Raw genomic sequence first — 57,671 nt, 5'->3', positions numbered from 1 at the left:
CATTTTTCGATAAATCGAATAAATGTGTTTCACACGACCTGAGATTTCAGCCTCAATGCCATGCTTCAGCAACTCACTTTTCAGCTTATCGACCACGAATTGAATATATTGTTCGCGCTCTAAGCGTTTTTCATTGAGCAAAGATGCAATTTCTTTATAGCGCTCTGGTGCTAAATAACGGAACGCAAGATCTTCAAGTTCCCATTTTAACTGCGCGATACCAAGACGATGCGCCAAGGGAGAGTAAATGGTCAAAATTTCTCGTGCGACACGCTCTTGACGCTCTTTTGGAGAGTTTGCCAACTCACGCAAAGCCAGCGTACGCTCAGCCAACTTGATTAATACAACGCGAACATCCTCTGTTACTGAGATCAACATCTTGTAAATCCCAGTTAAATGTTCACGCTGATTATTATTGAAGTGATCTTCTAAACGTTTATTTTTTTCGATCAGCTCTGACAACTTACCCATTGCCAAAGTGCCTTTCACCAAATTGTAGACACTTTCACCAAAGCTTTTACGAATCTCCTCAAGCGACGTCATGCCCTCACGCACACTACGATAAAGCATCGCTGCTGACAAAGTATCTTCATCAACATGTAGGTGAGCCAAAATATCTGCCATACCTAAACCGGTCGCGAAGGTATTGGTTTTATGATGGTGATCAGAAGTCAGTTCTTTTTTTAAAACACTAAGAGCGACTTCTTCTAATTTTTTAAGTTCTGCACCGTCTAAAATAATCCGCGCACGGTCTAGCCAAGTTGCTAAACCAAGTTGCGCTTCAGCGGCATGCTCTACAGTCGTTTCCTCAGACAACTCAGTCAGTCGTCCAGGTAACTGCTCACGTACTGTGACCATACCCTTCTCCTTTTTTAAATCTAATCTTCATTTTATTAAATCAACACTTAGCTCTAGCTTTTTTCAAATAAAGCAATAGATTCAACATGGCCTGTATGACTGAACATATCCATCACACCAGCTTTCTTCAACTGATAGCCATGTTGTACTAAAATCCCCGTATCACGTGCTAATGTAGCAGGATTACAGGAAACATAGACGATTTTTTTTGCACCAAAATTTGGCACATAGTGCATAATTTCTTCAGCTCCAGCGCGTGGTGGGTCTATTAAGAGTGCATCGAACCCTTGATTTGCCCAAGAATGTTGCGAAAAATCTTGCGTTAAATCCTGAGCATAAAATTTTACGTTTGTGATGCCGTTTTTCAGTGCATTTTCTGTCCCACGCATCACCATTTCCTCACTTCCCTCCACCGCGACGACCTCACCCCGTGTTACAGAACGTGCAAGTGGCAATGAAAAATTCCCTAGACCACAGAATAAATCAAGAACACGCTCATTTCCGCTCAGGTCAAGCAATTCACATGCCAGCTTAACCATTTGAGGATTAATGGTGGGGTTAACCTGAGTAAAGTCAGTCGGTTTAAAACCAAACGTCACGTTAAAATCAGGTAGTGAGTAATGTAATCGCTCAGATAGGTCACCATCCGCACGATGAACACTACTTACACCAGCGGGTTGCAAATAAAGCTGCCATGATCTTTCTAACGCAAATTCACGCAGTTGGTTGACATCATTTTGCGGTAATTTGTTGGTATGACGTATCAAAAGTGCAACCTCTTGATCTCCTTTCGCCAATTCAATATGACCTATATCTGTTTTTGACTTCAGTTTTTCAAGGAGTACCTTGAGGTGAGGTAACGCAGCATCTAGCTCTGCATCTAAAATTTTGCAGGTTTTAATTTCAGTAAGCTGATTAGATTGAGCCTCACGAAAACCCATGACTAATTTATTTTTTTTAGCAATGTAGCGAACGCCAATACGAGCCTTGTGACGATAATCTTCACGTGTCGAACACAATGGTTCTAGCCACGACTCTGGAAGAGTACCTGCAAAGTGGGTGAGATGCGACTCTAAAACTGATTGTTTTAAACGAATTTGTTCATCTAATTTTATGTGCTGCATATTACAGCCTCCACATTTTCCAAAATGTGGACAAACTGGCTGTGTACGAATTGGACTCGGCGCCCCAATCAACTGCACACAATCAGCTTCTTCTAATTTTTTTGCCTGATGGGTAATTTGAGCTTCTACTGTTTCTCCTGGCAGTGCAAAACGAATAAAGACCTTTTTACCCAATTTGTCTTGAGGATGTTCCTGTCCTTGAAAATGTGCGATCCCTCGCCCTTCGTGTGAAAGTCTCTCAACTGTAAATGTATAACGAGGAAGTTGAGATGAGCGATGTGCGGCACGTTGTTTCAAAGAGATAACCTAATGTTGAGTTGATTTAAAATCCGAGGCGGTGAAGTCAGTTTTTTCAGCAGTTTCTTGCCAAATACGCAAAAATTCTGTTTGCTGGGGTTGACCTTGAAGATAATGAATCGTCGCTTGAATCCAGAGACGATGATCTTCAGGCAAAATCTGTCCTTTTAACAATACATAGCGCAGATAGACTAACCATGTGTTTAAAACATCCCCTTCACAATAACTGGTTAATTCTATCCAATTATTGTTACGAACATATTCAGGGATAAAATAACCTGGTGTTCCGCGCTTACCCGGGTAACCGAGCATATAGGCGACATCATCCAGTTTTTGGAAGTGACGCGCATTAAACATTGCCATAAAATCCATCAAATCAATATGACGATGATGGTAACGATTCTGGTAGTTATTATAGCGCTTTTGTGTATCAATTTCGCCTTGATCAAACAGACTTGGCGCAGACAACCCATGATACATTGCTCTATACATAATAACAGGCAGATCAAATTGGGAGCCATTCCAACTGACTAAAGTCGGATTACGTTTATCAAAAATTGATAGAAATTTTTGTAAAATTTCAGGTTCTGAATAATGTTCACGACTGAATGAAAATAATTTCATTCCCGCCTTTTCATCAATCCATAGTCCTGAAATACAGACAATTTCATGTAAAGCAAGTCGCTGAAAGTCAGTGCCCGCTTCTTGACGTCTTAACTTACTCAGCGCTTGTTCAATACTATCTTCTGGTAAATCTAAGCCATATAGATGCGCTCCTGATTTAAGATCGGTCAATGTTTCAATATCAAACACTAAAACAGGTAAGCGCATATAGATTTACTCGAATTTATTGTTCATCTTCTACAGAGAATAACCCCGTAGAGAGATAACGATCACCACGATCACACACGATACATGCAATCACAGCACCAGGATGTTGTTCAGCGATTTTTATTGATGCCCAAACTGCACCACCAGAAGAAGTACCAGCACTAATTCCTTCCTTGCGTGCCAATTGACGAGCCATTTTTTCAGCTTCAATTTGTGGAATATCCATAATTTGATCAACACGAGAAGCATCAAAAATCGTCGGCAAATATTCTTGAGGCCAACGGCGAATACCTGCAATATTCGATCCTTCAGATGGCTGTAGACCAATAATTTGAATATCTGGATTTTGTTCTTTGAGGTATTTTGAAATCCCCATGATGGTTCCCGTTGTGCCCATCGAACTTACAAAATGCGTAATTTTACCGCCAGTTTGTTGCCAAATTTCTGGACCAGTTGTCAAATAGTGTGCTTGGACATTGTCTGGATTACCAAACTGATTGAGCACCAAACCTAGACCATCTTTTTCCATTTTCAATGCGATATCACGAGCTTCTTCCATATTCTCGGATTCAATAAGCTCAGCACCATACGCACGCATTGCATCTTTGCGTTCTTGGCTAGAACTTGCAGGCATAATCAATTTCATTTTATAGCCACGCATTGCCGCTACCATGGCTAATGCAATACCTGTGTTACCACTAGTCGCTTCGATCAGCGTATCACCTGGCTTAATGTCACCACGTTTTTCAGCTTGCATGATCATGTTATATGCTGGGCGATCTTTGACAGAGCCCGCTGGATTATTCCCTTCCAGTTTTGCCAATACAGTCGCTTGAGTATGACTTGCCAGACGCTGTAACCTAACCAATGGGGTTTTACCCACATAGTGGTCTAATAAAAAATCGTCTGATTGAAAATCTACTTGTGTATTACTCATTATTTGCACCCATATTGAGGTGCAGGTATTGTATGAAAAAAAGTATCTCACTGCATCAATTTCAAAGGCTTTTTAATGAGGGTGATTAAAGCACCATCATTTTTTTAAAGCGTGCTAATATGCCCAACATGGGGAATGAGTCACTCTGCACATGTCGAATTTGAATAAAAAAATCTTCAATCGCTTAAAACTAAACCATGCTTATGGGCAATTGATTGCCCTCATTTTTGTACCCATTGCGGTACTGGCAAGCGTTGGTTCTGCACTGGTACTCACAGAGACTTCTAATTCCGCAAAATCAGAACAACGCTTTGCCGCAAATGCAATTTTAAGTCGTTATAAATACACGACAGAAAACCTACTTATTGCGCTAGAAAAAAACCCCTCACAAGCGCAACAAGACCGCGCTAAAAGCATCTTACAAAAGATGTTTAATGAAAAATATTTACTCAGTGTCGCAGTCCTAGACCAACAACAAAAACCTTATTTTGGGTTAGGCTATCGCAATGAAAAACCTTGGCCTAGCTTCCCGACCAATGTACAAACATTTGGTCCGATTAAAGATCAACATAATCATATTTATGGCTTAGCATTAAATACGCCTGATCAAAGTAAAAAATGGCTTGTTATCGAGCTAGATAATCAACCTCTCGCCATCTCTCAATATCGTGTTTTCATTGTACTGATCACGACGGGTTTGTTGACACTTTTACTCTTATTACTGTGCTTGAACTTTTATTCACGACGTTGGATTGCACCTATGTACGAAATACGTATGCAATTACAGCGACTCAATGCAGACACACTCGACCAACACATGGTCATCAATAGTACTGGCGAGTTAAGGTTACTCCAACGTGATATTGCGAATGTCGTGAAGCGTCTACATTTCAGCTTTTTAGAGCTGAAGGAACATACCGAGCAGACCGAAGACGATTTAAGACGTACGCTTGATACACTTGAAGTGCAAAATATTACTTATAAACAAGCACGCGATCAGGCCATCTCATCCAATCAGGCAAAATCTGTTTTTCTTGCCAATATCAGTCATGAGTTGCGTACCCCGCTGAATAGTATCGATGGTTTTATTCACTTGTTATTGCGCCAAGAGAATCTCAGCAATGATCAAAGCCTGTATTTGCAAACGATTCGCAAATCATCAGCACATCTTTTAGCACTGATCAATGACGTCTTGGACTTTTCAAAAATTGATGCCGGTAAACTTGAATTAGAAACCGCATCATTTGATTTAGAAGAAGCGATCTTCGATGTTATGGACATGTTGTCGCCATTAGCCGCCCAAAAAAATATCGACATGGCCCTCTACTATGCCGATAACATTCCAAAGTATGTGATTGGCGATGCTTTACGTTGTAAACAGATTTTGACTAACCTGATTTCAAATGCCATTAAATTCACCCCTGATGGTGAAATTATTGTACGTGTTCGCATGGAGCATGACGATCTAGAACATTGCCTATTACATTTCAGTGTTCAAGATAGTGGTATTGGATTAAGTGGTACAGATCGGAAACGGTTATTTGAATCTTTTTCTCAAGGCGATGCTTCCGTCACTCGTCAATTTGGTGGCACAGGTTTAGGCTTAGCAATCTCAAAACAATTGGTTAATCTGATGCATGGCCAAATTGGCTTTGAAGATAACCAAGAACGCGCCCCAACTGAAAAGGGTTCAACATTCTGGTTTACTGCGAAATTTGCGGTTGATGAATATGAAATTATTCATCCGCAATTCCATGACATGCGTGTCATCTCCTATTTAGCCCACCCTGCAACTGCGAATGTTTTACGTCATTATTTAGAAAATTACGGTGTTGAACACACAGAAGCTCAATCCATTCTAGATTTATTCAGCCGTCTAAACGGTTTGACACATCATCCTGAAAATACGTGGTTGATTGTAGATCACAGTGGTGATCCAGAGGCTTTATTAAAAGAGATTCGCGGACGTTATCAAGGTCACTTAGCCGTATATGGCTATCAGATGGCACTCGACCTCAACATGTTGAATGAATACAAAGCGAGGCCACTGTATCAACCTCTGAGCCGCTCATCATTAATTCAGCTCTTGGAAAATCAGCCAATATTTGAAGTTGAACCTCATGATAACTTTAAAGCCCTTAATTTACATGTACTTGCAGTAGACGATCATCTACCAAACTTAATCGTTTTAGAAGCTTTGCTCGGCGAAATTAATGTTCAAACAACTAAAGCGCAAAGTGGACAAGAGGCACTACAAATTTTACAACAACAGATTCAAAATGATGAAAAGCCGTTTGATCTGATATTTATGGACATTCAAATGCCAGTGATGTCTGGCATCGATACGACTCGTGCGATCAGATCGTTAGAATCCACCATCGAGGGACGTCACACACCAATCATTGCACTCACAGCACATGCTTTAGCAGATGAGAAACAAAAATTACTTAAAGTCGGCATGGATGACTATGTCACCAAACCAATCCAAATGGATCAGATTATTCGGATTCTGACCCATTGGAGCAGTGATAAGTTTATTCATCCAATTAAATCCCAAGAAAAAACTTTACGTATCGAAACCTTAGATCATCAGGTTTTAGATTGGAAACAGTGCGTTCAATTGGCAGCGAATAAAGAAGATTTAGCACAAGATTTATTGAAGATGCTGGTGGACAGCTTCCCGAATGAACTTGCTGAAATAGAACAACTCATCGAACTTGAAGATTATCCGCAGCTCGAACATGTACTACACCGTTTATATGGGGCAACACGCTACGTCGGCACTCCGAATTTACAAAACATCACAGGTGAATTTGAACAGTTCGTTTCAACGCTGCGTAAAGAGCGTAGAAAAGCAGATGAGCAATTTATTGAAAATGTGATGAAACGGCTGGATGAATTAAAAGATGCGATTGTACAAGTAAAAGAAGCAGCCGAGTCTATTCTGAATCATTAATAGACGATCAACACACTGTATTAGGCAATACGTGATGACTCTACTGTCACGACAGTCTATTTTGGACATGTTATGCTTAAACAAGGAACAATAAACTCGAGTCACAATAATGGCTGTAATACGTGTAGAAAAAAATAATGGAATTGCGACGGTTTTTCTGAATCGTCCCGACAAACGTAACGCGATGAGCTTTCAACTTTTGAAAGAGTTGGTGCAAGTCGCAAAAAAAATTAAATCTGATCGTACTATCCGCTGTGTGATTCTCACTGGTGAAGCCAACGTATTTAGTGCAGGTATTGATTTAACAGACCTGAATAATCCACAAAATCGTGCTTATGCCGCATGGGAACTCATTAAGCCTGGTCAAAGTCTATTTCAAAAAGCTTTTTTAATCTGGCAAGAACTCCCTGTTCCAGTCATTGCAGCTATTGATGGGTATTGCTTCGGTGCAGGTATGCAATTGGCTTTAGCTGCTGATATTCGAATTGCCCACCCCAATACCCAAATGTCGATCATGGAAACCCGTTGGGGCTTAGTTCCAGATATGGGGTTAACGCGCTCAATCAAAGGTATTATTGGAGTCGACCTAGCCAAAGAATTATCATTAACAGCACGTGTATTTGATGGTCAATATGCCAAAGAAATTGGATTGATCACGCATGTTGATGACAAGCCGATGCAAAAAGCTCAAAAGCTTGCCGAAGAAATGTTGCAACGCTCACCAGATGCCTTAGCCGCAGTCAAACAAGTCTTAGATGCAATGGAACACGCACCCCAAAAATCACTTCGTCTTGAGAAAATTTGGCAACTCAAATTACTCCTTGGCAAAAACAGTCAAATCGCGCGTAAAAAAGATAAAAATCCAGATTTGGAATTTTTACCACGTCAATTTAAATAAATTGGTTTTCAAACTTAGATAAGGGATTAGCTTCAACAATGATTAATGGTCAAACTAAAATCGCATTCTTAGGTATGGGTTTAATGGGTAGCAGAATGGCGACTCGATTGATACAGGCTGGGTTTTACACTGCTGTCTGGAACCGAAGCCCCAATGTATGTGAGCCGTTAATCCAGCTTGGGGCACATCCCCTTCAAATCTCTGAGATAGCACAATTTGATCTGATCCTAACTTGTTTAGCCGATGACAATGCGGTAGAGGCTGTTTTTTCTCAAATTGAATCACTGATTCAACCCGAGCAGATTATTGTGGACTTCTCAAGTCTATCTGTGGATAAAACTAAAAATCTTGCACAACGTGCCGCTGCGAAATCAGCGCATTGGATAGATTCTCCTGTATCGGGCGGAACAGCTGGTGCTGAAAATGGCAGTTTAGTTATTTTTGCTGGCGGACCATCGAGCATCATCGAATCTTTACAACCAATGTATCAAGTTCTTTCACAACGTGTAACCTGTATGGGTGGAACTGGAACAGGACAAGCCACCAAAATTTGTAATCAACTCATCGTTGCTGCAAATAGCACACTCATCGCAGAAGCTGTTGCTTTAGCAGATCAGGCGGGTGTTGATACTCAACTGCTTGCACCTGCCTTAGCAGGTGGATTCGCCGACTCTAAACCTTTTCAAATTTTAACACCACGTATGGCAACGCATGAGTTTGAGCCTGTGCAATGGAAAGTTCAGACGCTGTCTAAAGATTTAAATAATGCCTTGAGTTTGGCTCGACAATTTGACCTTAATATTCCTGTCGCTCAACAAGCCTTAGAACAATTGAAAGCGCATCAATCCAACGGCTTTTCTGAATCAGACCTTGCCTCAGTCATTCTGCAAGTTGAACAAAACAATAAATAGGTCGCATTCAATATGAAGCTCGCTGTCAATTTATCGATGATCTTTACAGAAGTTCCACTCATTGAACGCTTTGCGCTGGCTGCTGAATATGGGTTCCAACATGTAGAAATTCAATTTCCATATGAGCTGAGTATTAAGCAAATTCAGCATGAACTCAATGAACATCAACTTAGCTTGTGTCTCATCAACGTTCCTGCCGGAGATTTAATGCAAGGCGGATGCGGATTAGCAAGTAGCCCAAGTAAAACTGATGAATTCAAACAAGCTGTTGACTTAGCGATTGAATATGCATGCTCACTCAATATACCTCGAGTGAATATTTTGGCTGGCAAGCAACCAGATAATGTTGAATATCAGGTCTGCTATGAAACCTTAGTCTCAAATCTTAAATTTGTCAGCGAGATCTTCACAGCGCATGGGATTCAACCCGTTTTTGAGATGATTAATGGCTTTGATATGCCCAACTTCATGATTCAAACAATGCATCAAGCCAAAGAGTTACTGAAAGACGTCAATCATCCAGCTCTAAAAATGCAATTCGATTGCTATCACATGGCTAGAATGCAAGAAGACCTGATTCTGTCACTCAAAGAAAATATGCAACACATTGGGCATATCCAATTTGCAGATGTACCAGGTCGACATGAACCACTCACAGGGATAATTGACTATCCCGCTATTTTTGAATGCATTGCAAATAGCACGTATGAAGGATTTGTCGCAGCCGAATATCGCCCCCAATCTCATTCAACAAATTCTTTCACATGGAAAAATAAACTTCTTTAATATCATCATATTGTGGTATGAAATTTGTTCAAAGTTTGAATTTTCAAGCAGAAAGCGCTATAGTGAAAGATGAGTTATAGTCAGGAAAATACACTTCTCATGAATTTAGAACCATCGCCCGGCGCTTCTAATTCTCACGAACTCTCTTTGAATTCTCCAAAACAAGACGTTCAAGCTTGCTTAAAAGTTGTTCAAGAAGCATTGCTTGACGTTAAAGCAAAAGAAATCACAACGATTGATGTTAGCGAAGTGAGCAATGTTGCAGATGCAATTGTCATTGCTTCAGGTACTTCTACACGTCACGTGAAAGCGCTTGCAAACAACGTCGCTGATGAAGCACGTAAAGCAGGTTTTCGCCCTATCGGTATTGAAGGCGAAAGCGATGCAGAATGGATCCTTGTTGATCTTGGCACTGTTGTAGTACATCTGATGTTACCTACAGCACGTAAGTTTTATGATCTAGAAAACTTATGGCGTAATGCTTCAACTACAGATTCTGTAGCATAAACATATTAAAGCGACCTTCTTGGTCGCTTTTTTATACTGCGCATTTTAAATTTATAACAATAAAGCCAACAAAAAAGAACTCACTAATTTGGTTTACCTTGATATGACCATGATAAAAGCCACAAGAACAGATCACGATGCATTAGTAGAAACATTAATGCAATCCTTTTGGAACGAAGAGTTTTGCAACTGGGCGATCCAAGCTGAAAAACTGAGTTTCCAACAAAAACATGCAAAACTTGAGCAATTCTTTAGTATTCAATTGAAAGATATCGCTCAACCATATGATGAAGTCTATACCAATCCCGATCGCTCAGTTGCTGCACTTTGGATTCCGCCAAATCAGTGGGATTTAAACCTCATTCAGCAGGTTAAACTACTCCCTCAATTAACGAAGATTATCGGTTTAAGACAACTGGTGAAATTTATTCACATCATTAATCTGGTGCAGAAACATCATCCCAGTGAGGCGCATTATTATTTACAACTCATAGGTGTAAGTCCTGACCACCAAGGACAAGGCTTAGCCAGCAAAGTCTTAAAACCTATTCTCACAAAGAGCGATCAACACGGTATCCCATGTTATTTAGAAACTGCAACACCAAGCAATGTTGGACTCTATCGTCATTATGGATTTGAAGTGATCTTTCACCTTCGCGATCTGCCCTACGATGCACCTGAAATTTGGGGAATGTGGCGAAAACCTACACATGAAAAATAAAAAAACCACCCGAAGGTGGTTTTTTTAAAACAGTCTATAAATTAGTGACCTGTACCATTAATGGCTTTCGTCATATCTTCAACAACTTTCTTCGCATCACCAAAGATCATCATTGTTTTGTCGTTATAGAACAAGTCATTATCAAGACCCGCATAACCTGTCGCCATAGAGCGCTTGATCACCATAATGGTACGAGCTTTATGTGCTTCAAGAATAGGCATACCATAAATTGGCGAGTTTGGATCATCTTTCGCTGCAGGGTTAACGACGTCATTCGCACCGATGACCAACACCACATCTGTTGCTGGGAAGTCTGAGTTAATCTCATCCATCTCTAAGATGTCTTCGTACGGAACATCTGCTTCAGCTAAAAGGACGTTCATGTGACCAGGCATACGACCTGCCACTGGGTGAATCGCAAAACGTACAGTTACACCTTGCTCTTTCAATAAGTTTGCAAGCTCTTTCACCGCATTTTGAGCACGACCTTGCGCCATACCATAACCTGGTACAATAACAACACTGTCTGCATTTGACATTAAGAAGCCAGCATCGTCAGCAGAACCAGAACGGTAGTTGCGTTGAACTGCTGCACCAGCTGCTGCTGTCGGTGCTACAGCACCACCCATTGCACCACCAAACAATACGTTGATGATTGAACGGTTCATTGCTTTACACATAATATAAGACAGAATTGCACCTGACGAACCTACAAGCGAACCTGCAACAATTAACATGTTGTTTTCAAGCGTAAAACCAATCCCTGCTGCCGCCCATCCAGAGAATGAGTTAAGCAAAGACACCACAACTGGCATATCACCACCACCAACAGGCGCAATCCATACCCAACCAAAGGCTAAAGCAAGTGCTGTCATTGCCCAGAACGAGGTCATGTTACCCGTCAAGAAGAAGTGAATCCCTGCTGCTAGCATCGCAATAAAAATCAAAGCTTGAACAGGTTTAACCCATGCACCTGAAATCGTTTTTGCCCATTTCTTTGCCGCCAATTTACCATAAGCAAATACCGATGCAGTGAATGTAATGGCACCAACGAAACATCCTACGAATAATTCGAATAAATGTACGCGACTCATTTCATGGAAGTTCACACCATTTGCAGCCAGTAAGTCTGGCCCAAGCTCGACGAGCTTGTTGTTGTGAATAATTGCAGCGATCGCAATCAACACTGCAGCAAGACCCACGAGTGAGTGCATGAGGGCAACTGTTTCTGGCATTTGTGTCATAGGCACTGTACGAGCTCGAGCAATACCAACAATCGCACCCAATACCATTGCACCGACAATCATCCATACCACAGGATTATCAGCAACAAAGAAAGTTGTTAACACGGCGATTGCCATTGCAATCATACCGTAACGGTTACCTGCAATTGCTGTCTTAGGACCAGACAAGCCACGCAAAGTTAAGATAAAAAGAACGGCACCTATTAGGTAAAACCAATCCGCATACTCACGAATAAATTCCATGTATTAACCCTCTTTTTTCTTTTGCTTTGGCTTAAACATTTCAAGCATACGAGCGGTTACAGCGAAGCCACCGAAAATATTAATGCTTGCTAAGAAAACAGCGATCGCACCTAATACACTCACCACATTGATGGTTTGAAAATCAACAGCCCCCTCAACACCCATAACAGGTAGACCAACAGTTTGGATCATCGCGCCGACAATAATAATTGAAGACAATGCATTCGTTACGGCCATCAGTGGCGTGTGAAGCGCAGGTGTCACTCCCCAAACAACGTAATAACCTACGAAGATTGCGAGGACAAAAATTGTAATAGTTTCAACCATGATCAGTCTCCTTAACCACGCTTCAACAGCACTTGACCACCATGAGTGACAAGCAATGCTTTTTGGATTTCGTCTTCTTGATTGATACTGTAGTTTTTATCTTGATCAAAAAGCGTTTCAACAAAGTTATAAACGTTACGTGCATATAGCGCTGAAGCTTCTGTAGAAACGGTCGCTGGAATATTTGGGACACCCAAAATTTTCACGCCATTATCAGTCACAACAGTTTCACCGCATTTTGAGCCTTCAACGTTACCGCCAGTTTCAACTGCCATATCAAGGATGACTGAACCTGGTTTCATTTTGGCAACTGTTTCAGCTTTAATTAAGCGCGGTGCATCACGACCTGGTAAAAGCGCCGTCGTGATCACGATGTCAGCATTCGATACCGCTTTGTCTACAATTGCAGCTTGGTCTTTAATATATTGTTCACCAGGCATCCAACCATAACCATTTTTTGCAGCTTCATCGGCACGCGCTTGCTCTTCTGCTGACATTGGTACGTCTAACCATTTACCGCCTAAAGATTCAACTTGATCTTTGGCTGTTGGACGTAAGTCTGTCGCTTCAACAATAGCACCTAAACGTTTGGCTGTTGCAATCGCTTGTAAGCCTGCTACACCAACACCCATGATGACTACACGAGCTGGTTTAACCGTACCCGCCGCTGTCATTAACATTGGGAACATACGTTGGTACTCTGCCGCCGCAAGAAGCACAGATTTATAACCTGCCAAGTTTGCTTGTGATGACAACACGTCCATATTTTGGGCACGAGATAACGTACGTGGTAATAACTCAAGTGCAAATGCAGACACTTGCTGAGCAGCGAATTGATCAAGTTCCGTATTACGGTACGGATCAAACATCGCAACCACTGTGGTGTTTGGGGCTAATTTTTGTATTTCTTCGCCTTTAGGTGCGCGAACTTTTAAAACCAATTGACTGCCGGTATAAGCATCATCAACAATTTTTGCACCAACCTGTTCATAGGCACTATCAATATAAGCAGCTTTAACACCTGCATTACGTTGGATAACGACACTGTGACCAGCACCAATTAACTTCTTTACTGTTTCTGGTGTCGCAGCTACACGACTTTCACCAACTACAGTTTCGGTAGGGATTCCGATCTGCATGAGCATTCCTCAAGCTAATTTTTCTTAAAGTAGATATCGCATTCCTGCGATATACCCCTGGATGTATTCATGTGAATTTTTTGGATTCTAATTGAACTTTTTTAAATTACCACCCAATATTTATTTAATAAATACCCTCATTTTGAACTCATGATTCACAATCATCACAAAATTTCATGGTATTTGATCTATCATTTTCATAAAAAATAGTTCCAGATTCGTTCAATTTTCGATCCATTTTTTAACAAAAAAGAAACTTTTTTCTAATTTATCGTCAGTATAGGGAGCTTGACTTTATTAAGCTTTGATCATTCTGACATTTTTTAGCTTTCTTTTTATCCCTTTTGATTGTGTTAAAGCGCCGTGCATGTCACATTTTTAGTTGCTTCTTTCATTCTCATAAATTTCAATTTGCCGAATTGACAAAAAATCAGACTAATCGATTCAAATTCTCACGACATTCTTAAAAATTATAAATAAGACAAAATTTAGATAAATCTTGGTTTTAAAATTGAGCTTAAATTTTGGCTGAACATGAAATACAAGCTGACTGATTCTTGAAAAGAATGCTTACAAACCGTGCAAAAAAAATTTGAAATATTTTTTTGATGTATTTTTTGGGTTGATAGACCACTGTTTTTTTCATATTACGCACCACAATGATGCATTTAAACAAAAAATCAAAACGCCTTATATCGCTAGGTAGGTGATTTAGCGAAAATTAGAGATTGAATTTTAGAGCTTACAATGAAGATTGGCTTATACTTCCATTACTTAAAAATTGATTTTTAACATTTATGGTACTTAAGCTGACTCCCTCTCAGTTAGGGAGTTTATGTGCGCTGTTGGCAGCATTCTTGTTTAGTAGTAAAGCGATCTTAATCAAACAAGCTTATGCAGTTTCTGAAGATGTTGATGCAACATTGCTGGTTGCCTTAAGGATGCTCAGTGCCTTACCCTTTTTTCTTTTTATTTGTTGGTTGAACCGACACCGTAATCGCGGATTTTCAGCGCAGGATTGGGCCCTACTCCTCGTTGCTGGTTTGATTGGATATTATTTTTCAAGTTGGCTCGATTTTATGAGTCTGATGTACATCAGTGCCTCTTTGGAGCGTATTATCCTATTTCTATATCCCACCATGACAGTAATTGCATCAAGTGTAATTTTCAAACATCCTCTTTCAATGAAGACTATTTTTGCGATTGGACTAAGTTATGGCGGCACGCTTATAGTGATGCTCCAAGAACAAAGCAATGTGCCTCATGAAAGTAATTTTTGGCTAGGTGTGAGTTTAGTTTTCGCAAGCGCGATTTGCTTTGCGAGTTATCTATTGATGACTCCAAAATTAATCCAAAAATTTGGATCGTGGAATTTTACGGGCTTAGCAATGTCTATCGCCTGCTTAGGGACGATTCTTCACTACTTTATTGCTCAGCCAAGTCCTATATCCAATATCCTTCAACAACCTATAGAAATAATCGGATATGGTGTTGCATTAGGTATTGGGGTAACGGTGATTCCAACTATTCTCATTGCGCAAAGTATTGCTCGTTTAGGTGCTTCTCAAACAGCCATGATTGGTTCACTTGGTCCAATTCTGACCATTATATTGGCAACTATCTTTTTAGGGGAATCAATGAATATGATTCAATGGTTTGGTTGTGCGCTGAATATATTGGGTGTGATGATGATTACGCTTTCCAAAACTAAACTGAAATAAAGACAACATTAACCTCACAGTTCAAATTTCAAAATAATGGCTTCACGATGAAACTTAGTCTTCATAGTGAATTTCTATTTTCCCTTGATCATCGTCAAATTTAATGTCGAGTGGAACAAAGTGGGAACCCGACGATGTAGACCCCATTTGATCATTTTCATTTCTTAGTGGGCATTCAGTTAAAGATAAGCACCCACAACCAATGCACCAATCCAGTTGTTGACGAAGTTGAAGCATATTTAAGATTTTTTGATCTAAAATTTTTTGCCATGCACTCGATAATGCGGTCCAATCTGATTTAGTCGCGGTTTTATTCTTAGGGAGTATGTTAAATGCTTGCTTCACTTCAGAGAGTGAAATCCCAACCTGCTGTGCCACTTTGATGATAGCAATCCTTCTCAGCATATATCGTGGATATCGCCGTTGATTTCCTTCCGTCCGCACACTCCAAATAAGTGCTTTGTCTTCATAAAATCTGAGTGCTGCGACCGATACACCACTTCGAGCAGCTAACGCGCCTATACTAAGCCACTGTTGTAATTTTTGTTCTTCCATGCTCTTGACCTCAAGTTAAGTTGAGCTTTCATAATTCTTTTCTAAGCTTAATCCAGAGAAGATAGAATGACAAAACCAAATAAGCCAACGTTTAGTTTAACCACTAAAAATCCGCCTCAGCTTTATTCTCCAAGGCAACTTGGATATAGCCACATCTGTGAGGTCAAACACTTCAACACAGTCGTTCATATATCAGGTCAAGGTGGTGAAAATGCCGAAGGACATTATTCCACTGATTATTCAGAACAACTCAACCAAGTCTTCGAAAATCTCAAAATCGCTCTCAGCTATACACATATCGACTTTTATAACATTGCTGTTCTAAGCGTTTTGATTGTCAATTTTGACCAACAAAAACATCACCTGTTAAATCTGAAAATGAATACAATATGGAAAGATCAAAATTTCCCAGCATGCACACTAATCCCTGTATCTCGCTTGGCATTAGACGCCATGCAAATTGAAATCGAAGCCACAGCTTACTGCTCCTCATCCACTGAGCCATTTATTCATGTATAACGATCTTGACGATTTAAATAAAAAAGACATCACGAATGACACTGCTTTACTTTGGTTGATGGCCATTGCTTGTGGTATTTGTGCAGGCGCTAATTATTATTCGCAGCCCTTAATTCACTCTGTTCAACTTTACTTTAATGCCCCTGCAACAGATGTGGCATTAACTGTTACTTTGGCTCAAGTCTCTTATGCTGTCGGACTGCTTTTTATCGTACCACTTGGTGATATTCTCAATAAAACGAAATTAATCCCATTTTTAATGTTCTTTGCAGCAGTGGGATTATTTATTTGTGCTTTTTCGCTCAACCTTTATATGTTATGGGCTGGCACAATTATCACTGGGCTTTTCTCGGTTGCAGCACAAATTTTGATTCCGTTTGCCACGATGGCGGTTCGACCAGAACGAACAGGCGAAGTTGTCGGGTTACTGATGAGCGGATTATTGGTCGGTATTTTGATTTCGACCAGTTTAGCTGGCTTGTTATCCAACTTATTTAATTGGCAGCTCATTTATATCGTCAGTGGAATTTTGATGTTAATGGTCGCTGTGGTACTTAATATTCGTCTGCCTTATATTCCTAGCTCTAAAATTAGTTATTTTGCTGTATTTAAATCCATGGGGGTGCTACTTAAAGAAGAGCCTCGTTTAATCTATCGCTCTATCATTGGTGCCTTTGCATTTGCAACGATGAGCATCCTCTTCTCCACCATTTCTATTTTACTTAAATCCTCTTTTTCTCTTGAAGATGTCATGGTGGGTTTAGTCACTCTGGTTGGCGTATTTGGCGCCTTGTCCACCAAGAAAATTGGTAAGATCGCCGATCGTGGTTACGTCAAACAAATCACTTGGTTTGGCATTTTAATCCTAGGTAGCGCATGGATATTCCTTTATTTAGGTGCATTCTATTTAAGTTGCTATATCATCGGTTTTGGACTGATGAATCTCGGTCTAGCATTGGTGCATAGTAGCAACCAGAATGTGATTTTTAATTTAAGACCGGATGCTAAATCTCGTGTAAATTCACTTTATATGACCAGCTATTTTATTGGTGGCGCAAGTGGTTCCGCGCTAGGAATTTATGCTTGGGATCATGGTGGATGGGCAATGGCGTGTATCGTAGGATTAATCCTGGTCAGTTGTACGGCACTATTCACGCTAGTGGATCAACGTTATCATCGAACCCAACTCAGTTAACTCATAAAATATGCATGTTAAGCCTCTATAAATGGAGGCTTTTTCAATAATTTAGCCTCTGCAGTCATCATTCAGTCCTCTAAAGCTGTGTATCTCTTGTGCGTAATCACACACACTGTTCACTATCATTATAAAAAATATTCGTGGACAAGAATGAAAGCTGTTGTATGTCATCAAAATGAATTAACACTTGAAGATGTCAGCCATCTAACACCATCACAAGGACAAACTTTATTAGAAGTTGTGCGATGTGGTATTTGTGGCAGTGATTTACATATGCAACATAGTTGTGACCACATGCATGAACTTACAGCTAAAGTGGGTCTAAAAGGTGTTGCAAAGTCAACAGACCGTTTTGTCATGGGGCATGAATTTTGCGGTCGTGTTCTAGATTATGGTCCTAAAACTAGAAAAAAATTTAAAACAGATACCTTAGTTTGTGCGATGCCACTATTGAAAGTTGATCAGTGGGGTTATCAAGCGACTGGTCTTTCCCCTCAAGCTTCTGGTGGTTATGCCGAACAAATCTTGGTGCAATCTCAACTCATGTTTGCGGTGCCAAATGGATTACATCCCGATCTTGCGGCAATGACCGAGCCAATGGCGGTAGCTTTACATGCAGTACGTCGGAGCAGAATAAAGAAATCAGAACCCGCAATTGTTATTGGTTGTGGTCCAGTAGGCTTAGGTGTCATTTTAATGCTCAAAGCGATTGGTGTGAAAAAAATTATTGCCAGTGACTTTTCACCAAATCGCCGTAGACTGGCTCAACTTTGTGGTGCAGATGTCGTCATTGATCCTAAACAATCATCGCCTTTTGAGAGTTGGAAAGAATACGGTTTATTGGGTGATGCTTCTGAAGCGATTAACTATGGAATCGGTATTTTTGAAAAGATTCAGTCTATGCATATTCCATGGTGGCATGCGTGGCGTATGGCTGACAAATTAGGTGCTTTACCCAAACGTCCTGTGATTTTTGAATGTGTCGGGATACCAGGCATCCTTCAACAGATTATTAACGGTGCGCCATTATTTTCTAAAATTATCGGTGTGGGTGTATGTATGCAATCCGAAAGCATCGAACCCGCTTTGGCTTTAAACAAAGAAATCGAAATCCAGTTTGTGATTGGTTATACGCCACTTGACTTCAGAGATGCGCTCCATATGATCGCTGAAGGTCAAATTGATTGTTCTCCTCTGATAACGGGGGTTGTAGGTCTTGCAGGAGTTAAAGATGCTTTTCAGGCCTTAGGTGATCCTGAACAACACGCTAAAATTTTGGTCGACCCAAAAAAGATCGGATCTGATATCAGTGCACTTTAGGTATTCTTTAATTCCTATACGATATCAGTGCTCAGCGATTTTTTTACTATGGAGCTCAAACTTGATCAGAGTCCCTTATTCATCCTGCGTGATACTCAATCGAACTTTAAAATTTTAATTTCATCTATGAATAGATCTTAAACAAGGAAGTTTTATGTCAAATTTAAATCACATGCCTTTCAATGTTGAAGCAAGTTGTTCTTGTGGCGCAAATACTTTTCGCTTTTCTCATGCACCCATCGCACATTTTATTTGTCACTGCCAAGTTTGCCAAGAATATACAGGTAAGGCATTTTCAGATGTTTTAGTATTCTTGAAACAAGATGTTTGTGATTTAAATATTAAACAGACTACTTTTAAACGTTTGAAGTCACCACCCAATATCCGTCGTGGGATATGCAAACAATGTCAGTCCCCTTCTATTGAATTTGGAATATTAGATCAGTTGGTATTTATTCCTAAATGGAACTTAAAAGACTTCTCGCAAGTTCCCCCTGAAAATATGCATATTTTTTACCATCGCCGTGTGCAAGATGTAGCTGATGATTTGCCAAAATATAATGGTTTTATCCAGAGTCAAACTCAAGCAGCTAAGTTTATTGTAAAAGGGCTTAAAAAGCGAATATTGTCTTTAAATGAACATTAAAGTTTAGATTAGTAAGGTAAAATTAATCAAGGTTTACTCAGTAAGGTATGAGAGGTTATTGATTATCTTCAATACATCATCTCTTCCAATCTTAATTACGCCTCAATGAACCATTTTTTAAATTATGGTAAGATGCCGAGCTTTTCACGCTTTACTCAATCTAGGTTTCACCATGTCTTATATCCAATCCTTACAGCCTCGAATTTCCGTCGCCCCCATGATGGATTGGACGACCCGTGATTACCGCTTTTTTGCACGTCTATTCAATCCAAATATCATCATGTACACAGAGATGGTGACCACAGGCGCAATTTTATTTGGCGATGCAGCCCGTCATTTAGATTACAGCAAAGAAGAACACCCTATTGTGTTACAGCTTGGTGGATCAAATCCTAAAGACCTCGCAACCTGTTCTAAAATGGCTCAAGATTGGGGCTATGATGAAATCAATTTAAATGTTGGTTGCCCTAGTGATCGTGTTCAAAACAATAAAATTGGTGCTTGCCTCATGGCTGAGCCTGAGCTGGTTGCTGAATGTATTGCTGAAATGCAAAATGCAGTTGATATTCCCGTCACGGTAAAACACCGAATCGGCATCGATGATATGCAATCGTATGAGGAGATGCTGCATTTTGTCGATACCGTTGCAAAAACGGGATGTCAAAATTTTATCGTGCATGCACGCATTGCTTTACTACAAGGTTTGTCACCAAAAGAGAATCGAGACATTCCACCTTTACGTTATGAAGATGTCTATCGTTTAAAGCAAGATCGCCCAGAACTATTGATCGAAATCAATGGTGGGATCAAAACATTTGCTGAAACTCAACAACACTTACAACATGTGGATGGTGTCATGATTGGTCGTGAGGCTTATCACAATCCTTATCTACTGGCTGAACTAGGACAATTATGGAATTTGTCAGCACCTGATCGTTTTGAGATCATGCAGGAAATGATGCCATATATTGCAAAACGTTTAGCTGATGGTGCGCCACTTTCAGTGATTACACGTCATATTTTAGGCTTATTTCAAAACCTTCCTGGTGCACGAAAATGGCGACAAGCCCTGAGCGGGGGTAACGCGAAAACATTAAAAGATATTGAAAATGCCTTAATCGGTATGCAACAAGCCATTCAAAGACATGCTGAACAAGAAAGCTTAAAAATCAATGCTGAATAAACCAATATAATCCGTAAAAAAGGTCTCTTGATAGAGACCTTTTTTGATAATCACTTTTAGGCTTGTTTTGCTTGAATCGAATCTAATCGTTTTAACACTTCAGCCACAGCTACCATTGCAAAACTTGATGTCACCACCACGGCTGAACCATAACCACCACATCTTAACCCAGCACTCGCACAAACATCAGCATTCGAAAAAGGATTATCCACCGAATAAATACAGGTGATACCGAACTTCTCTTTCGGCTTTTTACAGATACCTTTTGAGCGTAGCTGACTTCTTAATTTTGCCAGCATCGGGTCGTATTCTGTTTTTGACAAATCTGCGACCCGAATTTTGAGTGGATCTAACTTACCACCAGCACCACCAGATACAATCAAGGGGACTTTATTGAAACGACAATGTAGCATCAATGCGAGTTTTGCTTTGACATCATCAATGCAATCCAACACAACATCTGGATTTGAACTCAAAATCTCCGTTACATTTTCAGGCGTTAGATAATCATCAATTAAATTGATTTTTATACGTGGATTGATTTGGCGACAACGCTCTGCCATCACTTCAATTTTTTCATGACCTAATGTTGATGTCATCGCAGGTAACTGACGATTAATATTTGATGCTGCAACAGAATCCATATCCACTAATGTGAGCTCGCCCAAACCTGTTCTAGCCAAAGCTTCGACAGCCCAAGAGCCAACACCGCCAATACCGATCACCATGACATGACTGTTTTCATAATGCTGAAAATTTTCTTCGCCATAAATTTTGGCTACACCGGTAAAACGGCGTTCATATTCATCATCATGAACTAAGTCAGTCATATTGCTCTAACACTATTTGGAAAAGGCGTATTTTAGCAAAACTTCAGAGGAATAGAGAGTTTTGAACTCACGACAATTTCAGTTCATTTTTTAGGTTGAGTGCAGACACACTATTCTCCCAAACACATTGCGCAATGTTTTCGATTCTCGTATTTAGACTATGTGCCAAACCATCTAAAACATAAATTAAATTCTGTGGGGTATTACGGGTTCGGTGTTCAGTTGAAGTTTGACAACATAATGGCGTCATATCAGGACAGTCTGTTTCAATGACCAGATGCTCAATGCCAACATACTGAACTATTTGGTGTAATTTTTTAGCATTGGGATTGGTAATCTGTCCCGTGATACCTAACTTAAATCCAAGTTGAATAAATGCCTTCGCTTCTTCTACCCCTCCACTAAATGCGTGGGCAATACCACCGTGAACAAATTGCTTTGCTTTTAACAGTCTTAATACTTCAGCATGAGATTTGCGAATATGTAACAGCACAGGAAGCTTAAATTGTTGAGCCAAATCGAGTTGTTGCGCAAAAAAATCCTGTTGCTTAGCGAAAACTTCCGGCTGCTTATGTTGCTTGAGAAAAGTATCTAAACCAATTTCACCAACGGCGATGCATTGTTGTACTTCAAGAATTTTTTTTAAATCGTCTAGATGATGAGGCTGATGTTGTTCGATATAAAAAGGATGTAGACCTGGAGCGAGATAACTCCTCGGTGCCTGATCTAAACCATTTAACCAATGGTGTGTTTCAATCAATGTATTAAAGCGTTGGTGTTGAAACCCGATCAGTACAAGGGCATCCACTCCCTTCTGTTTAGCCTGATACGCAAGTTGCTCACGATCGAAGTCAAAATCTTCTACATCAAAGTGCGTATGCGTATCAAACAAACGTGGCATGGACATGTTATTTTGCTTCACCTGCAGCTTGAGGTACAGCAACTTGAACCGAAGAATGAACAGCCTCCAGCATTTCAGGTTTAATCACACCCTGTAGCTTTTCATAAGGAATCGTAAGTCTTGGCAAACCCACCACATAAGGACCAATTTCATATTCACCGTATTGAAGAATTAAACCCTTCTTACCCAAATAATAATTATCAGTGAGTTTAAATTTCCAAGCCTCTTCATACTCTTCAACGTTATCTGCTAACTGCGAATCTATGACCCATTTTTTAAATTCATCATGGGCCAATTGATTTAATTTATTCTTTTGGTCTTTCACTAAAATTTGATCTAGTGACACTTGTTTCTGCTGTTTCAAATCAAAATTAAAGTAAGTTTGTGAAGAAGAACCATGTGCACCTCCTAAATAGTTACTCGTATTCAATACGACGGTTGCAAGTGGTCCTTGTGAATTTAAAATTTTAGGACTAATACTCAAACTAATTTGATGTCCAACCCCCAAGTGCTTTAACTCTTTATCTAAACCCACAAAGTTATCAATATAGGGCTGAATCTGCTCTGCAAGTAACTGCGCTGCAGTTTTATACTCAACAACTTCACTGGCAGCTTGAGTATCTTTGTCTTTAGACAGCGTCTGCTCAGGTTCGAACAACTCTAGCGTTTCTTGTAAATTTTTGATAATCGCTTGGTCAATCAAGCCATCTAACACAAATTGATTCGTTCTCAATCGATCAATTGAAATTTCTGGACAATTGTTACCATCACACTCTACTAACCGAACAGGCACTTTTTCAGTTTCGCCCTGAAGCATGAGTACCTCAACTTCCGATGCTGCTTGAGTTTGAGCGTCAGGTGATTCTTTAGGCCCATCCCCTTTTGGCTGACATGCGCTCAGCGTAATTGCGGCAGTAAGTACAGATACAGTCCAAACTATTTTATTTTTTAACATCTCACAACCTTGAGGAGAAACGGTCACTTATCATTGATTTAAGCCTAACCCGATGAAATTGATAGCTCAAGCTTCGTTTGTATGGGTTTAACTGCAATTGTATATGCTACATTACAATATTTGTAATATTTCAAAACATCTTTTGGAAGATCTGCGGCACAACTACTTGCTTGGTTTGAGCATGATTCAAATAGATATCAAATTGCTCACCACCTTTGACAATTTCATTCGCGCGAATATGAACACCAATCCCTTCACCATCAAAGAACCACTCCTGATTTTTCCAGCTAAGATTCACTGGAGCGATACTTCTCACTTCACTGCTCTGGGCCTTTAACCATTTTTGATAGGACATCTGAAGTATTCTTTCAAAATCATTTATTTGGTTCTTTTGAATCACATCCTGCAACTGTAAAACTTTTTTCTGCTTTCGATCCAATACCATAAAGTAACCACGATCTTTAACGATCACTTCAGCTTGTTTTGTGTTAACAATGAATTGGATCAACACATATTGATTTCGTTGGGTGGCGACTTGCGTCAGTATATCCAACTCATAAGGCTGATTCAGTGAAAACTCCTTCTTCCATGATTCAGAGCGACTCATATAGGTTTCGATGGCTTGATCCAAACTTAATTTTTCTTTTTCATTGATTTGATCTTGAATCACAAAAGCCAAATGGTTGTTAAGCTGTTGATTGACCCACTGATCTGCGGTTTTTAGACTTAAAATTTCAATTTTTTCGCAGACCGATTTTGTACAATTTTCGCTCTTTATTTCAACTTGAAACGCGTCATCATTTAAGTATGGTAACACATCAGCGTTTTTAACTTGGGCTGACTGCCCTGACTTTTGTGCCGTAGACTCTGGTTGTTTTTCACAAGATGCCACCCCAATGACTAAGGTAGCAAGAAGAATACGCAATCGTTTTTTTTGTAAATTTAGAGTAATCACAAGAATCAACCAAAATTAAAGCATTGGCTATTCTGATACAAAAACAGCTTCACGAGGAAGCTGTTTTACATTTTCAAGCAAAATTAATGTTCACGCGTATTACGGAAAACAATATCAGGATAACGCTCTTGCATTAATTGTAAATTGACACGGCTAGGTGCTAAGTACGTTAAATGCCCACCACCATCAACTGAAAGTTGATCATGTGCTTTTTTCTTAAATTCATTAAATTTTTTCTCATCTGGACATGAAACCCAACGAACAGTGTTAATGCTCACAGGCTCGTAAATACAATCTACTTTGTATTCTTCTTTTAAACGATAAGCAACAACTTCAAATTGAAGAACACCCACAGCACCGACAATAAGATCATTACTGTTTTGTGGCATAAATACCTGAGTTGCACCTTCTTCTGAAAGCTCTTTTAAACCTTTTTGAAGTTGCTTAGATTTTAAAGGATCTTTTAAACGAACACGGCGAAACATTTCAGGAGCGAAGTGAGGAATACCTGTGAATTGCAAGTTTTCACCCGAAGTGAAAGTATCGCCAATTTGAATCGTACCATGGTTATGTAAACCAATAATGTCACCTGGCCATGCCTCTTCTAAATGCTGACGATCACCTGCCAAGAAAGTTAATGCATCTGAAATACGCACATCTTTCCCAATACGTACATGCTTCATTTTCAAGCCTTTTTCATATTTGCCTGAACAGATACGCATGAAAGCAATACGATCGCGGTGTTTAGGATCCATATTGGCTTGAATTTTAAAGACAAAACCAGAGAAACCCTCTTCAGTCGCTTCAACTTTACGGTCTTGGGTAGGATGTGCTTTTGGTGGTGGTGCATATTCACTAAATGCATTTAAGACATGGTCTACACCAAAGTTACCCAACGCTGTACCAAACAATACTGGAGTTTGACGCCCTGCCAAGAATTCTTCACGATCAAGCGGTTCATTTGCCATTTGAACTAATTCTAGTGACTCTTCAAATGCAGCCCAAGCTAATTCACCGACTTTTTCACGAAGGTCAGCATGGTCATAACCGTCACGAATTTCGATATCGGTAATGGTTGAACCAAAACCAGCCTTATAAACATAAAACTTTTCTTCGATCAGGTTAAATACACCTGCGAAATCTTTACCTGTACCCATTGGCCAAGTTAAAGGTACGCATTTAATCTTAAGTACGTTTTCAATTTCATCGAGTAGTTCAAGTGGCTCGCGAATTTCACGGTCCATTTTGTTAACGAAAGAAATAATCGGTGTGTCACGCATACGACACACGTCCATCAATTTAATCGTACGATCTTCGACACCTTTCGCACCATCAATCACCATCAATGCTGAGTCTACGGCTGTAAGGGTACGATATGTATCTTCAGAGAAATCTTCATGCCCCGGTGTATCGAGCAGGTTGATCATTTTGTCTTTATAAGGGAACTGCATCACAGAGGTCGTGATCGAGATACCACGCTCTTTTTCCATTTCCATCCAATCTGATGTCGCAGCACGGTCAGATTTACGGCTTTTTACCATACCTGCAACTTGGATCGCTTGCCCCCACAACAATAACTTTTCCGTCATTGTAGTTTTACCCGCATCGGGGTGGGAAATAATGGCAAATGTACGTCGCTGAGCAACTTGCTCCGCTAACTCTTGCTTAAAGCTCATGAATAACACCTACTGCAGACATGCAGTTTAGAAGATCAAAAAAGATCAAAATAAAAATTGGCGATATTGTAGCAGATCAATACCGAATGTGAATGTGATGAATCAGAAACTGACCAGAAGTTAATAATTCTTAAATGTGCTTTCTAAACGATCCACAGGTAATGGCATACCCAATAAATAGCCTTGTAATTGCTGACAACCTAAACGTTTTAAGATATCGGCTTGTTTTTGAGTTTCAACGCCCTCAGCTGTCACCACCAAACCTAAACGTTTAGCCAATACAATAATACTTTCTAAGATAATTTCATCTTTTGTATTGGGTGAAAGATTTCGAATAAATTCACGGTCAATTTTAAGTTCATCTACCGGGAGATTCTTTAAATATAAGAAGCTTGAATGACCAGTTCCAAAATCATCAATCGCAAGCCCAATCCCCAGATTACGTAGGCTCTCAAAAGTACGAATACTGACATCGATATGATGCATTGCTGTCGATTCAGTAATCTCAATAATTAAATGGGCTGGATCGATCTGGTATTGCGTGATTAAACATCTTAATGTATCTACCAGCGCTTTATGTTCAAATTGTACAGCTGATAAATTTACAGCGATCGGACAGAAAGGCAATTTCTTTTTTTGCCAAGCTTGAATCTGTATACACGCTTGTTCAAGAGCCCAGTAGCCCATTTTAATAATAAGACCTGTTTGCTCCGCACCCTCAATAAACATATTCGGTGCTAGAAGTCCTAGACTTGGATGCTTCCAACGAATTAAAGCTTCAACGCCACAAATTTTAAAATCTGCTGTGAATTTCGGCTGATAAAATAAAATGAATTGTTGTTCTTCAACGGCACGATACAAATCATTGATAAGTTTTGATTGGCTACGTGCGATTTCTTGTTGATCTAATGAATAGTTAAACACACTATAAGTATTGCGACCTTGCTCTTTTGACATCAGCATTGCAGCATCAGCATTCACCAACAAATCATGTAAATCAGCACCATGATCTGGATAATAGACCACACCTAAACTTGCTGAGATATTGATTTCCTTCCCCGAAATCACAAATCCTTCTTGGATTTTACTCAATACTAGATTGGCAACTTGATCAATTTGGTCTGTAGAAAAGTCTTCAACAACCAATAAAAACTCATCACCACCAATACGAATTAATTTTTGGTTTTTTTCGAGTAATGCATGAAGTCGATGTGCTAAATTCACTAAAAGCTGATCACCAATATGATGTCCAAAAGCATCATTTACTGCCTTGAAACGATCCAAATCAATATAAATGAATGCAACTTTATGATCTTTAGATTGGTGAAGTGAAAATAATGAAGTGGTGTAATCAAGCAAAAAAAGTCGATTTGGAAGTTTGGTCAAATTATCTTGAAGGGCAAGGCTTTCCAATTCCTTATTCATTTTGATTAGTTGTTGATTTCTCTCTTCAAGTCGTAATTCTAAAATAGCGACAAAAAAACTGACCACCAAGACTAAGCATGTGACAAATATAATGACAAAAAGTAATAAACCTTGACCTTCATGGAGTTGATTCAATGCTGCATATTTGGCATCCACGGGTTGGAAAGTCGCAGCCGCCATACCAATATAATGCATTCCCACAATACTAAAAGCGATCATGAATGCCACGGCAAGCTTGAATGCCAATTTATTGTGATAGGTACGCTTATATTTAAACATCAGCCAGAATGACAATCCTGAACCACATACAGCAATCAGTACAGAAAAAATCACCAAAATGGTGTCATAACGAATAATGTAGTTGGGAACGATCAATCCCGCCATTCCAGTATAGTGCATACCTGAAATACCGAAACCCATCAGAAGTGCACCCAAAACCAATCTAGCTAAAGGAAGTGTAGATCTAGTCGTGAGCCATATGGCAAAAATTGAAGCGAGAGCTGCGATCACATAAGAAAATAGCGTCAAACCTACATCGAAACTATGATCTTCGGGCAAATGACAAGCCAGCATTCCAACAAAATGCATGACCCAAATCGCAAGACCAAATATCATGCCACTTACACCGAGCAGCACTTTTTGACCAACTGGGTTTTTGTGGGTACTAATGAGTTGTTCAAATGAAATAGCAATAAAGCAGACGATCACTGCCGCCACAGCAGAACCCGCCACCATTGCATAATCGTAACTCATATGAATCATATAGAGACTTATCCGTACCTGAACCTGTTTTTATTTTATTTAAACCCCAAAAGTACAGCAAATAAATGTAAGAAGGTTCAACTTTTTAATGAGCATTTGTCGCCTACAACAATATCACCATCTCATTGAACGTCAAGTTGTTTTTCGGCGAGATCCATAAAAAATGGCGTATCGAAATACGCCATTTTTAAGTAAAACTTAACAATAAATATTTTTATTTTTGCAAGGCAATGTAATCGAGCAAGATATGAGCTGATTCAGTGACAAATGCCTCTTCTTCAGGTAAAGGTGGGCGTTGATTAGTTTTCATCTTAGCACGCGATTCAGCCAAAGCTTCCATCGACGCCTGATAACTTTCCCAATTTGGATAAGCAGTTTTACCCATTGCTATACGGCGTTTGTTTTCTTCTGCCAACGTTTCTTTTTCCAAAGCGATGAGTTCAGCTTTACGTTGATCGATATCCAACACGATTTGTTTTTTCTCTTTAGCTTTCTGCGAAATCGCTTTACGCGCTTCTAGATACTTAAATTGAATATCATTCGCAACACGCTGTTTTGAATGAGCAGCTAATTTTGGTACAAATGCTTGCACTTCTCCCTCACGTTTGAAAGGAGCTGTAGGGATGGTATCCCACTCTAAAGCATTCTTAGCTTTACGCTCCCCAAACTCTTCATCGTAGATATCAACCAATTGAATATCAGGCACAACCCCTTTATTTTGTGTGCTTCCACCAGTAACACGGTAAAACTTTCGTTGCGTCAATGTCGCTTGACCATACGCTAAGCTGTCCAATTGAACTTGAGCTGTACCCTTACCTGTCGTAGTACTTCCAATCACAATTCCACGACCATAATCCTGCACAGCAGCTGAATAGATTTCACTTGCTGATGCAGAAGCCAGATTCACCATGACAGCCAATGGACCTGCGTAGGTTTGAGCGCCTCCATCACGATCTTCGAAGACACTGACGTTACCATTCCCATCCCGAATTTGAACCACTGGACCAGATTTAATCACTTGCCCAATCATTTTTGCCACTTCTTCGAGTGAACCGCCAGGGTTATTACGAAGATCGACGATAATGCCATCGACATTTTGCGCAGCTAAACTTTTCAATGCATTATTGGTATCTTCAGATACTGAACGATAGCTTTCACCAGCACGACGGGCACGGTAGTTGTAATAGAACGATGGAATTTCGACTACCCCAACTTTATGTTTCTTGCCATCTCGTACAATTTCTACTGTTCTTGAACGTACACCTGCATCCTCTTCTTGAATCACATCACGTACGATAGTTACGGTACGTGCCTGACTCATAGATGCTCCAGGTCCGAGCAATTTAATGGTGACTTTAGTCCCACGCTTACCTCGGATCAATCCAACGATTTCAGAACTGGTCCATCCAATGACGTCGACCATTTTGTCACCGTCTTGCGCGACACCAATAATACGATCACCAGACTTAACCTGTCCTGTCTTAAACGCAGGACCACCATCTACGATCGTCTCGATACGCGTATAGTCTTCATTCCCGCGTTCTGGGCGGATCGACACACCAATCCCCTCAAGCTGCAATGTGGTCTGACGATTTAACTCAATCGCATCGATTGGTGGGAAATAATTACTGTGCGGGTCATAAGTCGCTAACATAGCATTGAGCGTTTTTTCTAAAACGTCATCGCTTTTTGTACGCTTCATACGTTCTAATTGACGCATATAGCGCTTGGTCAAAGTCTGAACTGGCGTTAAATCTTCAGCTGAAGTGAGATCTTGCCCTGCTGCTAAAGAAGGATCATCTTTCAGCGCTTTTTGCTTAGCCAAATCTTCTTCTTTAGCAATCGTTAAATTGATTAACTGAGACACCAGCATTTTGCGCCATTGATTTTCTTGCTCAGCTTTATTTTTGAAAAATGGAGCCTTTTCACGATCAGACTCGATAAACACATTAGGTTGATTTAGGTTTTGCGGTTTTTTTAACTCCGCCAACATAAACTCATAGAATGACTTTAAACGATCACGATATTGAGCGTGAATGGCATAAGGTCCTTCAAGGTTACCCGCTTTGAGCACCGCTCCAAAAGTTGGTCCGTATTTTTTCTTATAGTTTGCCACTTCATCTGCCAAGAAAAGGCTATGGTCAGGATCAAGACTATCAATATACATATCAAAAATACGTTGTGAGGTCGTAGCATCTAAACGCATATTTAAATAGTGCTGACGATCCACCAAAGTTGCTAATTGTCTTGAAACTAAAGCTTGTTCTTGTGTGGGCTTTATATTCTGAACCTGTTGAACCGCTGGTTCATTCGCTGCGATCGCAACATTAATTGTATGACCAAAAAATAAACCACCAGTGGCAATGGCTACCGCGCAAGCGATTGTTTGAAGTTTCATAACGAATTTGTCTTTCCTTGGATAAACCAAATTTACACTATTGTTTTCAGATAGAAATATTAATATTCAAAACCTTAAACAACTTTTTTATTTCTGCCGTATAGTTTTATCATAATCTGTACGGAGAAAATGTAGCAAATCATTGCAAAATTCGGGTATTGTTTTCTCTTTTAAAATTAGAATCACGGATTCCACTATGATTGGCGCATTGATGCTTGATATTGAGGGCACAACACTTAATCAAGAAGATATTCAACTCCTACAATCTCCACAAGTTGGTGGAGTCATTTTGTTTGGAAGAAATATTGAATCACCTCAACAAGTTCGCGCCTTAACGGATCATATGCGCCAAGTTCGTCCCGATATTTTAATTGCAGTCGATCAAGAAGGCGGACGCGTACAACGTTTAAAACAAGGCTTCACTCTCCTTCCTGCCATGGGACGTTTCGGTGAGCTCTATTTAAGTCAGCCAGAACGATCAATTGAATTGGCTGAACAATGCGGTTGGCTCATGGCTACCGAAGTTCTTGCAGTCGGGATCGATTTCAGCTTTGCACCTGTATTAGACCTTAACGACATCAGCGATGTTATTGGTGACCGTGCTTTTGCTAAAAATATCTCAGATATCATCCCTTTAGCCCAAGCCTTTATGCAAGGTATGAAACGCGCTGGTATGGCAACCACGGGGAAACACTTCCCTGGCCATGGCTCGGTTAAAGCAGATTCACATATTGCGGCAGCTGTGGATACACGAAGTTATGCTGAAATTGAAGCTCAAGATATGCAAAGCTTTATTCAACTCCAACCTCAACTTGACGCACTCATGCCAGCACATGTGATTTATGAAAAAGTAGATCCAAATCCTGCTGGTTTTTCTCAGTATTGGGTTCAAAAAGTACTTCGTGAAACACTTCAGTTTGACGGTGTCCTGTTTTCTGATGACTTAAGTATGCAAGCAGCTTGTGTTGCAGGTGGTGCAGATGCTCGCATCAAAGCCGCGCTTGAAGCTGGCTGTGATATGGGCTTAGTCTGCAATAATCGGGAATCTGCATGTGTCGCGCTCAGTGCCATAGAGAATTATCCATTGCCGAACCAAGAACGCTTAGAGCGTATGCGCGGTAAGATTCAAGAGATTCGCATTGGTGAACAACTTGACTTAGGCAACGAATGGAAATCTGTCAAAAAGGTCATTGAAGATTTTAGACAATCATTTTAATAATACAGGGAGCATTCTAATGCTCCCTTTATCTTGACCAATCCAATAATAATCATAGCCAAGGATGTGTATGTCTCAATCAAAACAATCAAAGCACCGTCATATTTCGTTTACTGCTCACTACACTGGCTATATTTGGTACCAAATGGGTATCTCTCACGAAGCATTTGCGACTTCGAAAGGTAAAGCGTTGGTGCAATTCGCTCACCCTTTTGAAAGTATGGCTGAGAAGTTTATCGGTGGAAGTATGCGTTCAACCCTGAAGACACGACATACATTATTAGACGATCACTTAAAATTATTAATCAAACAATATCCAAACCTGCAAATTTTAGAAATTGCAGCGGGACTTTCACCTCGTGGTTGGTGGTTTAGATCCCATTATCCCGAAATAGATTATCGCGAATTAGATTTACCAGACATGGCTACCACAAAACAATCCGCTTTGAATAAAATCGATCCCGAAAGCCCTAAAGTTTTATCAGCAGACTTATTCACGGATGATTTCAAAACAGCTTTTGACGAATTCGACCCAACACGACCGCTAGTGATTATCAGTGAAGGATTAATCAATTATTTTAATCAAGATTTACTCAAACAATTGCTGAATTCGATTGTGCGTTTTGGTCAACCATTCCAAACGCTTCATTATTTAACTGACCTTTATCCCGAGCCTGTGCAACATAAACTGGCTAACTTAATTTGGTCGAGCAGCAAATTACTCAAATACGCTTCAAGAAGTGCATTTACCTTCCACTTTAAAGACCCTTTAGAGGTACAGCACTTTTTTAAACTGTCAGGTTTTACTGAAGTTGAAGTCATTCAACCTCAACTGTATTTTGAAAAAAAGAATCAAAATATGGATACAGATCAGCATCTTGGTGATCTAGTATGGATGATTCATGCAATAAAATAATGATTCGTTCGTAGCAATATTACGAAGTATCTATTTTTTGATTCAAATGAATTCAATGACAGCCTAATCCACGCTGTCATTGTGTTTATGGGTATCTATAAATTGAAGTAAGCGATCAGCCACTTCAAAATAACCATGCTTGAATAATGCTCTTACTTCATTTCCAATAAAATCGAACATTAAACATTCGACAGCAAAATGTCCTTGCTCATCCTCAAATTCAATTGCAAAACTTCGAGCATCTTCCTGTAAGACTTCAACTTGAGATGGATCATCCAAAAAGAATGATACACCAAAGTAATTCAGGTCTTTAATTTCAACTTCAAAACGTTGTGCATTTGTTTGATGAATTAAAACAGAATGTGCATTTTTAAGGGCAAATCGAACTTCCCCTCTGCGATCCAATGATTGCATTTGGTCTTTATCTAAATAAATGATCCCATCTAGATTATGAATCGATTCGCCTTTTAAGAAACTGGTAAAAAGATTCATGGTTTCTTTTCGGCGTTGCAGTTGAGGCACATGATCCGCATTTGCAATCATTGCAAACTCAACATCAGGACATTGCAAGGCAAAATTCGCATTCTCAAATGGCAAAGTAAAACTATCGAATTGACCACATGCGACCAATGTTTTACACATCGGAATTGGAACATGGGAAAGACGCAATAAACGATTACAGTTGATTTCATATCGCTCACGCTCAGCGATATCAAACTCAGACATCTGCTTATAAAAAAGTCGTTTAGCTGTTGGAGACATACGCGTTTGATCTAATTTTGCATGATTCACCAAGTACAAAATGACAGCCTGACCAAACTCATCCATACGTTGCTCTTGCATCAATATTAATGACTCTTCAAGCAACATACGCCAGCTTTTACGCGTCTTCTGCATGACGCCCATCAGAATCAATCGATCTACCAGTTCTGGGCGATAATGAGCAAAACAGGAAGCAACCACAGAGCCTAATGACATCCCCATGACAGAGACTTTCTTAATCTCCACCAAATCCAACCATTGACCTAACATTTTTGAAAGCTCTGGTAGCTCTAGAGTACCAGCAGAAATTCCAGTATCACGATTGTGGATTTGTTGATTTGAACCTAAAGATGGTAAGTCGATTAAAATAACAGGTCCTTTCTCGAAGAGCTGTTCAACGCAATATTTATATGAATTAAAATTTTGAAATGCGCCTCCGACAATCAGCGTTGGCGTCTGGTACAGTGTTTCTGGCGATGCGATCGCCATATATTCAATTTTCCAGCCATCAATCCATGTGGTTCGTGGCGGCTCTTTAAAACTATTTTTATGGTACAGATCAAAAAAATGAGTGCTGTCTTCAGCTGAATAATCTTCAAGCTCCATTTTTATCATGGAATTCATTCCCTTATCTCCATTTGGCTTTATTGTTTTGTTTTCACAGCCGTTAATTTGATCATACTCTCAATTCGTTATGATTATGCAACATAATTAACATTCATTTCATTTTATACAGATGCATGAAATCTGCGCAATGCAAGAATTCACCTTTTATCTTTTTAACTGCCGTTAGGTTCTAAAAATAGTTACAAGTTTTATCAACTTAGCTTTTTTCGATGATAAACATAGATTGTTGTCATCTGCGCTGCTACTATTTGAATGAGATTTTAAAATGATCAGTTAAACTGCTATGCAAGACTCCATCGAACAGTACATGCAAGTCGTCGGTCAGAATGCGCGTGAAGCTTCACGCTTTTTGGCTGGCTCTTCGACTTTTGAACGAAATAATGCTTTGACGGCAATCCATACCGCTTTGGAAGACCATCAAGCTCAAATTCTAGCTGCGAATAAACTAGACATGACTCGTGGTCATGAAAACAATTTAGACAGCGCATTACTCGATCGTTTGGAACTTACACCCACACGCTTCAGTGGAATGTTACAAGGTCTTAAAGATGTCATCAGTTTAATTGATCCCATTGGTGAAATTACTGACCTAGCTTATCGCCCGTCTGGTATTCAGCTTGGAAAAATGCGAGTGCCTTTAGGTGTCGTAGGTATGATTTATGAATCACGTCCTAACGTCACTCTAGAAGCAGCCTCTTTAGCGATTAAGTCTGGCAATGCCATCATTCTTCGCGGTGGTTCAGAGGCATTAGAGTCAAACAAAGCCATTGCTACCGCAATTCAAAAAGGTTTAGAGCAAGCTGGTGTACCAGTTAACGCAGTCCAAGTTGTCAATACAGCAGATCGTGCTGCAGTTGGGCAATTGATTACCCTCTCTGAGTATGTTGACGTTATTGTTCCACGTGGTGGCAAAGGCTTAATTGAACGTATTACACGTGAAGCGACTATTCCTGTAATCAAACATCTTGATGGTAACTGTCACGTCTTCGTTGAGGCCCAAGCAGATCTACAAAAAGCATTGCCAATTGCGTTAAATGCAAAAACTCATCGCTATGGCGTATGTAATGCCATGGAAACGCTGCTGGTTGATGAAAAAGTTGCTGATGACTTTCTGCCTCGCATTGCTGAACTTTATGCTGAAAAACAAGTTGAGTTGCGTGGTTGCTTGAAAGTCAAAGCAATTTTAGGTGAACAGATTAAAACTGCGACCGAAGAAGACTGGTATGAGGAATATCTAGGACCTATTTTAGCGGTTAAAGTAGTCAGTGGCGTTGAAGAAGCAATTTTGCATATCAATAAATACGGATCGCATCACACTGATTCGATTATTACTGAAAACTTTAGCACGGCCCGAAAATTCCTTACTCGCGTCGATTCAAGTTCGGTCATGGTTAATGCCTCTACTCGTTTTGCTGATGGTTTTGAATATGGTTTAGGTGCTGAAATCGGCATTTCAACAGATAAAATTCATGCCAGAGGTCCAGTCGGATTAGAAGGACTCACCTCACAAAAATGGATTGTTTTAGGCGATGGCCAAATCCGTCAATAAATCTAACTTAAAAAAACAAAGCCCTTTGAGTAAAGGGCTTTGTTTTTGAGTGATTCAACTCTTCATAACGAAATAAAAAACGTATAAATTAAATCAATTACAAACCAGAAGTGGTATATAAAAAATACAATACATGCTATGTTTTACGCATACAATTTAATTAAAACATAACCATCATTTATTTAATAAATGAATAAAGAAAGACTATAAATTTTAATTATTATTGCCTTAGTGGTCGATAGTGCTTAAGTCTAATCACCTAAAGTCTATCTAGGACAATAAAAAAACGCATGATACAAATGCTTCACGATCAAGAAATAACATTTTTTGTTCATTTGGAAGAAAACAAACGAAATATTAAAATTGCCAGTAAAGGAACACACCATGCCTCATTCAGTTCTTATCATCAATTGCGGTTCTTCTTCGATCAAGTTTGCATTATTACTTAAAGATCAAGATTTCCGAATTCATGGTCTTGCTGAAAACTTAGGTACGCCAGAAGCGCGCATCAAAGGCGTGACTGTAGGCAACGAACCAGTTGATATTCGTATTCCAAATGCAGACCATAAAGAAGCACTTGAAGTTGGATTATCTCGCTTAGCGAATCACAAGCCTGATGCCATTGGTCATCGTATTGTACATGGTGGTTCTTTAACTCAAGCAGAGTTAATCACCGATGAAATTATTGAAAAAATCCGTGAAGCAACACCTTTAGCTCCATTACATAATCCTGCACATCTCGTTGGGATCGAAGCGACTAAACGTTTGTTCCCAGACTTACCGCAAGTTGCAGTGTTTGATACAGCGTTCCATCAAACAATGCCAGCGCATGCCTATCGTTATGCGGTACCAAAATTTTTATACACTGAACATAATGTTCGCCGCTATGGATTCCACGGTACGAGCCATGCCTATGTATCAGATCGTGGTTCTGAGCTTGCTGGTAGTTTCCGTGAAGGTGGTTGGCTCACCGCTCATTTAGGCAACGGTAGTTCTACTTGTGCAATTTGGAATGGTAAAAGTGTTGATACCTCTATGGGATTAACGCCACTCGAAGGTTTAGTGATGGGTACCCGTAGTGGTGATGTAGACCCAAGTTTACATAATTTTTTAGCCAAAAACCTAGGATGGGACATTTACAAAATTGACAGAATGCTCAATAGCCAATCTGGTTTATTAGGACTTTCAAACCTGTCAAACGATATGCGAACACTTATCGAAGCTTCAGAAGAAGGCAATGAAGATGCTGCACTTGCTATTGAAGTATTCTGCTATCGTCTTGCTAAATCATTAGCAGCACTCAGCTGTGGTTTACCTCGTCTTGATGGCTTATTCTTCACAGGTGGTATTGGTGAAAATTCAGCATTTATCCGTGAAAAAACATTATCTTATTTGCCACATTTTGGTTTTAACTTTAGCAAAGAAAAAAATGACCAATTAGCTCGCGGTACAGAAGGTCGCATTGATAAAGGTACTGGTCCGCAAATTTGGGTCATTCCTACAGATGAAGAAGGACGTATTGCACAAGAAACAGAACATGTGGTGAATCAAATCGGAGATGTGAATTCATCTGAAAAAAAGTCTAAACTTGAAACCGCGACTGCTTAAGTAGTCGCCCGCTCAGACATATTTACATATTTCTTTTTTATTTTTAGATATAGATTTTGATGATATGAAAACAATTGTACTTGTTCCAACTGGTGAAGGTGTAGGTCTGACATCAGCGTGTTTAGGCTTAATTTATGCACTTGAGTGTCAAGGTGTAAAAGCTGGTTTTGTTAAGCCGTTTTCACAAGAAGTACATGCTGAAAATTTCGATCGCACCACAGCGTTATTCCGCCATGTTTCTCAGAACGAAACAGTTGAACCAATCTCATATCAAAATGTAGTTCAGCAATTAAATGCTGATGAAAGTGATGAGTTATTAGAAGAAGCTGTTCGTCTACATCGTCAAATTGCTAAAAAACATGATCTTATTATTGTGGAAGGGTTAGTTCCAAACAGCCGTGATAGTTTTGCATCTGAACTGAATGCTCAACTTGCTCAGGCACTAGATGCGAAAGTCATCATTGTGAGCAATGCTGATATCAAACAACCAACCTATACAGCAGAAAAAGTAGAAACCCAATTACGTAATTTTGGTGGAGCAAACAGCAACCGAACAGCTGGTGTGCTTTTCATGCGAACCAAAGGTCTGTCCGAGGAGTCTGCACAGATTCCAGTGACCATTGATCCAAATCTTCGTCTGACACAAGAGACTCAACAATTTGTTGGGGAAATTCAAAAAACACATCCACTGATTGGTTCCGAACAACTTCCTGTTATTGCATTAGTACCATTTAGTAATACTTTAAGTGTGCCGCGAATGTCTGATATCGCGCAACATATTCAAGCAGAATGGATTAACTTAGGTGAGGCTGCACAACGACGTGTTCTGCATAGTAGCTTGATCGCTTCAAATATCGAGCGCGAACTGCACAAATTCACGGCAGGTGAACTGATTATTAGCGCATCAGATCGTATTGATGTATTACTTGCAAGTAGTTTAGCAAGCAGCAATGGTATTCCTCTTGCAGGTTTAGTACTGACTGAACATTATGCGCCTAATCAACAAGTACTGGCTTTCTGCCAAGCTGCGATAAAACAGGGCTTACCTATTTTACACACACCACTGAGTACCTTTGAAACAGCGACTCAATTGGCTAATTTAAGCAATGAAATTCCTGTAGATGATACTGCTCGCGCTGAACAAGTCACTCGATTTGTATCTAGCCATATTGATGCGGATTGGGTAACGCAGTTGCTGAATGGCTCATACCAACCACGTCTTTCTCCATCTGCATTCCGTCATGAGTTGGTACAAAAATCAATTGCAGCGAAGAAAAGAATTGTTCTTCCTGAAGGTGATGAACCTCGTACGATTCAAGCAGCCGCGATCTGCCAATCACGTGGTATTGCTCACTGTATCTTACTAGCAAAACCAGAAGCAGTTTTAGATGTAGCTAAAGCTCGAGGGATTGAATTACCTGATGATTTAGAAATCATTGATCCAGACCTCATCCGCGACAACTATATTGCGCCAATGGTAGAGTTGCGTAAAGGCAAGTTAAATGAACTGCAAGCGAAAGAACAGTTACAAGATACAGTGGTTCTTGGAACGATGATGTTAGCACTAGATCAAGTGGATGGATTAGTTTCAGGTGCAGTTCATACCACAGCCAATACAGTTCGCCCTGCATTTCAGTTGATTAAAACGGCACCTGATTACTCTTTAGTTTCGTCTGTTTTCTTTATGTTATTACCAGATGAAGTGTATGTTTATGGTGACTGTGCAATCAATCCAGATCCTAATGCAGAGCAACTTGCTGAAATCGCGATTCAATCTGCCGATTCAGCCAAAGCGTTTGGTATTGATCCACGTATTGCCATGATTTCATATTCAACCGGTACATCTGGCACAGGTGCTGATGTTGAAAAAGTTGCTGAAGCAACACGCATCGCAAAAGAACGTCGTCCAGATTTATTGATCGATGGCCCCCTTCAATATGATGCTGCATCTGTCGAAAGTGTGGGACGTTCTAAGGCTCCTGACTCTCAAGTGGCTGGACGTGCCAATGTCTTTATTTTCCCAGATCTTAATACAGGTAATACCACTTATAAAGCTGTTCAGCGCTCTGCCAATGTGGTGAGTGTTGGACCAATGTTGCAAGGTTTGAATAAGCCAGTCAATGACTTATCTCGAGGTGCTTTGGTTGATGACATTGTATTCACTATTGCACTCACTGCTATTCAAGCAGATCAGCAAAGTCAATAATTTATTTAACAGAGGGGCAACCATTATGGCAAGAGCTAGGGTTTTTTTTGACTAAGTTTTTTAAAAATATTCAGGTCAATTAATAAATCTGAGGTGTTATGCCTATGGATCATTTTGTTTATTGAAATCGTATTCAAAAAACAAGAACTCTGATGAGTTCTTGTTTTTTATAATAATTAAAATTAATTCTGAATAAATTCAAGAAGGTCAGGATTAATCACGTCAGGATTAATAGTGAGCATCCCATGTGAATAACCTGGATAAATCTTTAAAGTTCCATTTTGTACCAATTCAGCCGATAACTTTCCTGAAATATCAAGAGGAACAATTTGGTCATCATCACCATGTAAAACTAATACTGGCACTGAAATTTTCTTAAGGTCTTCTCTAAAATCAGTTTGGGAGAAAGCCACAATCCCATCATAGTGTGCTTTAGCAGAACCCATCATCCCTTGTCTCCACCAATTTTGAATCACTGGTTCAGACGGCTTCGCATTCGGACGATTAAAGCCATAAAATGGACCTTCAGGTACAGCACAATAGAATTCAGCTCGATTTTTAAATAACTGAGCCTGCATATCATCAAAAACAGCTTTCGGCAATCCATTTGGATTATCTTCAGTTTTCACCATATAAGGTGGTACAGAGCTCACAAGAACAGCTTTAGAGACACGTTCCTCACCATATCTTGCTATATAGTGTGCAACCTCTCCACCGCCTGTTGAATGACCAATATGAATCGCCTTTTTAATGCCCAAATGCTCTACAACAGCCGCAACATCATCAGCATAATGATCCATATCATGACCTTCAGACACTTGAGAAGATCGTCCATGACCACGGCGGTCATGCGCCACTACACGGTAACCTTTGTCTAAAAAGTAAAGTATTTGCGCATCCCAATCATCTGAACTTAAAGGCCACCCATGATGAAAAAAAAGAACCTCACCGTCACGTGATCCCCAATCTTTATAAAAAATTTCAACACCGTCTTTAGTCTTTACATAACTCATTTTCAACTCCTTAAATTGGTTGAATAATAATTGAATATGAAATCAAATTAATTCTTAAGCAATTGAATATTTTAAAATTTAATTCGATTTATTAGGGTTAGAACTTCATTAAAAACTTAAATGTGTCAAAAGCCTAGTAAACATTTAGAGTATTAAAACTGTTCTACCTCAAATTAAAGTAACGGATTTGGCATAAGTTTAATTGACTCAGATGATATAGTTTAAGTATCAATTGAATCATTTTCTGCAGTTTTTCTTTTTCGGTATTGCAAAGGTGTCTCACCCGTCCAACGTTTAAATGCTCTTGAAAAAACAGAACTCTCTGAGAAACCGAGAACGCTGACAATATGACACATGGAAATCTCTTTGGATGCTAATAATTGCTTTGCAGTCCGAATACGATAATGAGTTAGAATTTTCTCGAAAGAAGTGTCAATATCGGTTAAACATGCACGTAAGGTGTTGACCTTCATATTTAACTTGTCTGCCACATGCTTTAATTGAACATTGCCTGATTCGAGTAAAACATCAGCTAGAATTTGTTCTATATCAGAAATAAGTTCATATTTTTCAACCTGTCTCATCTGACGTTTTGCATAAGTTTCATGGATGGCAAATAATTCAGGCTCATACCAGTCAAATTTTAAATTCAACAACGCTGCATCAAATATAATTTTCCCATCTGGACAGCCCAACTCAACTTCACATCCCCATACGCGCTTGTATTCTATTAATGTCGCACCATATTCATAGGGTAAATAAATTTTAATTGGGCGGAATTGATCATCTGTAATGAATTTCAAAAACTTTAAAATCACACTGATTACAATCTCTAAATAATGCCGAACAGGATGATTAAACCCTTGAATTCCAGCAACATGCCCATTTGTGAACAGGCTAAAATGAAAAGCTGAAGAAAGTAATTTTTGGTAATTTAAAGCTTTCTCTAGTCCAACTTTAAATCCCGAACTACTCAAAAATAGATACTCAATCAATGAGCCTCTAATTACAGGAAAATGCTCTCCTACATGTAAACCAATATATCTGTTATTAGAAACTTTTTGCGCTGTATTCCAAAATCGGTACTGACATGAATTATCTCTGCGAACTGTCTTATCAGGCAAATGTGCGGGCAATCCTACATCTTCTAAAATTTGCTCTACATTTAATCCCATCTTTTGCATTGTGATATAGGCATAACTCAGAAAGACTCCAGCGTCACTTGACTTCATATTTAATTAACTTCTAGATTTTATGAAATATATAAATAATATTGATTTTTAATTATATAAATATTTACTTAATACTTTCTATTGAAAATCTTAACAAAATTTAATTTCACAAAGTCAATGTATTAGAATTATTGATGACTAAAATAGTGAAATTTCACCCATTTAATCTATAAATATTATGAGATAAATTTGAAAAAAATTATTGTTATTTATAAAAAAGCTTAAACAACTTATTACGTAAACGTATTTCCATCTAAAAAATTAATTAGCAAATATTAATTTTAACTTTTCTATGAATGAATCTGCTCTCTTAAACTTTCGCCCAATTCCTCAGCAAAAAAGCCACAATTGAATCATTTTGTCTTATAATTTAGCCCGCTAGCTATCAGCCCGCTCAAGAGATATTTGTATGACAACTATTATCAAGCAAGACGACTTGATCACATCCGTTAAAGATGCGCTTCAGTTCATTTCTTACTATCATCCACAAGACTTCATCCAAGCAATGAGTCGTGCGTATGACCGTGAAGAAAACAAAGCTGCCAAAGATGCGATCGCACAAATCTTAATCAATTCACGTATGTGTGCCGAAGGTCACCGTCCGATCTGTCAAGATACTGGTATCGTCAACGTATTCGTTGAAGTGGGCATGGACGTTAAATTTGATTTAACAATGAGCTTAGACGACGCGATTAACGAAGGTGTTCGCCAAGGTTACTTAGAAAACTCTAACGTACTTCGTGCATCTGTACTTGCTGATCCTGCTTTTGGCCGTAAGAATACGAAAGACAACACCCCTGCTGTGATCTACCATAAACTTGTTCCAGGTAACAAAGTAGATATCACTGTTGCAGCAAAAGGCGGTGGTTCAGAAAATAAATCTAAACTTGCAATGTTAAACCCATCTGATTCAATCGTGGACTGGGTACTGAAAACTGTACCAACCATGGGTGCAGGCTGGTGTCCTCCTGGTATGCTCGGTATTGGTATCGGTGGTACAGCTGAAAAAGCCATGATGCTTGCTAAAGAAGCATTGATGGAAGAGATCAACATGGACGAGCTTCTTCGTCGTGGTCCACAAAATAAACTTGAAGAACTTCGTATCGAAATCTTCGAGAAAGTAAACGCGCTGGGTATTGGTGCACAAGGTCTTGGCGGTTTAACGACTGTTCTAGACATCAAAATTAAAGACTACCCTTGTCACGCTGCGGGTAAACCAGTCGGTATGATCCCGAACTGTGCTGCGACTCGTCACGCACACTTCACACTAGACGGTACAGGTGTTGCGAATATTATTGCACCTAAACTTGAAGACTATCCTGAAGTCACTTGGGACTCATCTTCTTCTAAACGTGTTGACTTAGATAACATCACACAAGAAGAAATGAACTCTTGGAAACCAGGTGATACGCTTCTTCTTAACGGTACAATCTATACAGGTCGTGACGCTGCGCACAAACGTATGGTTGATATGTTAAACAACGGTGAAGAGCTTCCTGTAGACCTTAAAGGTAAGTTCATTTACTACGTTGGTCCTGTTGATCCAGTGGGTGACGAAGTTGTAGGTCCTGCAGGTCCAACAACTGCAACACGTATGGATAAGTTCACACGTCAAGTTTTAGAAGCAACTGGTCTTTTCGGTATGATCGGTAAAGCGGACCGCGGTCCTGCTGCGATTGAAGCAATCAAAGACAATAAAGCAACTTACCTCATGGCTGTAGGCGGTGCTGCATATCTCGTATCTAAAGCAATTCGTGAAGCGGAAGTTGTCGCTTTTGAAGATTTAGGTATGGAAGCAATCTATAAGTTCGTGGTTAAAGATATGCCTGTATCTGTTGCAGTAGACGTTAACGGCACATCAGTTCACGCAACTGCACCAAAAATTTGGCAGGCTAAAATTGGTAAAATTCCAGTTGTAGATGCAGCTGCACAATAAATAATATTCGACTTGTCTCAAGTTCAAAAAGCACTCTATCATTAGGGTGCTTTTTTATACCGAGAATACTCATGAAAATTTTAAGAACATTATTTTTGAGCGGATGCATGATCTGCTCACCTGCGGTTATGGCAGCTCAAGCGACTGATCAACAAATCGAAAAACTCATACAAGTATTGAATTTAGATCAGCTCTTACAAAGTACGCTTAAACAAATCCGACCTCAAATTGATCAACAGGCCTATAGCATTGTTCAAAATATTGTTAAGGCCGAAAAATTAACACCACAACAACAAGTTATTGCCAATGAACTGGCTGATAAAATTCACCAAGAAAATATTAAGCAAACTTCTTGGGAAAAACTTAAACCGATCTATCTCAAAATTTATAAAGATGTCTATGATGCCCAAGAAGTTCAAGCCCAGATCGACTTTTATTCCTCTCCAACAGGTCAATCCATTTTAAATAAAGGTCCACTTGTTGCTCAAGAATCCATGAAAATCCTGAATCAACAACTTGCAGGCTCTTTACAATCTACAGAAAAGAATTTTGCTGAAGTCCAAAAGAAATTAGAACAACTACAAAAACAAAGTATTCATACTGACTCGAAATAAGCTAAAAACCATTCTGCTGAATCAGAGTTACCATGTGCGTGGATCATATATCTTAAAAGGTTCTGTTAAGCGCACATCATCACTGGCTTTATATTCTTTATTTTTAATTTTTTCTTTTGATTTTTGCAATGTTCCGTTCGGTTGAATAACGGCAACATAGTTAAGCCCAGGCGTTTTCAACTGAGTCATGCCAATTTCTCTTAATGCCTGTTTTGTTGGCATTTGCATCAATGGTCCAACTCTGAGGAGATCTTCACTACCATTTGGTCCACCTCGAAACTGTTCTTCTTCATATTTTAAGAAATACTGCTGCCCCGCTTTAACACTAAAACTTGCAACCAAAGGTTTTTGAAAATGCATCACAGTTAAAGGTCGACTGATACTAAGTTGATAATCCCCTTCAGCCAGCTCTATCCAATAATAATGATTGCTGATTAAACTCGGAATGCGCTTACCATTTAGAAAAAAACTCGGTGCAATAATTTCCTGACGATTCCACTTACTATCAGGACGGTACAGATACAACACTGCGGCTTGCTGATGTTGAGGTTTTACACGGCTGAAAAACTGTCCTGGTTTTTGATTTACCCATGAGCCCAGCTCAAATCCTGCAACTTTATATTGAGCTAGCTTCTGAGATACAAAAGTTTTTTTCTCACTAAAATCTACCGGTTTTAACGTTGAAACCACATGAGTTTGATTATTTTCGTTAAGCCCTTTATGTGTCTGACATGCCACAAGAAACAGACTCAAAGCACACACTGCTACGGTTGATCGCATGATTATCCCTCATCACGAATACTTTTTATTCTATGTCATGTTTTTGTTATCGTTAGATTATCATCTCAATCCAAGATTAAAAACAAAAAACGCGCAAAAAGTGGGACTTTTTACGCGTTTCAGATGAATTACAATCAATTAAGCAGATTTAGTATCTAAAATCTTTAAATCGACCTTTTCTTCAACTTGTTGTTCTTGTTTAGGTTGGCGCTCAGCTCGATATTCTGGTTCAGCATTTTCATTGATCACAGCTTCATTGATCACAACAGTACCAATATCAGAGCGACTTGGTAAATCGTACATCGTATCGAGTAAGACGTTTTCAAGAATTGAACGTAAACCACGTGCACCTGTATTACGCTCAAGTGCTTTTTTCGCAACAGCTCGCAATGCTGAATCTTCAAATAATAGATCAACATCTTCCATTTCGAACAAGTATTGATACTGACGGGTTAATGCATTTTTTGGTTCAGTCAAAATTTGCATTAATGCTTCTTCGTCCAATTCTTCGAGCGTTGCAATCACTGGCAGACGACCAATGAATTCAGGGATTAAACCAAATTTCACAAGATCGGCAGCTTCTACCTGACTAAATAATTCAGATAACTTCTTAGAGTCATCTTTAGTCTTCACGTCAGCAGTGAAACCAATTCCACCTTTTTCTTGACGCTGTTGCACGACACGCTCCAAACCAGAGAATGCACCACCGCAGATGAACAGGATATTAGACGTATCAATTTGAATGAACTCTTGCTGTGGATGCTTACGACCACCTTGAGGTGGAATTGAAGCTACCGTGCCTTCGATCATTTTTAAAAGCGCTTGTTGAACACCTTCACCTGAAACATCACGTGTTATTGAAGGATTTTCAGACTTACGGGTAATCTTATCGATCTCGTCGATATAAATGATACCCTTCTGTGCTTTCTCAACATCGTAATCTGCTTTTTGTAGCAATTTTTGAACGATATTCTCAACATCTTCACCAACATAACCAGCTTCAGTTAATGTCGTTGCATCAGCCATCGCAAATGGCACATCTAATAAGCGCGCTAAAGTTTGCGCCAACAAAGTCTTACCCGAACCTGTTGGTCCTATGAGTAAGATATTGCTTTTAGCAAGTTCTACACGATCTTCTGACTTTGCAGTTGATTGAGTCACTTTAAGACGTTTATAGTGGTTATATACCGCAACAGAGAGCGTTTTTTTCGCAGTGTCTTGACCAATCACATATTGATCTAAAGCTGCACGAATTTCATGCGGCTTAGGTAATGGACGAGTTGCCCATTCACCAGTTTCGACTTGCTGGCTCGTCTGAACTAAATCTAAGCATACATCTACACATTCATTACAAATGTAAGCGTCCTCGCCTGCAATGAGTTTACCCACTTCAGACTGCGTTTTACCGCAAAATGAACAATGCTTTTGTCCTTGAGGATTTTCAGACATCTTCACTCCAAATAAATTTCTATGCTTTACAGCTTAAAGTTGCGGACGTTTCGTTAAAACTTCATCGACCAAACCATATTCTTTTGCAGCTTGAGCGGTCATAAAGTTATCACGGTCTGTATCACGTGCAACAGTTTCATAATCTTGGCCACTGTGTTCAGCCATTAGACGGTTCAAACGCTCTTTAATAAATAGAATTTCACGTGCATGAATTTCAATATCTGAGGCTTGACCACGGAAACCACCCAATGGTTGATGAATCATAACACGAGCGTTTTCTAAGCAGTAACGTTTACCCTTAGCACCAGCATTCAATAAAAAAGCGCCCATTGATGCCGCTTGACCCATGCAATACGTCACGACGTCTGGTTTGATGAATTGCATCGTATCGTAAATTGCCATACCCGCAGTCACTGAACCACCAGGTGAGTTAATGTACAAATGAATATCTTTTTCTGGGTTCTCAGCTTCTAAGAACAACATTTGCGCAACGATTAAGTTCGCCATATTGTCTTCAACTTCACCCGTTAAGAAAATTACACGTTCGCGTAAAAGACGCGAGAAAATATCAAAAGAACGCTCACCACGAGATGATTGCTCTACGACAACTGGAACCAAAGCATTATCAATTGTTGGAACATACATACGTTATTTATTCCTAAATTTTTTGTCACTCAATACATTTTCACAATATGAGGGATAATTGTCGAAAATGCAAAATATTCACCATTAAATATCAGATATTTTTTGATTAGGCTTTGTGAATACAGGACAAGTTGATCCATATTTTTTACAAGAAAAAAGGCGCGTTAAGCGCCTCTTCCTTCGGATAACCGATTAGCCTTGTTGACGAGCTTGTTGTTCTTTCAACAATTCTTCATAGCTAACAGCTTTATCAGTTACTTTAGCAGACGCTAAGATGTGATCTACAACTTGGTCTTCTAAAACAACAGCTTCGATTTGTGCACGTTGTTGCTTATCATTTTTGAAGTATTCAATAACTTCTGTAGGGTCTTCATAAGAAGTCGCCATATCTTCGATATAAGCTTCTACACGTGCTTGATCAACTTCGATTTTTGCTTCAGCAAGAATACTGCTCACCAAAACACCTAATTTTACTGATTTTTCAGCTTGCTCTTTGAATAATTCATCTGGAAGCATGCTTGAATCAAATGCTTTAGCGCCTTGAGCACCAAACTGTTGAGTAAACTGTTGGATCATTTGTTGACGTTGACGGTCAATTTCTTGAGACAACATAGATGCAGGTACTTCAATTTCATTTGCAGCTACAAGCGCATCAAAAGTTGCACCTTTCACTTGATTGCGAAGACCGTTTTTCACTTCACGTTCCATATTTTTGCGAACGTCAGCTTTTAACTTCTCAACACCTTCTTCTTCAGTTAAACCAAAGATTTTTAGGAATTCAGCATCTACGTCAGGAAGCTTTTGTTTTTCAACAAGCTTAACTGTGATTTTGAATTGAGCTGATTTACCTGCAAGGTTTTCTGCTTGGTAATCTTCAGGGAAAGTTACATCAATTACTTTCTCTTCGCCTTTCTTCATACCAACGATACCGTCTTCGAAGCCAGGGATCATACGACCAGAACCTAATACAAGTTTGAAGTCTTCAGCAGAACCACCTTCAAATTTTTCGCCGTCAATAGAACCTTCGAAATCAAAAGTAACTTGCATGTCTTTTTTAGCCATGCCTTTTGTTTCAGTCCAAGTCGCGCGTTGCTTTTGAAGATTTTCGATCATTTGATCTACATCTTTATCATTTACTTCAGTAGATTTACGTTCAACTTCTAAACCGTCAAACTTAACTGAAACTTCTGGGTAAACTTCAACAGTTGCTTCATAAACTAAAGCATCTTCTTTGTTTTCAACTTTTTCAATGTTAGGCATGCCTACAGCATTGATTTTCTCTTGTTGAATTGCTTCGAATACTGTGTCACGAATAACATCATTTACCACTTCTTGGTAAATGCTCGCGCCGTATTCACGACGAACAACATTTAAAGGCACTTTACCTGGACGGAAGCCGTTGATCTTAACTGTTTTAGCAGTACGTTTTAAACGAGCTTCGAATTGCTCATTAACACGGCTCGTCGGTACAGATACATTTAAACGACGGGCTACGCCCGAAACCGCTTCAGAAGTTACTTGCATGGCTTCCTCGATATAGAAATAGTAATTGCAATTTTTAAAGTGCCACATTATATGACAACAATCAAAGATATACAAAATACCTTTTTCAAACCATCTTTTTTATAAAGCTGTAAATGTTTTTTTGCTCACAAGGTTTGAGCATATTCAATTCATATTTCTTAATTATTGTTTGTTTTTTATTGCAAATGATAAAGTTTATCATTAATATTTGCATCAAATTTGATCATGCCCTCAAGCATCACTCATACCAGCGGAAGAACATAATATGAGTAAGTTTAAGCTTCAACCTCTTACAGTTGCATTATTCGCTTTGTCTAGCGGTGTAACATCTGCAAATACGACAAATGAAAATAGTGCTCATCAACTTTCTACAATTGTAGTTTCTGCTGCGGGTTTTGAGCAGGATCTTAAAAATGCACCTGCATCGATTAGCGTAATTACCTCTGATGATTTACAAAAAAAAGGCATCACTAGTATTGCTGATGCACTAACTGATATTCCAGGTATTGATGTCCGCAATGGTCAAGGTAAAACTGGTGGTTTAAACATTCAAATGCGTGGCCTTAACCAAGAATACACATTAATTCTTATTGATGGACAGCGTCAAAACACTGCAGGAAATATTGGTCCTAATGGATTCGGTGAGTTCGGTACAAGCTTCATGCCACCATTAGCATCTATTGAAAGAATAGAAGTTATCCGTGGTCCAATGTCAACCCTTTATGGCTCAGATGCTATGGGTGGTATCATTAATATTATTACAAAAAAGGTAAGTAATCAGTGGAATGGTAATGTCTCTGTTGAACATAATATTCAAGAAAATAATGACATTGGCAACAACTGGAAAACAAGTGCTGTTGTAAATGGCCCATTGATTCAAGATAAACTCGGGATTCAAGTACGCGGTGAATTTTTCAACCGTGATGAGTCAGATCGATTGGTTCCACCTGCAAAAAATATAGATCAAGGAAATCAAGGTCGTGACCCACGTAATGTTGAAGCGAACAATTATTCTGTAGGTACAAAGTTAACTTATAATATTAATGATAGTATTTCTTCTTGGGTCGACTTCGATCATTCAGAACAACGCTACAATAATGAAGATTCAAGATTAGGTGAACAATATACTTATAGAAATAATGCTATCTCGGGTTTATCATCATATAGAGATGAAATTAAATTTTTAAGAGATCGCATCTCTGCGGGTGTCGATGCTGATTTAGCAATAGGCCAATGGAAAACTTTTGCAAGTCATGTCACTTCGGAGCAGAAAGGACGTATTCTTCCTGCAGGGAATGCACCAGAATATAACTACTATTCAGATGGAACAGGTGATCGTAAATTAGAAAATACTGATTTAACTATAGACTCACGTCTTATTACATCAATCTCTAACCATAAATTAACTACTGGTATTGAATATAAAGATAATGAAACCGTCGATGCCTCTGCAGGTAATATTAAATTCAAACAAGATTCTTGGTCGGTATTTGCAGAAGATGAGTGGGCACTAACTGACTCATTAGCATTAACATTTGGTGGCCGTTATGAAGACCATAGTGCTTTTGGTAGTCATTTTACACCACGAGCATATGTCGTTTGGAATACAAATGATTATTGGACCTTAAAAGGTGGTGTGAGTACTGGCTACAAAGTACCTACAGCAAATGATTTAGCTGATGGTATTAATGGTTTTGGGTCACAAGGTCAAAGTGTCACTTTAGGTAATCCTGATTTAAAACCTGAAAAAACAACAAACTATGAATTAGGTTTCATTTATGACAACCTATCCAACTTCAATCTAACAGCTACGGGTTTCTATACCCAGTTTACAGATCTCATTATCTCCGGTGCTAATGTCATCGATAACTGTATTTGGGCAGAAAGACCTGCTGGAGAAATCCCAGCAGCAAACTGTATGACTGTTGGTAATTTCTCATATCAAGAAAATTTCTCTTTCCAAGGCAATGCTGATGAAGCTGAAAGTTATGGTGTTGAACTAAGCGCAAAATATGATATTTCTCCGAATATCAATCTAAAAGCAAATTATACTTGGCTAGAATCAGAAATTACGAAAGGTGTAGACAAAGGTCAACCAATTGAGAATACTCCTCGCCATGCTATAAATATGACTGGTACGTGGTTAGTTAATGACAAATTCTCTACTTGGTTAGAAGCTGAATATAAATCTAAACGTACTCGTTTTACAGATCCTGATGCGAATACAAATACCCAACGCGAGGTGGCTGTAACTAATAATGAACTTAAAGCATATGAACTATTTAATTTAGGTGCGTCCTACAAAGTAAATAACCAAGTTACCCTATCTGCTCGAATCAACAATCTCTTAGATAAAGATTTTGGCGAATATAAAACATTTACCAACACATCTGGTGATACTGTAAATGCTTTCCTATATACAAAAACTACGAGCAGTTCAGCAGGTACATATATTCCAGATCGCAATTATTGGTTATCCGTTTCATATAATTTCTAATTCTAGGTCGATTCTCTCTAGTAAAACCCTGCGCTAGCAGGGTTTTTTATTTTAATAAAATTCCCTATTAAAAATAGCCATACAAAAATGTAGAAACTTTAATTTTTCCAATATTATTTAAATTCATTTACTTATATACATAATATTACATTATTACATTTAAGCTTCCGTTATTTAGTTTAACTTAAATCGCAAATATCAATTTTAAGATCCGTTAAAGCTAAAAAAGAATCATTATTATTCTCAACCTGAAAACAAATTCATATCAGGTTAAACATGGCCTTTATCACAACACGTAAAAAAATCGTTTCATCTGCTATAGCAACGTCATTGGCTGTTATTTCAGGTCAAACTTTTGCACAAGAAGATACAGCGCATTTAGAAACAATTAAATCAGAGGCTCAATCAGAGCAGTCATTTAAAGTCGACAAATCCTCAAACGCTAAATACGTTGCTCCCCTACTAGATACTCCCAAATCAATCTCTGTTATTTCTCAAAAACAGATACAAGATACTCAAGTGACTACGCTGTCTGATGCTTTAAGAACTGTTCCAGGAATTACACTTGGTGCGGGCGAAGGTGGCAACCCAAATGGTGACCGTCCATTTATCCGTGGTTATAACTCTGAAAGTTCAATGTACGTTGACGGTGTAAGAAACTCTACTTCTCAAAACCGTGAAATGTTTGCTGTCGAACAGGTTGAAGTCACCAAAGGCTCCGCCTCTACTTTAGGTGGTGGAGGTTCTACGGGTGGTAGTATTAACCTAATTTCCAAATTAGCCAAATCTGGAGATGCTTTCCAAGGCTCTGTTGCTGGCGGTACTGATGCTTATGCACGTATCACATTAGATGCAAATAAAGATTTTGGAAATGGTATTGCGACTCGTGTCGTGGCAATGGGTCACCAGAATGAAAAAGCGGGACAACATAATGGCGCTGAATATGAACGTGCTGGTATTGCACCAAGTATTAGCTTTGGGTTAGACACGCCCACTCGAGCGACACTAGCCTACTACTACCTAAAGTCTGATGATAAGCCAGATTCAGGTATTCCATATAAATACGACACTGACAGAAAAGCGACCGTCGGCTCACCCGTTGATGTTAAACAGGGTACATACTACGGTTGGTTAAATCGTGATTTTCAAAAGCAAGAAAATCAAAGTGGGACCCTTAAGCTAGAGCACGATTTTAGCGAAAATCTAAGCTTGACGAATACTGCTGTCTATAGCAAATCAAAAAATAATTACTTATGGACTCAACCAGATGACAGTCAGGGCAACGTCGCAAATGGAAAAGTTTGGCGTCGTCTAAATACCAACCTAACAAACACTGACAGTTTTACAGATCAACTCGCATTAACAGGTAAATTCCAAACAGGCATCATAAAACATAATTTCAATTTGGGTGCTGAATACAGTAAACAAGATTCTGAACGCGGCACAAACATTGTAACCGACCCTAATACCACGTTAATAGGCGGTAGTGGTGCTAATAATGCATGCTCATTAAATATTTCAAATGGTTGGTGTACTGATCTTTATAACCCCAATTCAAATGATGCTTGGCTAGGTAAAGTTCAAGCGAATCCAAATGTCATGAAGATTAAATCTGAAACACAATCAGTATATGCCCTAAATAATATTGAGCTTAATCCTCAGTGGCTCCTTGACCTTGGTATTCGCTGGGATGAATTCGAAACTGAAATGAAATACAATCAAGATACTGGTTCAGGCACTTCAGCAATTCAAGCAGGAACAAAATATAATTCAAAACACGATTTCTTCAATTATCAAGCTGGATTAACCTTTAAACCAAGAGAAAATGGATCAATTTATGCAAGCTATGCGACTTCAGCTAATCCCGTTGGAATCGATGCTGGTAATGGTTCAGAAGGGTTAAGTGTCCCAGGACGCAATACAACTGATGCACAAGCAAGAGCAATTAACAACCTCAAACCTGAAGAAGTCAAAACCTATGAAATCGGAACCAAATGGGACCTTTTGAATAACAGAATTAATCTTACAGCTGCTATTTTCCGTACAGCAAAAGAAAATACTCGCGCTTTAGATAGTGATGGATTTACAAGAAATATTGGTGAGACACGTGTTGATGGCGTTGAATTAGGCTTAAACGGCAATATCACAAATAAATGGGCTTTATCTGCAGGATACACATATTTAGATAGTGAAATTGTTGATGCAGGTTATGTCAAAAATAGCGATGGAAGTTATTCGGCTAGCCCAACTAATGGTAACCAAGTCCAAAATGTCGCAAAACACTCTGCCACTTTGTGGACAACTTACCAAGTTCTCCCTAAATTACAATTAGGTGCTGGTGTTTTAGCTATGGATCGAGTGTATGGAGATGCTGCAAATACCAAATTTGTACCAGGCTATGTTCGTTATGACGCCATGGCTCGCTATCAAGTAAATTCAGATATTGATCTTCAATTGAACGTCAATAATCTCTCAGATACACGTTATTTCACGAAAGCTTATGCTTCACATTATGCAACTGAAGCTGAAGGTCGAAATGCTGTATTGTCTTTAAATTTCAAGTTTTAATTTCATTTCAGCATAGCTCTATACGAGCTATGCTTTTCATCACCTAAAGCAGTGAGTGATCGTAGTGATTCATCATATTCCAAATATTCTAAGCCCCGAACAAGTTCGATATTTTCGTGAAGAAATGTCTAAAGTAGATTGGGTCAATGGAAAGGTAACAGCTGGAACACTCTCTGCAACAGTGAAACATAATCAGCAACTTTCTAATGATCATCCCCTGACCAAACATCTAGGTGATATTATTTTAGAATCCCTAGGTCAACATCCTTTATTCTTATCAGCAGCAATTCCACTAGATATCATTCCCCCTCTGTTTAATCGCTATGAACAGCATCAATCATTCGGTTTTCATGTCGACAATTCAATTCGCAGAGTTCAAGGCTCACAAGAACGCTTGAGAACAGATTTATCTTGTACCTTATTCTTGAGTGATCCGCACGAATATGACGGCGGTGAATTAGTCATTGAAGATACCTATGGATATCACGAAGTCAAACTCCCTGCAGGAGATTTGATACTTTATCCATCTACTAGCTTACATGAAGTCACTTCTATCCAATCGGGGTGTCGCTTGGCATCATTTTTTTGGATACAAAGTATGATTCGAGATGATTCAAATCGACATATGTTATTTACTTTAGATCAATCTATTCAGCAACTTCGTATGGAATTAGGGGATCAACATGAGCAAGTCATCAAACTCACGAGCCTCTATCACAATTTAATTCGAAAATGGGCAGAACTGTAATTTATTTTTCATCTTAAATTTTTATAATGAAATTAATTATTAAATTATCATTATATTATGAAAAAAAATTTCACATTCATCATACTTTGATCTAAATCAGGGAATAATTCTCTTGAAGATCGCACTATAATAAAAGAAAGAATTTACAAGCACTGTGACGGTATAGCTAAGCTCTATATATTCAAAAGATTTTTAGAGAATTCAGCAAAATGATGCAGTAAGCCACTTGTAAATTGATAGAATAGACACAATCGATATAAATAGCGCAGTGCCTTTACACAAGACCCAAGCATGTTGTGCTATGAAAGGAGTTATCTCATGATGTTGGCTGATCCAAGCAAAAAATACCGTCGCATGTACCAACGTGTAGACTTACCTGACCGTCAATGGCCAAATAACGAAATTAATAAAGCGCCAATTTGGATGAGCACCGACCTTCGTGACGGTAACCAAGCTATTTTCGAACCAATGAACATCGAACAAAAATTCAAGATGTTCCAAATGTTGGTGAAAATTGGTTTCAAACATATCGAAATTGGATTTCCATCTGCCTCACAGATTGATTTTGACTTCACCCGTAAATTAATCGAAGAAAATCATATTCCAGATGATGTCTATATCGAAGTATTAGTTCAAGCTCGTGATCACTTGATTCAACGTACATTTGAATCATTACAAGGTGCAAAACGTGCAATTGTGCATATCTATAATTCAAACTCACCAACATTCCGTCAAAAAGTATTGAATGTTGATGTAGCGGGTGCGAAAGCCTTAGCGGTTAATGCGGCTCAAAAAGTGAAAGAATATGCAGCGCAATATCCTGAAACTGAATGGGTGTTCCAATACTCTCCTGAATGCTTTACCGCGACTGAATTAGAAGTTGCAAAAGATGTCTGTGATGCAGTCACTGAAATTTGGGATGCTCGCCCAGATAATAAAGTTATCTTGAATTTACCCGCGACTGTAGAAGTTTCTGGACCTCATATTTACGCTGACCAAGTTGAATGGATGCATCGCAACTTACAACGCCGCGATGGTGTTATTATTTCTGTACACTGTCACAATGACCGTGGATGCGGTATTGCAGCATCCGAGTTAGCGATCATGGCTGGTGCTGATCGTGTGGAAGGTTGTGTATTTGGTAATGGTGAACGTACAGGTAACGTTGACGTTGCAGCGATTGCATTAAATATGTATACCCAAGGTGTCGCTCCAAATCTAGATTTTTCAAATATTAATGAAATCATTTCTACTATTGAAGAATGTACAGGTATACCCGTTCATCCACGTCATCCATATGCGGGTGATTTAGTATTTACTGCATTTTCTGGCTCACACCAAGATGCGATTAAAAAAGGCTTTGAGTTCCAGAAAAACGAAGAAATTTGGGACATGCCTTACTTACCAATTGATCCTAAAGATTTGGGACGTGATTATGACGCAGTCATTCGTGTCAATTCACAATCAGGTAAAGGTGGTATCGCATACTTGTTAGAGTCGAACTACAACGTCGTATTACCACGTCGCTTACAAATTGAGTTCTCGCAAGTCGTGCAACAGGTAGCTGACGAAGAAGGCGTAGAAGTTTCTGCTGAGCAAATTTGGAGTTTATTCCAAAGTACATATGTAAATCAGAAAGATAAACATTATGTCGCGAAAAACTATCGATTATCTGATGAAAATGGCAATCAAGTCATTGAATTAGATATTGAAGTCGGTGGTCAAGTTCAACATCTACGTGGTGAAGGCAACGGACCAATCTCTGCAATTTTAGATGCTTTACAGTTGCCAATCGATGTTGTGAACTATGAAGAACGTAGCATTGGTTCTGGTGCAAATGCTAAAGCGTTGGCACTAATTGAACTTCAAGTCAAAGGTACAGGTAAATCAGCATTCGGTGCTGGTGTACATGACAACATCGTGACTTCATCTATTGAAGGAATTATTGCATGTACAAATCGTTTAATTGATCAAGGTGTTTTGAGCACAGATCAAGTGATCGCTGCGGCAGTATAAATATTAGCAATAATATTTAGCACGAAAATGACTTTAGAAGGATACCCTCAAGTGGTATCCTTTTATTTATTCATACTTAAGATTTTAGGCGAATTTATCCTGTGTCTTTTCCAGCTGACTCAGTGGGCATTGTTGTTCCACAAAAGTTCCAATTTGAAGAACCACTCGCATTAGAATGTGGCCGCGTTTTACCACGTTTCGAATTGATGGTCGAAACTTATGGCACACTCAATGCAGATAAATCTAATGCAATTTTGATCTGCCATGCGCTTTCTGGTCATCATCATGCTGCTGGTTATCACCATGAAGATGATAAAAAAGCAGGTTGGTGGGATGCTTGTATTGGGCCAGGCAAAGCAATTGATACCAATACATTTTTTGTGGTGGCATTAAACAATATTGGTGGTTGTAACGGATCAACAGGACCAACCTCCCCAAATCCTGAAAATGAAAATCGTCCTTATGGTCCAGATTTTCCATTAGTGACCGTGCGCGATTGGGTTAAAACTCAAGCAATGCTGTCTGATCGTCTTGGTATCACTGTTTGGCACTCGATTATTGGTGGCTCTTTGGGAGGCATGCAGGCACTTCAGTGGTCTGTAGATTATCCTGACCGATTAAATAATTGTGTCATTATTGCCAGTGCACCTAAACTTTCAGCGCAAAATATCGCGTTTAATGAGGTCGCGCGCCAATCCATTTTGTCTGATCCTGATTTTCATCATGGTCGCTATTTAGAAAAAGACAGCTATCCTAAACGTGGCCTTATTCTAGCGCGGATGGTAGGTCACATTACCTACCTTTCTGAAGAAGCCATGAAACAAAAATTTGGTCGTGATTTAAAATCTGGCAAATTCATGTATGGTTTCGATGTTGAATTCCAAGTTGAAAGTTATCTTCGCTATCAAGGTGAACAATTTAGTCGTAACTTTGATGCGAACA

The 57,671-nt window shown here is 39.2% G+C and carries 46 protein-coding genes (2 of these 46 cut by a window edge); 24 read left to right on the top strand and 22 right to left on the bottom strand.

The window, feature by feature from the left end:
* The 4 genes in view from AC1M9D_RS01385 to cysM are tightly spaced (at most 53 nt apart) and all read right to left on the bottom strand, a layout consistent with a single transcriptional unit that may run on beyond the window.
* Nucleotides 1-858: the 5' portion of a RelA/SpoT family protein gene (locus tag AC1M9D_RS01385; protein WP_179998623.1), read on the bottom strand. It extends 1,449 nt beyond the left edge of the window; only the first 858 of its 2,307 coding nucleotides appear in the window; the start codon lies at nt 856-858; its stop codon lies beyond the left edge, outside the window.
* Between the two features lie 53 nt (nt 859-911).
* Nucleotides 912-2,279: a 23S rRNA (uracil(1939)-C(5))-methyltransferase RlmD gene (rlmD, locus tag AC1M9D_RS01380; protein WP_481611345.1), complete on the bottom strand. Its 1,368-nt coding sequence runs from the start codon at nt 2,277-2,279 to the stop codon at nt 912-914.
* A gap of 9 nt (nt 2,280-2,288) precedes the next feature.
* Entirely contained in the window at nt 2,289-3,110 is an 822-nt protein-coding gene (locus tag AC1M9D_RS01375; protein ID WP_035265329.1) for a 3'-5' exonuclease, read from the bottom strand.
* A gap of 16 nt (nt 3,111-3,126) precedes the next feature.
* Entirely contained in the window at nt 3,127-4,047 is a 921-nt protein-coding gene (gene cysM, locus AC1M9D_RS01370; protein WP_481611344.1) for a cysteine synthase CysM, read from the bottom strand.
* Between the two features lie 151 nt (nt 4,048-4,198).
* On the opposite strand from cysM, the gene AC1M9D_RS01365 reads away from it, so the two are divergent.
* The 6 genes from AC1M9D_RS01365 (at nt 4,199) to AC1M9D_RS01340 (ending at nt 10,826) form a co-directional block, all read left to right on the top strand.
* Nucleotides 4,199-7,003: a GacS-like sensor histidine kinase gene (locus AC1M9D_RS01365; RefSeq protein ID WP_481611343.1), complete on the top strand. Its 2,805-nt coding sequence runs from the start codon at nt 4,199-4,201 to the stop codon at nt 7,001-7,003.
* A gap of 109 nt (nt 7,004-7,112) precedes the next feature.
* Nucleotides 7,113-7,901 carry a crotonase/enoyl-CoA hydratase family protein gene (locus AC1M9D_RS01360; RefSeq protein WP_481611342.1) on the top strand — a complete coding sequence of 263 codons (789 nt, stop codon included), beginning with the start codon at nt 7,113-7,115 and terminating at the stop codon, nt 7,899-7,901.
* 38 nt (nt 7,902-7,939) lie between these two features.
* Nucleotides 7,940-8,812, top strand: coding sequence for an NAD(P)-dependent oxidoreductase (locus AC1M9D_RS01355; RefSeq protein ID WP_481611341.1), 873 nt, complete (start codon nt 7,940-7,942; stop codon nt 8,810-8,812).
* Nucleotides 8,813-8,824: 12 nt separating this feature from the next.
* Entirely contained in the window at nt 8,825-9,598 is a 774-nt protein-coding gene (locus tag AC1M9D_RS01350) for a hydroxypyruvate isomerase family protein (protein ID WP_481611340.1), read from the top strand.
* Between the two features lie 99 nt (nt 9,599-9,697).
* Complete coding sequence (rsfS, locus tag AC1M9D_RS01345) at nt 9,698-10,105, top strand: ribosome silencing factor (RefSeq protein WP_035265319.1); 408 nt, start codon at nt 9,698-9,700, stop codon at nt 10,103-10,105.
* A 103-nt stretch (nt 10,106-10,208) separates the two neighbouring features.
* Nucleotides 10,209-10,826, top strand: coding sequence for a GNAT family N-acetyltransferase (locus tag AC1M9D_RS01340; protein ID WP_481611339.1), 618 nt, complete (start codon nt 10,209-10,211; stop codon nt 10,824-10,826).
* A gap of 41 nt (nt 10,827-10,867) precedes the next feature.
* Here AC1M9D_RS01340 and AC1M9D_RS01335 read toward each other — a convergent pair whose 3' ends face one another.
* From AC1M9D_RS01335 to AC1M9D_RS01325, 3 genes are read right to left on the bottom strand one after another with little or no spacing between them, the layout of a single operon-like run.
* Nucleotides 10,868-12,313, bottom strand: a complete 1,446-nt coding sequence (locus tag AC1M9D_RS01335; protein WP_481611338.1) for an NAD(P)(+) transhydrogenase (Re/Si-specific) subunit beta — start codon at nt 12,311-12,313, stop codon at nt 10,868-10,870.
* Between the two features lie 3 nt (nt 12,314-12,316).
* Nucleotides 12,317-12,640 carry a proton-translocating transhydrogenase family protein gene (locus AC1M9D_RS01330; RefSeq protein WP_035265316.1) on the bottom strand — a complete coding sequence of 108 codons (324 nt, stop codon included), beginning with the start codon at nt 12,638-12,640 and terminating at the stop codon, nt 12,317-12,319.
* Between the two features lie 11 nt (nt 12,641-12,651).
* Nucleotides 12,652-13,779 carry a Re/Si-specific NAD(P)(+) transhydrogenase subunit alpha gene (locus tag AC1M9D_RS01325; protein WP_481587563.1) on the bottom strand — a complete coding sequence of 376 codons (1,128 nt, stop codon included), beginning with the start codon at nt 13,777-13,779 and terminating at the stop codon, nt 12,652-12,654.
* A gap of 797 nt (nt 13,780-14,576) precedes the next feature.
* Here AC1M9D_RS01325 and AC1M9D_RS01320 point away from each other — a divergent pair.
* Nucleotides 14,577-15,500 carry a DMT family transporter gene (locus tag AC1M9D_RS01320; protein WP_481611337.1) on the top strand — a complete coding sequence of 308 codons (924 nt, stop codon included), beginning with the start codon at nt 14,577-14,579 and terminating at the stop codon, nt 15,498-15,500.
* 54 nt (nt 15,501-15,554) lie between these two features.
* Here the strand turns inward: AC1M9D_RS01320 and soxR are convergent, their stop codons facing one another.
* The gene (gene soxR, locus AC1M9D_RS01315; protein ID WP_035265311.1) at nt 15,555-16,055 is read right to left on the bottom strand and encodes a redox-sensitive transcriptional activator SoxR; all 501 of its coding nucleotides are present in this window, start codon (nt 16,053-16,055) and stop codon (nt 15,555-15,557) included.
* 66 nt (nt 16,056-16,121) lie between these two features.
* On the opposite strand from soxR, the gene AC1M9D_RS01310 reads away from it, so the two are divergent.
* From AC1M9D_RS01310 to dusA, 5 genes are all read left to right on the top strand, one after another.
* Entirely contained in the window at nt 16,122-16,574 is a 453-nt protein-coding gene (locus AC1M9D_RS01310; protein WP_481611336.1) for a RidA family protein, read from the top strand.
* Nucleotides 16,567-17,769 (top strand): MFS transporter, encoded by a 1,203-nt coding sequence (locus tag AC1M9D_RS01305; protein WP_481611335.1) that lies wholly within the window; start codon nt 16,567-16,569, stop codon nt 17,767-17,769. The genes AC1M9D_RS01310 and AC1M9D_RS01305 overlap by 8 nt, the downstream gene beginning before the upstream one ends.
* Before the next feature lie 153 nt (nt 17,770-17,922).
* The gene (locus AC1M9D_RS01300; RefSeq protein WP_481611334.1) at nt 17,923-19,092 is read left to right on the top strand and encodes a zinc-binding dehydrogenase; all 1,170 of its coding nucleotides are present in this window, start codon (nt 17,923-17,925) and stop codon (nt 19,090-19,092) included.
* Nucleotides 19,093-19,246: 154 nt separating this feature from the next.
* Nucleotides 19,247-19,738 carry a GFA family protein gene (locus AC1M9D_RS01295; RefSeq protein ID WP_481611333.1) on the top strand — a complete coding sequence of 164 codons (492 nt, stop codon included), beginning with the start codon at nt 19,247-19,249 and terminating at the stop codon, nt 19,736-19,738.
* 172 nt (nt 19,739-19,910) lie between these two features.
* Nucleotides 19,911-20,921, top strand: coding sequence for a tRNA dihydrouridine(20/20a) synthase DusA (gene dusA / locus AC1M9D_RS01290; protein ID WP_092766772.1), 1,011 nt, complete (start codon nt 19,911-19,913; stop codon nt 20,919-20,921).
* 56 nt (nt 20,922-20,977) lie between these two features.
* Here dusA and AC1M9D_RS01285 read toward each other — a convergent pair whose 3' ends face one another.
* From AC1M9D_RS01285 to AC1M9D_RS01255, 7 genes are all read right to left on the bottom strand, one after another.
* Entirely contained in the window at nt 20,978-21,751 is a 774-nt protein-coding gene (locus AC1M9D_RS01285; protein WP_481587568.1) for a tRNA threonylcarbamoyladenosine dehydratase, read from the bottom strand.
* Between the two features lie 67 nt (nt 21,752-21,818).
* A complete protein-coding gene (locus AC1M9D_RS01280; RefSeq protein ID WP_481611363.1) occupies nt 21,819-22,652 on the bottom strand; it encodes a TatD family hydrolase in 834 nt (277 codons plus the stop codon).
* Nucleotides 22,653-22,659: 7 nt separating this feature from the next.
* Nucleotides 22,660-23,607 (bottom strand): RsiV family protein, encoded by a 948-nt coding sequence (locus AC1M9D_RS01275; RefSeq protein ID WP_481611332.1) that lies wholly within the window; start codon nt 23,605-23,607, stop codon nt 22,660-22,662.
* A gap of 130 nt (nt 23,608-23,737) precedes the next feature.
* Nucleotides 23,738-24,562 (bottom strand): hypothetical protein, encoded by an 825-nt coding sequence (locus AC1M9D_RS01270; protein ID WP_481611331.1) that lies wholly within the window; start codon nt 24,560-24,562, stop codon nt 23,738-23,740.
* Between the two features lie 83 nt (nt 24,563-24,645).
* The gene (locus tag AC1M9D_RS01265) at nt 24,646-26,238 is read right to left on the bottom strand and encodes a peptide chain release factor 3 (protein WP_481611330.1); all 1,593 of its coding nucleotides are present in this window, start codon (nt 26,236-26,238) and stop codon (nt 24,646-24,648) included.
* Between the two features lie 120 nt (nt 26,239-26,358).
* Nucleotides 26,359-28,425: a putative bifunctional diguanylate cyclase/phosphodiesterase gene (locus AC1M9D_RS01260; RefSeq protein ID WP_481590365.1), complete on the bottom strand. Its 2,067-nt coding sequence runs from the start codon at nt 28,423-28,425 to the stop codon at nt 26,359-26,361.
* Nucleotides 28,426-28,639: 214 nt separating this feature from the next.
* The gene (locus tag AC1M9D_RS01255) at nt 28,640-30,823 is read right to left on the bottom strand and encodes a carboxy terminal-processing peptidase (RefSeq protein WP_481611329.1); all 2,184 of its coding nucleotides are present in this window, start codon (nt 30,821-30,823) and stop codon (nt 28,640-28,642) included.
* Nucleotides 30,824-31,019: 196 nt separating this feature from the next.
* Here AC1M9D_RS01255 and nagZ point away from each other — a divergent pair, with 196 nt between their 5' ends.
* On the top strand, nt 31,020-32,039 hold the full coding sequence (nagZ, locus tag AC1M9D_RS01250) for a beta-N-acetylhexosaminidase (RefSeq protein WP_481593310.1): 1,020 nt from the start codon (nt 31,020-31,022) through the stop codon (nt 32,037-32,039).
* Between the two features lie 70 nt (nt 32,040-32,109).
* Nucleotides 32,110-32,955, top strand: coding sequence for a class I SAM-dependent methyltransferase (locus AC1M9D_RS01245; RefSeq protein WP_035265290.1), 846 nt, complete (start codon nt 32,110-32,112; stop codon nt 32,953-32,955).
* A 63-nt stretch (nt 32,956-33,018) separates the two neighbouring features.
* Here the strand turns inward: AC1M9D_RS01245 and AC1M9D_RS01240 are convergent, their stop codons facing one another.
* Nucleotides 33,019-34,341: an alpha/beta fold hydrolase gene (locus AC1M9D_RS01240; protein ID WP_481611328.1), complete on the bottom strand. Its 1,323-nt coding sequence runs from the start codon at nt 34,339-34,341 to the stop codon at nt 33,019-33,021.
* A 286-nt stretch (nt 34,342-34,627) separates the two neighbouring features.
* On the opposite strand from AC1M9D_RS01240, the gene AC1M9D_RS01235 reads away from it, so the two are divergent.
* From AC1M9D_RS01235 to pta, 3 genes are all read left to right on the top strand, one after another.
* On the top strand, nt 34,628-35,893 hold the full coding sequence (locus AC1M9D_RS01235) for a glutamate-5-semialdehyde dehydrogenase (RefSeq protein WP_035265287.1): 1,266 nt from the start codon (nt 34,628-34,630) through the stop codon (nt 35,891-35,893).
* Between the two features lie 384 nt (nt 35,894-36,277).
* Nucleotides 36,278-37,501 carry an acetate/propionate family kinase gene (locus AC1M9D_RS01230; protein WP_481611327.1) on the top strand — a complete coding sequence of 408 codons (1,224 nt, stop codon included), beginning with the start codon at nt 36,278-36,280 and terminating at the stop codon, nt 37,499-37,501.
* A gap of 64 nt (nt 37,502-37,565) precedes the next feature.
* Complete coding sequence (gene pta / locus AC1M9D_RS01225; RefSeq protein ID WP_481611326.1) at nt 37,566-39,707, top strand: phosphate acetyltransferase; 2,142 nt, start codon at nt 37,566-37,568, stop codon at nt 39,705-39,707.
* Nucleotides 39,708-39,889: 182 nt separating this feature from the next.
* On the opposite strand, the gene AC1M9D_RS01220 is transcribed toward pta, so the two are convergent.
* Together AC1M9D_RS01220 and AC1M9D_RS01215 are read right to left on the bottom strand one after the other, a co-directional pair.
* Nucleotides 39,890-40,720: an alpha/beta fold hydrolase gene (locus AC1M9D_RS01220; RefSeq protein ID WP_481611325.1), complete on the bottom strand. Its 831-nt coding sequence runs from the start codon at nt 40,718-40,720 to the stop codon at nt 39,890-39,892.
* Between the two features lie 221 nt (nt 40,721-40,941).
* Entirely contained in the window at nt 40,942-41,952 is a 1,011-nt protein-coding gene (locus tag AC1M9D_RS01215) for an AraC family transcriptional regulator (RefSeq protein WP_481611324.1), read from the bottom strand.
* Nucleotides 41,953-42,361: 409 nt separating this feature from the next.
* Between AC1M9D_RS01215 and AC1M9D_RS01210 the strand changes: the two genes are divergently transcribed.
* Both AC1M9D_RS01210 and AC1M9D_RS01205 read left to right on the top strand, forming a co-directional pair.
* Nucleotides 42,362-43,888 carry a fumarate hydratase gene (locus AC1M9D_RS01210; RefSeq protein ID WP_035265279.1) on the top strand — a complete coding sequence of 509 codons (1,527 nt, stop codon included), beginning with the start codon at nt 42,362-42,364 and terminating at the stop codon, nt 43,886-43,888.
* A 71-nt stretch (nt 43,889-43,959) separates the two neighbouring features.
* A complete protein-coding gene (locus AC1M9D_RS01205) occupies nt 43,960-44,502 on the top strand; it encodes a DUF2059 domain-containing protein (RefSeq protein WP_035265277.1) in 543 nt (180 codons plus the stop codon).
* Between the two features lie 27 nt (nt 44,503-44,529).
* On the opposite strand, the gene AC1M9D_RS01200 is transcribed toward AC1M9D_RS01205, so the two are convergent.
* The 4 genes from AC1M9D_RS01200 to tig all read right to left on the bottom strand — a co-directional run bounded on the left by AC1M9D_RS01200 (nt 44,530) and on the right by tig (nt 48,900).
* Entirely contained in the window at nt 44,530-45,282 is a 753-nt protein-coding gene (locus tag AC1M9D_RS01200; protein WP_481611323.1) for a DUF2846 domain-containing protein, read from the bottom strand.
* A gap of 138 nt (nt 45,283-45,420) precedes the next feature.
* Nucleotides 45,421-46,731, bottom strand: a complete 1,311-nt coding sequence (clpX, locus tag AC1M9D_RS01195; protein ID WP_179998657.1) for an ATP-dependent protease ATP-binding subunit ClpX — start codon at nt 46,729-46,731, stop codon at nt 45,421-45,423.
* Between the two features lie 33 nt (nt 46,732-46,764).
* Nucleotides 46,765-47,376, bottom strand: coding sequence for an ATP-dependent Clp endopeptidase proteolytic subunit ClpP (gene clpP, locus AC1M9D_RS01190; RefSeq protein ID WP_035265270.1), 612 nt, complete (start codon nt 47,374-47,376; stop codon nt 46,765-46,767).
* Between the two features lie 192 nt (nt 47,377-47,568).
* Complete coding sequence (gene tig, locus AC1M9D_RS01185) at nt 47,569-48,900, bottom strand: trigger factor (protein ID WP_180028337.1); 1,332 nt, start codon at nt 48,898-48,900, stop codon at nt 47,569-47,571.
* 265 nt (nt 48,901-49,165) lie between these two features.
* On the opposite strand from tig, the gene AC1M9D_RS01180 reads away from it, so the two are divergent.
* The 5 genes from AC1M9D_RS01180 to metX all read left to right on the top strand — a co-directional run.
* Nucleotides 49,166-51,397, top strand: a complete 2,232-nt coding sequence (locus AC1M9D_RS01180) for a TonB-dependent receptor domain-containing protein (protein ID WP_481611322.1) — start codon at nt 49,166-49,168, stop codon at nt 51,395-51,397.
* 276 nt (nt 51,398-51,673) lie between these two features.
* Nucleotides 51,674-53,965 (top strand): TonB-dependent receptor, encoded by a 2,292-nt coding sequence (locus AC1M9D_RS01175; protein WP_481611321.1) that lies wholly within the window; start codon nt 51,674-51,676, stop codon nt 53,963-53,965.
* Nucleotides 53,966-54,029: 64 nt separating this feature from the next.
* The gene (locus tag AC1M9D_RS01170) at nt 54,030-54,713 is read left to right on the top strand and encodes a Fe2+-dependent dioxygenase (RefSeq protein WP_179998714.1); all 684 of its coding nucleotides are present in this window, start codon (nt 54,030-54,032) and stop codon (nt 54,711-54,713) included.
* A gap of 318 nt (nt 54,714-55,031) precedes the next feature.
* Nucleotides 55,032-56,729, top strand: coding sequence for a 2-isopropylmalate synthase (gene leuA, locus AC1M9D_RS01165; RefSeq protein ID WP_481594948.1), 1,698 nt, complete (start codon nt 55,032-55,034; stop codon nt 56,727-56,729).
* A gap of 101 nt (nt 56,730-56,830) precedes the next feature.
* Nucleotides 56,831-57,671, top strand: partial view of a homoserine O-succinyltransferase MetX gene (gene metX / locus AC1M9D_RS01160; protein WP_035265259.1) — the 5' portion only. The gene runs 320 nt beyond the window's last position; 841 of the gene's 1,161 nt are visible here — the first part of the coding sequence; its start codon is at nt 56,831-56,833; its stop codon lies off the right edge, out of view.

This window comes from Acinetobacter sp. ANC_7682, assembly GCF_056779795.1.
The sequence above is the reverse complement of the archived record's forward strand: the minus strand, read 5'-3'. Positions and strand labels throughout refer to the sequence as shown.

Excerpts from the sequence above, each read along its gene's own strand:
- AC1M9D_RS01375 (WP_035265329.1), bottom strand. The coding sequence starts at position 3,110 with ATGCGCTTACCTGTTTTAGTGTTTGATATTGAAACATTGACCGATCTT.
- cysM (WP_481611344.1), bottom strand. The coding sequence starts at position 4,047 with ATGAGTAATACACAAGTAGATTTTCAATCAGACGATTTTTTATTAGAC.
- AC1M9D_RS01365 (WP_481611343.1), top strand. The coding sequence starts at position 4,199 with ATGTCGAATTTGAATAAAAAAATCTTCAATCGCTTAAAACTAAACCAT.
- AC1M9D_RS01360 (WP_481611342.1), top strand. The coding sequence starts at position 7,113 with ATGGCTGTAATACGTGTAGAAAAAAATAATGGAATTGCGACGGTTTTT.
- AC1M9D_RS01355 (WP_481611341.1), top strand. The coding sequence starts at position 7,940 with ATGATTAATGGTCAAACTAAAATCGCATTCTTAGGTATGGGTTTAATG.
- AC1M9D_RS01350 (WP_481611340.1), top strand. The coding sequence starts at position 8,825 with ATGAAGCTCGCTGTCAATTTATCGATGATCTTTACAGAAGTTCCACTC.
- rsfS (WP_035265319.1), top strand. The coding sequence starts at position 9,698 with ATGAATTTAGAACCATCGCCCGGCGCTTCTAATTCTCACGAACTCTCT.
- AC1M9D_RS01340 (WP_481611339.1), top strand. The coding sequence starts at position 10,209 with ATGACCATGATAAAAGCCACAAGAACAGATCACGATGCATTAGTAGAA.
- AC1M9D_RS01335 (WP_481611338.1), bottom strand. The coding sequence starts at position 12,313 with ATGGAATTTATTCGTGAGTATGCGGATTGGTTTTACCTAATAGGTGCC.
- AC1M9D_RS01330 (WP_035265316.1), bottom strand. The coding sequence starts at position 12,640 with ATGGTTGAAACTATTACAATTTTTGTCCTCGCAATCTTCGTAGGTTAT.
- AC1M9D_RS01325 (WP_481587563.1), bottom strand. The coding sequence starts at position 13,779 with ATGCAGATCGGAATCCCTACCGAAACTGTAGTTGGTGAAAGTCGTGTA.
- AC1M9D_RS01320 (WP_481611337.1), top strand. The coding sequence starts at position 14,577 with ATGGTACTTAAGCTGACTCCCTCTCAGTTAGGGAGTTTATGTGCGCTG.
- soxR (WP_035265311.1), bottom strand. The coding sequence starts at position 16,055 with ATGGAAGAACAAAAATTACAACAGTGGCTTAGTATAGGCGCGTTAGCT.
- AC1M9D_RS01310 (WP_481611336.1), top strand. The coding sequence starts at position 16,122 with ATGACAAAACCAAATAAGCCAACGTTTAGTTTAACCACTAAAAATCCG.
- AC1M9D_RS01305 (WP_481611335.1), top strand. The coding sequence starts at position 16,567 with ATGTATAACGATCTTGACGATTTAAATAAAAAAGACATCACGAATGAC.
- AC1M9D_RS01300 (WP_481611334.1), top strand. The coding sequence starts at position 17,923 with ATGAAAGCTGTTGTATGTCATCAAAATGAATTAACACTTGAAGATGTC.
- AC1M9D_RS01295 (WP_481611333.1), top strand. The coding sequence starts at position 19,247 with ATGTCAAATTTAAATCACATGCCTTTCAATGTTGAAGCAAGTTGTTCT.
- dusA (WP_092766772.1), top strand. The coding sequence starts at position 19,911 with ATGTCTTATATCCAATCCTTACAGCCTCGAATTTCCGTCGCCCCCATG.
- AC1M9D_RS01285 (WP_481587568.1), bottom strand. The coding sequence starts at position 21,751 with ATGACTGACTTAGTTCATGATGATGAATATGAACGCCGTTTTACCGGT.
- AC1M9D_RS01280 (WP_481611363.1), bottom strand. The coding sequence starts at position 22,652 with ATGCCACGTTTGTTTGATACGCATACGCACTTTGATGTAGAAGATTTT.
- AC1M9D_RS01275 (WP_481611332.1), bottom strand. The coding sequence starts at position 23,607 with ATGTTAAAAAATAAAATAGTTTGGACTGTATCTGTACTTACTGCCGCA.
- AC1M9D_RS01265 (WP_481611330.1), bottom strand. The coding sequence starts at position 26,238 with ATGAGCTTTAAGCAAGAGTTAGCGGAGCAAGTTGCTCAGCGACGTACA.
- AC1M9D_RS01260 (WP_481590365.1), bottom strand. The coding sequence starts at position 28,425 with ATGATTCATATGAGTTACGATTATGCAATGGTGGCGGGTTCTGCTGTG.
- AC1M9D_RS01255 (WP_481611329.1), bottom strand. The coding sequence starts at position 30,823 with ATGAAACTTCAAACAATCGCTTGCGCGGTAGCCATTGCCACTGGTGGT.
- nagZ (WP_481593310.1), top strand. The coding sequence starts at position 31,020 with ATGATTGGCGCATTGATGCTTGATATTGAGGGCACAACACTTAATCAA.
- AC1M9D_RS01245 (WP_035265290.1), top strand. The coding sequence starts at position 32,110 with ATGTCTCAATCAAAACAATCAAAGCACCGTCATATTTCGTTTACTGCT.
- AC1M9D_RS01240 (WP_481611328.1), bottom strand. The coding sequence starts at position 34,341 with ATGAATTCCATGATAAAAATGGAGCTTGAAGATTATTCAGCTGAAGAC.
- AC1M9D_RS01235 (WP_035265287.1), top strand. The coding sequence starts at position 34,628 with ATGCAAGACTCCATCGAACAGTACATGCAAGTCGTCGGTCAGAATGCG.
- AC1M9D_RS01230 (WP_481611327.1), top strand. The coding sequence starts at position 36,278 with ATGCCTCATTCAGTTCTTATCATCAATTGCGGTTCTTCTTCGATCAAG.
- pta (WP_481611326.1), top strand. The coding sequence starts at position 37,566 with ATGAAAACAATTGTACTTGTTCCAACTGGTGAAGGTGTAGGTCTGACA.
- AC1M9D_RS01220 (WP_481611325.1), bottom strand. The coding sequence starts at position 40,720 with ATGAGTTATGTAAAGACTAAAGACGGTGTTGAAATTTTTTATAAAGAT.
- AC1M9D_RS01215 (WP_481611324.1), bottom strand. The coding sequence starts at position 41,952 with ATGAAGTCAAGTGACGCTGGAGTCTTTCTGAGTTATGCCTATATCACA.
- AC1M9D_RS01210 (WP_035265279.1), top strand. The coding sequence starts at position 42,362 with ATGACAACTATTATCAAGCAAGACGACTTGATCACATCCGTTAAAGAT.
- AC1M9D_RS01205 (WP_035265277.1), top strand. The coding sequence starts at position 43,960 with ATGAAAATTTTAAGAACATTATTTTTGAGCGGATGCATGATCTGCTCA.
- AC1M9D_RS01200 (WP_481611323.1), bottom strand. The coding sequence starts at position 45,282 with ATGCGATCAACCGTAGCAGTGTGTGCTTTGAGTCTGTTTCTTGTGGCA.
- clpX (WP_179998657.1), bottom strand. The coding sequence starts at position 46,731 with ATGTCTGAAAATCCTCAAGGACAAAAGCATTGTTCATTTTGCGGTAAA.
- clpP (WP_035265270.1), bottom strand. The coding sequence starts at position 47,376 with ATGTATGTTCCAACAATTGATAATGCTTTGGTTCCAGTTGTCGTAGAG.
- tig (WP_180028337.1), bottom strand. The coding sequence starts at position 48,900 with ATGCAAGTAACTTCTGAAGCGGTTTCGGGCGTAGCCCGTCGTTTAAAT.
- AC1M9D_RS01180 (WP_481611322.1), top strand. The coding sequence starts at position 49,166 with ATGAGTAAGTTTAAGCTTCAACCTCTTACAGTTGCATTATTCGCTTTG.
- AC1M9D_RS01175 (WP_481611321.1), top strand. The coding sequence starts at position 51,674 with ATGGCCTTTATCACAACACGTAAAAAAATCGTTTCATCTGCTATAGCA.
- leuA (WP_481594948.1), top strand. The coding sequence starts at position 55,032 with ATGATGTTGGCTGATCCAAGCAAAAAATACCGTCGCATGTACCAACGT.